General features: G+C 63.1%; 55 protein-coding genes (2 of these 55 running past the window's edge). 40 read left to right on the top strand and 15 right to left on the bottom strand.

Going from position 1 to position 55958, the window contains the following annotated elements; all coding sequences use genetic code 11:
- From bamA to ispD, 15 genes are all read left to right on the top strand, one after another.
- On the top strand, window positions 1-1819 hold the 3' portion of the coding sequence (gene bamA / locus ABOC32_RS26255; RefSeq protein WP_426809424.1) for an outer membrane protein assembly factor BamA. 545 nt of this gene lie to the left of the window's left edge; 1819 of the gene's 2364 nt are visible here — the last part of the coding sequence; its start codon lies off the left edge, out of view; the stop codon is at window positions 1817-1819.
- Window positions 1820-1863: 44 nt separating this feature from the next.
- Complete coding sequence (locus ABOC32_RS26250; RefSeq protein ID WP_012270843.1) at window positions 1864-2367, top strand: OmpH family outer membrane protein; 504 nt, start codon at window positions 1864-1866, stop codon at window positions 2365-2367.
- A gap of 1 nt (window position 2368) precedes the next feature.
- A complete protein-coding gene (lpxD, locus tag ABOC32_RS26245; protein ID WP_426809423.1) occupies window positions 2369-3424 on the top strand; it encodes a UDP-3-O-(3-hydroxymyristoyl)glucosamine N-acyltransferase in 1056 nt (351 codons plus the stop codon).
- 114 nt (window positions 3425-3538) lie between these two features.
- Entirely contained in the window at window positions 3539-3979 is a 441-nt protein-coding gene (gene fabZ / locus ABOC32_RS26240; protein ID WP_008094893.1) for a 3-hydroxyacyl-ACP dehydratase FabZ, read from the top strand.
- Window positions 3976-4752 (top strand): acyl-ACP--UDP-N-acetylglucosamine O-acyltransferase, encoded by a 777-nt coding sequence (gene lpxA, locus ABOC32_RS26235; RefSeq protein WP_086974736.1) that lies wholly within the window; start codon window positions 3976-3978, stop codon window positions 4750-4752. Before fabZ ends, lpxA begins: the two co-directional genes overlap by 4 nt.
- A gap of 1 nt (window position 4753) precedes the next feature.
- Window positions 4754-5881, top strand: a complete 1128-nt coding sequence (gene lpxB, locus ABOC32_RS26230) for a lipid-A-disaccharide synthase (protein ID WP_426809422.1) — start codon at window positions 4754-4756, stop codon at window positions 5879-5881.
- A 1-nt stretch (window position 5882) separates the two neighbouring features.
- Window positions 5883-6506, top strand: a complete 624-nt coding sequence (rnhB, locus tag ABOC32_RS26225; RefSeq protein WP_043196242.1) for a ribonuclease HII — start codon at window positions 5883-5885, stop codon at window positions 6504-6506.
- Between the two features lie 210 nt (window positions 6507-6716).
- Window positions 6717-10241 (top strand): DNA polymerase III subunit alpha, encoded by a 3525-nt coding sequence (gene dnaE / locus ABOC32_RS26220; RefSeq protein ID WP_426809421.1) that lies wholly within the window; start codon window positions 6717-6719, stop codon window positions 10239-10241.
- A gap of 107 nt (window positions 10242-10348) precedes the next feature.
- Complete coding sequence (gene accA, locus ABOC32_RS26215; protein WP_234229706.1) at window positions 10349-11296, top strand: acetyl-CoA carboxylase carboxyl transferase subunit alpha; 948 nt, start codon at window positions 10349-10351, stop codon at window positions 11294-11296.
- Between the two features lie 145 nt (window positions 11297-11441).
- Complete coding sequence (tilS, locus tag ABOC32_RS26210) at window positions 11442-12725, top strand: tRNA lysidine(34) synthetase TilS (RefSeq protein ID WP_426809420.1); 1284 nt, start codon at window positions 11442-11444, stop codon at window positions 12723-12725.
- A gap of 269 nt (window positions 12726-12994) precedes the next feature.
- Window positions 12995-14623, top strand: a complete 1629-nt coding sequence (locus ABOC32_RS26205; RefSeq protein WP_016501153.1) for a CTP synthase — start codon at window positions 12995-12997, stop codon at window positions 14621-14623.
- Window positions 14624-14626: 3 nt separating this feature from the next.
- On the top strand, window positions 14627-15472 hold the full coding sequence (kdsA, locus tag ABOC32_RS26200) for a 3-deoxy-8-phosphooctulonate synthase (RefSeq protein ID WP_086974731.1): 846 nt from the start codon (window positions 14627-14629) through the stop codon (window positions 15470-15472).
- 153 nt (window positions 15473-15625) lie between these two features.
- On the top strand, window positions 15626-16915 hold the full coding sequence (eno, locus tag ABOC32_RS26195; protein ID WP_016501151.1) for a phosphopyruvate hydratase: 1290 nt from the start codon (window positions 15626-15628) through the stop codon (window positions 16913-16915).
- Window positions 16916-17083: 168 nt separating this feature from the next.
- Entirely contained in the window at window positions 17084-17365 is a 282-nt protein-coding gene (gene ftsB, locus ABOC32_RS26190) for a cell division protein FtsB (RefSeq protein WP_004375443.1), read from the top strand.
- Window positions 17362-18069 (top strand): 2-C-methyl-D-erythritol 4-phosphate cytidylyltransferase, encoded by a 708-nt coding sequence (ispD, locus tag ABOC32_RS26185; RefSeq protein ID WP_426809419.1) that lies wholly within the window; start codon window positions 17362-17364, stop codon window positions 18067-18069. The genes ftsB and ispD overlap by 4 nt, the downstream gene beginning before the upstream one ends.
- Before the next feature lie 132 nt (window positions 18070-18201).
- Here the strand turns inward: ispD and ABOC32_RS26180 are convergent, their stop codons facing one another.
- Window positions 18202-19098 carry a LysR substrate-binding domain-containing protein gene (locus ABOC32_RS26180; protein WP_280346021.1) on the bottom strand — a complete coding sequence of 299 codons (897 nt, stop codon included), beginning with the start codon at window positions 19096-19098 and terminating at the stop codon, window positions 18202-18204.
- A gap of 107 nt (window positions 19099-19205) precedes the next feature.
- Here ABOC32_RS26180 and ABOC32_RS26175 point away from each other — a divergent pair, with 107 nt between their 5' ends.
- From ABOC32_RS26175 to rpoS, 8 genes are all read left to right on the top strand, one after another.
- A complete protein-coding gene (locus ABOC32_RS26175; RefSeq protein WP_426809418.1) occupies window positions 19206-20318 on the top strand; it encodes an S-(hydroxymethyl)glutathione dehydrogenase/class III alcohol dehydrogenase in 1113 nt (370 codons plus the stop codon).
- An 8-nt stretch (window positions 20319-20326) separates the two neighbouring features.
- Window positions 20327-21181 (top strand): S-formylglutathione hydrolase, encoded by an 855-nt coding sequence (fghA, locus tag ABOC32_RS26170; RefSeq protein WP_086974728.1) that lies wholly within the window; start codon window positions 20327-20329, stop codon window positions 21179-21181.
- Window positions 21182-21522: 341 nt separating this feature from the next.
- Window positions 21523-21996 carry a 2-C-methyl-D-erythritol 2,4-cyclodiphosphate synthase gene (gene ispF / locus ABOC32_RS26165; protein ID WP_016501146.1) on the top strand — a complete coding sequence of 158 codons (474 nt, stop codon included), beginning with the start codon at window positions 21523-21525 and terminating at the stop codon, window positions 21994-21996.
- A complete protein-coding gene (gene truD / locus ABOC32_RS26160; protein WP_426809417.1) occupies window positions 21993-23051 on the top strand; it encodes a tRNA pseudouridine(13) synthase TruD in 1059 nt (352 codons plus the stop codon). Before ispF ends, truD begins: the two co-directional genes overlap by 4 nt.
- Window positions 23039-23788 carry a 5'/3'-nucleotidase SurE gene (surE, locus tag ABOC32_RS26155; RefSeq protein WP_086974726.1) on the top strand — a complete coding sequence of 250 codons (750 nt, stop codon included), beginning with the start codon at window positions 23039-23041 and terminating at the stop codon, window positions 23786-23788. The genes truD and surE overlap by 13 nt, the downstream gene beginning before the upstream one ends.
- A 35-nt stretch (window positions 23789-23823) precedes the next feature.
- Window positions 23824-24462 (top strand): protein-L-isoaspartate(D-aspartate) O-methyltransferase, encoded by a 639-nt coding sequence (locus ABOC32_RS26150; RefSeq protein WP_015269209.1) that lies wholly within the window; start codon window positions 23824-23826, stop codon window positions 24460-24462.
- Window positions 24463-24701: 239 nt separating this feature from the next.
- Window positions 24702-25559: a peptidoglycan DD-metalloendopeptidase family protein gene (locus ABOC32_RS26145; protein ID WP_086974724.1), complete on the top strand. Its 858-nt coding sequence runs from the start codon at window positions 24702-24704 to the stop codon at window positions 25557-25559.
- A 108-nt stretch (window positions 25560-25667) separates the two neighbouring features.
- Window positions 25668-26675, top strand: coding sequence for an RNA polymerase sigma factor RpoS (rpoS, locus tag ABOC32_RS26140; RefSeq protein WP_009686059.1), 1008 nt, complete (start codon window positions 25668-25670; stop codon window positions 26673-26675).
- A 601-nt stretch (window positions 26676-27276) separates the two neighbouring features.
- Here the strand turns inward: rpoS and fdxA are convergent.
- Both fdxA and mutS read right to left on the bottom strand, forming a co-directional pair.
- Window positions 27277-27600, bottom strand: a complete 324-nt coding sequence (gene fdxA, locus ABOC32_RS26135) for a ferredoxin FdxA (protein WP_012270863.1) — start codon at window positions 27598-27600, stop codon at window positions 27277-27279.
- A gap of 140 nt (window positions 27601-27740) precedes the next feature.
- Entirely contained in the window at window positions 27741-30314 is a 2574-nt protein-coding gene (gene mutS / locus ABOC32_RS26130) for a DNA mismatch repair protein MutS (RefSeq protein WP_426809416.1), read from the bottom strand.
- Between the two features lie 187 nt (window positions 30315-30501).
- Here mutS and ABOC32_RS26125 point away from each other — a divergent pair, with 187 nt between their 5' ends.
- The 4 genes from ABOC32_RS26125 (at window position 30502) to recX (ending at window position 33768) form a co-directional block, all read left to right on the top strand.
- On the top strand, window positions 30502-31569 hold the full coding sequence (locus ABOC32_RS26125; RefSeq protein ID WP_426809415.1) for a hypothetical protein: 1068 nt from the start codon (window positions 30502-30504) through the stop codon (window positions 31567-31569).
- Between the two features lie 54 nt (window positions 31570-31623).
- Window positions 31624-32106, top strand: coding sequence for a CinA family protein (locus tag ABOC32_RS26120; RefSeq protein WP_426809414.1), 483 nt, complete (start codon window positions 31624-31626; stop codon window positions 32104-32106).
- Window positions 32107-32209: 103 nt separating this feature from the next.
- A complete protein-coding gene (gene recA, locus ABOC32_RS26115) occupies window positions 32210-33277 on the top strand; it encodes a recombinase RecA (RefSeq protein WP_016501139.1) in 1068 nt (355 codons plus the stop codon).
- A 20-nt stretch (window positions 33278-33297) separates the two neighbouring features.
- The gene (recX, locus tag ABOC32_RS26110; RefSeq protein WP_426809413.1) at window positions 33298-33768 is read left to right on the top strand and encodes a recombination regulator RecX; all 471 of its coding nucleotides are present in this window, start codon (window positions 33298-33300) and stop codon (window positions 33766-33768) included.
- Window positions 33769-34758: 990 nt separating this feature from the next.
- On the opposite strand, the gene ABOC32_RS26105 is transcribed toward recX, so the two are convergent.
- Window positions 34759-35877: an LOG family protein gene (locus ABOC32_RS26105; protein ID WP_234229695.1), complete on the bottom strand. Its 1119-nt coding sequence runs from the start codon at window positions 35875-35877 to the stop codon at window positions 34759-34761.
- A 160-nt stretch (window positions 35878-36037) separates the two neighbouring features.
- Here ABOC32_RS26105 and ABOC32_RS26100 point away from each other — a divergent pair, with 160 nt between their 5' ends.
- Window positions 36038-36247 carry a hypothetical protein gene (locus ABOC32_RS26100; protein WP_426809412.1) on the top strand — a complete coding sequence of 70 codons (210 nt, stop codon included), beginning with the start codon at window positions 36038-36040 and terminating at the stop codon, window positions 36245-36247.
- Window positions 36248-36262: 15 nt separating this feature from the next.
- On the opposite strand, the gene ABOC32_RS26095 is transcribed toward ABOC32_RS26100, so the two are convergent.
- Entirely contained in the window at window positions 36263-36682 is a 420-nt protein-coding gene (locus ABOC32_RS26095) for a quorum-sensing-regulated virulence factor family protein (protein WP_086974717.1), read from the bottom strand.
- A 218-nt stretch (window positions 36683-36900) separates the two neighbouring features.
- Between ABOC32_RS26095 and ABOC32_RS26090 the strand changes: the two genes are divergently transcribed.
- The 3 genes from ABOC32_RS26090 (at window position 36901) to ABOC32_RS26080 (ending at window position 38880) form a co-directional block, all read left to right on the top strand.
- On the top strand, window positions 36901-37611 hold the full coding sequence (locus ABOC32_RS26090) for a tRNA-uridine aminocarboxypropyltransferase (RefSeq protein WP_426809411.1): 711 nt from the start codon (window positions 36901-36903) through the stop codon (window positions 37609-37611).
- Window positions 37612-37790: 179 nt separating this feature from the next.
- Window positions 37791-38441 carry a response regulator transcription factor ErdR gene (gene erdR, locus ABOC32_RS26085; protein ID WP_003252375.1) on the top strand — a complete coding sequence of 217 codons (651 nt, stop codon included), beginning with the start codon at window positions 37791-37793 and terminating at the stop codon, window positions 38439-38441.
- Window positions 38442-38514: 73 nt separating this feature from the next.
- Window positions 38515-38880, top strand: coding sequence for a diacylglycerol kinase (locus ABOC32_RS26080; protein WP_010952700.1), 366 nt, complete (start codon window positions 38515-38517; stop codon window positions 38878-38880).
- Here the strand turns inward: ABOC32_RS26080 and finR are convergent.
- Window positions 38877-39803, bottom strand: a complete 927-nt coding sequence (gene finR / locus ABOC32_RS26075) for a LysR family transcriptional regulator FinR (RefSeq protein WP_016501131.1) — start codon at window positions 39801-39803, stop codon at window positions 38877-38879. The two genes, ABOC32_RS26080 and finR, sit on opposite strands and share 4 nt — an antisense overlap.
- 118 nt (window positions 39804-39921) lie before the next feature.
- On the opposite strand from finR, the gene fpr reads away from it, so the two are divergent.
- Window positions 39922-40701: a ferredoxin-NADP reductase gene (gene fpr, locus ABOC32_RS26070; protein WP_016501130.1), complete on the top strand. Its 780-nt coding sequence runs from the start codon at window positions 39922-39924 to the stop codon at window positions 40699-40701.
- 186 nt (window positions 40702-40887) lie between these two features.
- Here the strand turns inward: fpr and ABOC32_RS26065 are convergent, their stop codons facing one another.
- Together ABOC32_RS26065 and ABOC32_RS26060 are read right to left on the bottom strand one after the other, a co-directional pair.
- Entirely contained in the window at window positions 40888-41382 is a 495-nt protein-coding gene (locus ABOC32_RS26065) for a SprT family zinc-dependent metalloprotease (RefSeq protein WP_426809410.1), read from the bottom strand.
- A 131-nt stretch (window positions 41383-41513) separates the two neighbouring features.
- A complete protein-coding gene (locus tag ABOC32_RS26060; protein ID WP_016501128.1) occupies window positions 41514-42113 on the bottom strand; it encodes a Yip1 family protein in 600 nt (199 codons plus the stop codon).
- 262 nt (window positions 42114-42375) lie between these two features.
- On the opposite strand from ABOC32_RS26060, the gene ttcA reads away from it, so the two are divergent.
- A complete protein-coding gene (ttcA, locus tag ABOC32_RS26055) occupies window positions 42376-43200 on the top strand; it encodes a tRNA 2-thiocytidine(32) synthetase TtcA (RefSeq protein WP_086974713.1) in 825 nt (274 codons plus the stop codon).
- A 4-nt stretch (window positions 43201-43204) separates the two neighbouring features.
- A complete protein-coding gene (locus ABOC32_RS26050) occupies window positions 43205-43876 on the top strand; it encodes a DNA-3-methyladenine glycosylase I (protein ID WP_426809409.1) in 672 nt (223 codons plus the stop codon).
- Between the two features lie 102 nt (window positions 43877-43978).
- On the opposite strand, the gene ABOC32_RS26045 is transcribed toward ABOC32_RS26050, so the two are convergent.
- The 3 genes from ABOC32_RS26045 to arsC are packed head-to-tail and all read right to left on the bottom strand — an operon-like array spanning window position 43979 to window position 45340.
- Entirely contained in the window at window positions 43979-44392 is a 414-nt protein-coding gene (locus ABOC32_RS26045; RefSeq protein WP_043196193.1) for a DUF2069 domain-containing protein, read from the bottom strand.
- Entirely contained in the window at window positions 44385-44990 is a 606-nt protein-coding gene (wrbA, locus tag ABOC32_RS26040; protein WP_426809408.1) for an NAD(P)H:quinone oxidoreductase, read from the bottom strand. Before wrbA ends, ABOC32_RS26045 begins: the two co-directional genes overlap by 8 nt.
- The gene (arsC, locus tag ABOC32_RS26035) at window positions 44987-45340 is read right to left on the bottom strand and encodes an arsenate reductase (glutaredoxin) (protein ID WP_426809407.1); all 354 of its coding nucleotides are present in this window, start codon (window positions 45338-45340) and stop codon (window positions 44987-44989) included. Before arsC ends, wrbA begins: the two co-directional genes overlap by 4 nt.
- 85 nt (window positions 45341-45425) lie before the next feature.
- Here arsC and ABOC32_RS26030 point away from each other — a divergent pair, with 85 nt between their 5' ends.
- Window positions 45426-45890, top strand: a complete 465-nt coding sequence (locus tag ABOC32_RS26030; protein WP_016501122.1) for a TlpA disulfide reductase family protein — start codon at window positions 45426-45428, stop codon at window positions 45888-45890.
- A 161-nt stretch (window positions 45891-46051) separates the two neighbouring features.
- Here ABOC32_RS26030 and ABOC32_RS26025 read toward each other — a convergent pair whose 3' ends face one another.
- The 4 genes from ABOC32_RS26025 to ABOC32_RS26010 are packed head-to-tail and all read right to left on the bottom strand — an operon-like array spanning window position 46052 to window position 50708.
- Window positions 46052-46456, bottom strand: a complete 405-nt coding sequence (locus tag ABOC32_RS26025; RefSeq protein ID WP_086974708.1) for an META domain-containing protein — start codon at window positions 46454-46456, stop codon at window positions 46052-46054.
- Entirely contained in the window at window positions 46453-46890 is a 438-nt protein-coding gene (locus ABOC32_RS26020; RefSeq protein ID WP_016501120.1) for a hypothetical protein, read from the bottom strand. The genes ABOC32_RS26025 and ABOC32_RS26020 overlap by 4 nt, the downstream gene beginning before the upstream one ends.
- Window positions 46891-46921: 31 nt before the next feature.
- Window positions 46922-47911 (bottom strand): 2-hydroxyacid dehydrogenase, encoded by a 990-nt coding sequence (locus ABOC32_RS26015; RefSeq protein ID WP_426809406.1) that lies wholly within the window; start codon window positions 47909-47911, stop codon window positions 46922-46924.
- Between the two features lie 13 nt (window positions 47912-47924).
- A complete protein-coding gene (locus ABOC32_RS26010) occupies window positions 47925-50708 on the bottom strand; it encodes a response regulator (RefSeq protein WP_426809405.1) in 2784 nt (927 codons plus the stop codon).
- Between the two features lie 193 nt (window positions 50709-50901).
- On the opposite strand from ABOC32_RS26010, the gene ABOC32_RS26005 reads away from it, so the two are divergent.
- The 5 genes from ABOC32_RS26005 to relA all read left to right on the top strand — a co-directional run.
- On the top strand, window positions 50902-51621 hold the full coding sequence (locus ABOC32_RS26005) for a response regulator transcription factor (RefSeq protein ID WP_426809404.1): 720 nt from the start codon (window positions 50902-50904) through the stop codon (window positions 51619-51621).
- 3 nt (window positions 51622-51624) lie between these two features.
- The gene (locus ABOC32_RS26000) at window positions 51625-53016 is read left to right on the top strand and encodes a histidine kinase sensor domain-containing protein (protein WP_426809403.1); all 1392 of its coding nucleotides are present in this window, start codon (window positions 51625-51627) and stop codon (window positions 53014-53016) included.
- A 158-nt stretch (window positions 53017-53174) separates the two neighbouring features.
- The gene (cysM, locus tag ABOC32_RS25995) at window positions 53175-54074 is read left to right on the top strand and encodes a cysteine synthase CysM (protein WP_234229683.1); all 900 of its coding nucleotides are present in this window, start codon (window positions 53175-53177) and stop codon (window positions 54072-54074) included.
- On the top strand, window positions 54075-55433 hold the full coding sequence (gene rlmD, locus ABOC32_RS25990) for a 23S rRNA (uracil(1939)-C(5))-methyltransferase RlmD (RefSeq protein WP_426809402.1): 1359 nt from the start codon (window positions 54075-54077) through the stop codon (window positions 55431-55433). It begins immediately after the preceding gene.
- A gap of 96 nt (window positions 55434-55529) precedes the next feature.
- Window positions 55530-55958 carry the 5' portion of a GTP diphosphokinase gene (relA, locus tag ABOC32_RS25985; protein WP_086974699.1) on the top strand. It continues 1812 nt past the right edge of the window, so 429 of the gene's 2241 nt are visible here — the first part of the coding sequence; it begins with the start codon at window positions 55530-55532; its stop codon lies beyond the right edge, outside the window.

Here is a 55958-nt window from a genome sequence, read left to right as displayed (position 1 = left end):
TGGCAACAACGTGTTCGATGATGACACCCTGGGCCAGCTGTTCGAGCTGAAGACCACCAACTGGCTGTCGTTCTTCAAGAACGACGACAAGTACGCCCGCGAAAAACTGTCCGGTGACCTGGAGCGCCTGCGTTCCTACTACCTGGACCGCGGCTACATCAACATGGACATCGCCTCCACCCAGGTGTCCATCACGCCGGACAAGAAACACGTCTACATCACCGTCAACATCAACGAAGGCGAAAAGTACACCGTTCGCGACGTGAAGCTGTCCGGTGACCTGAAAGTGCCGGAAGACCAGGTCAAGTCGCTGCTGCTGGTGCAGCCGGGCCAGGTGTTCTCGCGCAAGGTGATGACCACCACCTCCGAGCTGATCACCCGTCGTCTGGGCAACGAAGGCTATACCTTCGCCAACGTCAACGGCGTGCCACAGCCAAACGACCAGGACCACACGGTCGACATCATGTTTGTGGTCGACCCGGGCAAGCGTGCCTACGTCAACCGCATCAACTACCGCGGTAACACCAAGACCGAAGACGAAGTGCTGCGTCGCGAAATGCGCCAGATGGAAGGCGGCTGGGCTTCGACCTACCTGATCGACCAGTCCAAGACCCGTCTGGAGCGCCTGGGCTTCTTCAAGGAAGTCAACGTCGAGACCCCGCCGGTGCCAGGCACTGACGACCAGGTCGACGTCAACTACAGCGTCGAAGAGCAAGCTTCCGGCTCGATCACCGCCAGCGTCGGTTTCGCCCAGAGCGCCGGCCTGATCCTCGGTGGTTCGATCAGCCAGAGCAACTTCCTCGGTACTGGTAACAAGGTGTCCGTCGGTCTGACCCGTTCGGAATACCAGACCCGCTACAACTTCGGCTTCGTGGACCCCTACTTCACTGCCGATGGCGTCAGCCTGGGCTACAACGCCTTCTACCGCAGCACCGACTACGACGACCTCGACGTTGACGTGGCCAGCTACGCGGTGGACAGCTTGGGTGCCGGCGTGAGCCTCGGCTACCCGATCAGCGAAACCTCGCGCCTGACCTACGGCCTGAGCGTGCAGCAGGACAAGATCAAGACCGGCAAGTACACCGTTGACGAGATCTTCGATTTCCTTGACCAGGAAGGCGAGAACTTCCTGAACTTCAAGGCCTCGATCGGCTGGTCCGAGTCCACCCTGAACAAAGGCGTGCTGGCCACCCGTGGTCACTCGCAAAGCCTGACCCTGGAATCCACCATTCCGGGCAGCGACCTGTCGTTCTTCAAGCTCGACTACCGTGGCCAGCTGTTCCAGCCGATCAGCAACGACTACACCCTGCGCCTGCACACCGAGCTGGGCTATGGTGATGGTTATGGCAGCACGTCGGGCCTGCCGTTCTACGAGAACTACTTCGCAGGTGGCTTCAACTCTGTCCGTGGCTTCAAGGACAGCAGCCTGGGCCCGCGCAGCACCCCGAGCCGTGGGGCAGACGATCCTAACGGTAAACCGGGTACTATCCGTGACCCAGACCAGGATCCGTTGCCGTTTGGTGGCAACGTGCTGGTTCAAGGTGGCGTCGAATTGCTGTTCCCGCTGCCATTCGTCAAGGACCAGCGCTCGCTGCGCACTTCCGTGTTCTGGGACGTGGGTAACGTGTTCGACACCAATTGCGGCAACAAGCCTGATTGCGAAAAGGTTGGTTTCTCGGGCATGGCCAGTTCGGTCGGCCTGGGTGTGACCTGGATTACCGCACTGGGCCCGTTGAGCTTCAGCTTGGCAATGCCGGTCAAGAAGCCGGACGATGCTGATACCCAGGTGTTCCAATTCTCTCTGGGCCAGACCTTCTAAGGTCGGCCCCTGCTTAATGACAACGGTTTATCCAGGAGTGCATCGTGCGTAAATTGGCTCAACTGGCCGTAGTGGCCGCGGCGCTGGTCGCCACCCCGGCATTCGCCGAAATGAAGGTTGCCGTGCTGAACTATCAGATGGCCCTGCTCGAATCGGATGCCGCCAAGAAGTACGCGGTTGATGCCGAGAAGAAGTTCGGCCCGCAACTGACCAAGCTGAAAAGCCTGGAAAGCAGCGCCAAGGGCATCCAGGACCGCCTGATCAAGGGCGGCGACAAGATGCAGCAGCAGGAGCGTGAGCGCCTGGAGCTCGAGTTCAAGCAAAAGGCCCGTGACTTCCAGTTCCAGTCCAAGGAACTGAACGAAGCCAAAGCCGTTGCTGACCGCGACATGCTCAAGCAACTGAAGCCGAAGCTGGATGGCGCTGTCGAGGAAGTGATCAAGAAGGGCGGTTTCGACCTGGTCCTCGAGCGTGGTGCGGTCATCGATGTCAAACCTCAGTACGACATCACCCGCCAGGTCATCGAGCGCATGAACCAAGCCCGTTGATATGAGTGTGACCATGACGCTAGGCCAGCTGGCCGAGGCCCTCGGTGCCACCCTCAAGGGGCCCGAGGCGTTGCAGATTACCGGGCTGGCCACCTTGCAGGAGGCAGGCCCCGGTCAATTGAGCTTCCTCGCCAACCCGCAGTACCGCAAGTACCTGGATAACTGCCAGGCGGGTGCGGTATTGCTCAAGGCTGCGGATGCCGAAAGCTTCGCTGGCAATGCCCTGATCGTGGCCGACCCGTACCAGGCGTATGCGCGTATTTCCCACCTGTTCGACCCCAAACCCAAGGCTGTGGCGGGAATCCATCCCAGCGCCGTGGTGGCTGAGGACGCGCAGGTGGACGCCAGCGCCAGCATCGGGCCGTTCGCGGTGATCGAAAGCGGTGCGCGCATCGAGGCTGATGTCAGCATCGGCGCGCATTGCTTCATCGGTGCGCGTTGCGTTGTAGGCGAAGGCGGCTGGCTGGCGCCGCGGGTGACGCTGTATCACGACGTCATCATCGGCAAGCGCGTGGTCATCCAGTCGGGTGCCGTGATCGGCGGCGAAGGCTTCGGCTTTGCCAATGAGAAAGGTATCTGGCGCAAGATCGCCCAGATCGGCGGCGTCACCATTGGTGATGACGTGGAAATCGGCGTCAACACTGCCGTCGACCGTGGTGCGCTGTCCGACACGCGGATCGGCAACGGGGTCAAGCTCGACAACCAGATCCAGATCGCCCACAACGTGCAGATCGGTGACCACACGGCCATGGCCGCTTGCGTGGGCATTTCCGGCAGTACGCGCATCGGCAAGCATTGCATGCTGGCTGGCGGCGTGGGCCTGGTTGGGCACATTGATATTTGCGATAACGTATTTATATCCGGAATGACAATGGTAACCCGTTCGATCACCGAACCCGGTTCCTATTCCTCCGGCACTGCCATGCAGCCTTTGGCTGACTGGCGCAAGAGCGCTGCGCGTATCCGCCAGCTGGATGACATGGCCAAGCGTCTGCAGCAGCTGGAAAAACGCGTCGATACCGTGACCTCAGGTGGCCAGCCGACATCAGAAGGCTGATACCATTCCCTGAGCAAGAGTGAACAGTCGCTAGCTGGCTCCTCTTTGGATTGCTAAAGGAGCGTGAGGTCAGCACCTGCGCTCCCTATTCTTATTACAGGCTTCCCCCCCGAAATGATGGACATCAACGAGATTCGCGAATACCTGCCTCACCGTTACCCGTTCCTGCTGGTGGACCGGGTGACGGATCTGGACTTCGAGGCCCAGAGCATTCGTGCCTACAAGAATGTCAGCATCAACGAGCCGTTCTTCAACGGCCATTTCCCGGCGCACCCGATCATGCCGGGCGTTTTGATCATTGAAGCCATGGCCCAGGCGGCCGGCATCCTCGGTTTCAAGATGCTCGATGCCAAGCCCGCTGATGGCACCCTGTACTACTTCGTCGGCTCCGACAAGCTGCGTTTCCGTCAGCCGGTGCTGCCGGGTGACCAGTTGGTGCTGGAAGCCAAGTTCCTCAGCCGCAAGAGCATGATCTGGAAATTCGAATGCCGCGCCCTGGTCGACGGCAAACCGGTTTGCTCGGCACAGATCACATGCGCGGAACGCTCCCTATGAATTCGATTGATCCTCGGGCCATTATCGACCCGTCGGCCAAGCTGGCCGATGGTGTCGAGGTCGGCCCTTGGTCGATCGTTGGCCCCGATGTGGAAATCGGGGAGGGTACCGTTATCGGCCCGCACGTTGTGCTCAAAGGGCCGACCCGCATCGGCAAGCACAACCGTATCTTTCAGTTTTCCTCCATTGGCGAAGATACCCCGGACCTCAAGTACAAGGGTGAACCGACGCGGCTGGTGATCGGCGATCACAACGTGTTCCGCGAAGGGGTGACCATTCACCGCGGCACCGTTCAGGACCGTGCGGAAACCACCGTGGGCGACCACAACCTGATCATGGCCTATGCCCACATCGGCCACGACAGCGTCATCGGCAACCACTGCATCCTGGTCAACAACACGGCCCTGGCCGGCCACGTGCACGTAGGGGACTGGGCGATCCTGTCCGGCTATACCCTGGTGCATCAGTACTGCCATATCGGTGCCCACGCGTTTTCCGGCATGGGCACGGCGATCGGCAAGGACGTCCCGGCCTTCGTCACCGTGTTCGGCAGCCCGGCCGAAGCCCGCAGCATGAACTTCGAGGGCATGCGCCGCCGCGGTTTCAGCGACGAGGTGATCCACGTGCTGCGCCGTTGCTACAAGATTGTCTATCGTCAGGGCCTGACCGTCGAAGACGCGCTCAAGGAGCTGGCCGAAATGGCCGCGAAACACCCTGAGGTCGAACTGTTCCGTCAGTCGATCGAGAATTCCGCCCGCGGCATCACCCGCTGACATGGCCCCGCTTTGCGTAGCCTTGGTCGCAGGTGAGGCCAGCGGCGATATTCTGGGTTCAGGCTTGATGCGTGCCCTCAAGGCACGCCACCCCGGCGTACGTTTCATTGGCGTTGGCGGCCCGTTGATGGAAGCCGAAGGCCTGCAATCGTACTTCCCCATGGAGCGCCTGGCGGTCATGGGCCTGGTCGAAGTGCTGGGGCGCCTGCGCGAACTGCTCAAGCGCCGCAAGCTGCTGATCCAGACCCTGATCGACGAAAAGCCGGATGTCTTCATCGGCATCGACGCCCCCGACTTCACCCTCAACATCGAACTGAAACTGCGCCAGGTCGGGATCAAGACCGTGCACTACGTCAGCCCGTCGGTCTGGGCCTGGCGGCAGAAGCGCGTGCTGAAGATTCGCGAAGGCTGCGACCTGATGCTGACGCTGCTGCCGTTCGAGGCGCGGTTCTACGAAGAGCAGGGCGTGCCTGTGCGCTTTGTCGGTCACCCGCTGGCCGATACCATACCGCTCGAAACCGACCGCCCGGCAGCACGTGCAGCGCTGGGCTTGGGCGAAGGGCCGGTGGTCGCACTGATGCCCGGCAGCCGGGGCGGCGAAGTAGGGCGCCTGGGGGCGCTGTTCCTCGACGCCGCCGAGCGCCTGCAGCAGCAGGTGCCGGGCGTGCGCTTCGTGCTGCCCTGTGCCAACGCCGCGCGGCGTGCCCAGGTCGAACAGATGCTCGAAGGGCGCCAACTGCCGCTGACCCTCCTCGATGGCCAGTCGCACCAGGCCCTGGCGGCCTGTGATGCGGTACTGATCGCCTCGGGCACAGCCACCCTCGAAGCGCTGCTGTACAAGCGGCCAATGGTAGTGGCCTACCGCCTTGCGCCCTTGACCTACTGGATTCTCAAGCGCCTGGTGAAGAGCCCTTACGTGTCCCTGCCAAACCTGCTCGCCCAGCGTGAGCTGGTGCCCGAATTATTGCAGGACGCCGCCACCAGCGAAGCCTTGGCCAACACCCTTGCGCCGCTGGTGCGCGATGGCAGCCAGCAGACCGAACGTTTCGACGAAATTCACCGCACCCTGCGCCGTGACGCCTCCAACCAGGCGGCCGATGCGGTACTGGCCTTGCTCAAGGACCGCTGACATGCAATTTGGACTGGACTTCAACCTGGTCGAGGACCTGGTCGCCGGCGTCGACGAAGTGGGGCGTGGCCCGCTGTGCGGCGCAGTGGTGACCGCGGCGGTGATCCTTGATCCGGCGCGCCCGATCCTCGGCCTGAACGACTCGAAGAAACTCACCGAAGCCAAGCGCGAGGCGTTGTTCGACGAAATCTGTGAAAAAGCCCTGAGCTTCTGCATCGCCCGCGCCGAGGTCGAGGAAATCGACCGCCTGAACATCCTGCAGGCCACGATGCTGGCCATGCAGCGTGCGGTGGAGGGCCTGCACATTACGCCGAAGCTGGCCCTGATCGATGGCAACCGCTGCCCGAAGCTGGCTGTGCCAGCGTCGCCGGTGATCAAAGGCGATAGCCAGGTGCCGGCAATTGCCGCTGCCTCGATCCTGGCCAAGGTAACCCGTGACCGTGAGATGAGCGCGTTCGAGCTGATCTACCCAGGCTACGGTATGGGCGGGCACAAAGGTTACCCGACCCCGGTGCACCTTGAGGCGCTCGCGCGCCTGGGCCCTACGCCCATTCACCGGCGTTCCTTTGCCCCGGTGCGGGCGGCCTGGGAAGCACGCGAAGGCGTCACCGATTCCCTGATCTGACCTGCCAGGGCCCTTCGCTGCCCTTTCGCTCTTGTAGGAGCAGCCTTGTGCTGCGAAAGGGCCCGTCAGGTAAATGCAGTTGCTGCGCCTGTACTGGCCTCTTCGCAGCACAAGGCTGCTCCTACAGGGATGGTGCAAGCAGCCCCAAATCCCATCCCCATTTAAGCTACAATCCCGCCCTTGTCGTTAAGCACTGCTACAGGATCTTCCATGTCGGTTCCCTTCGTTCACCTGCGCGTCCACTCCGAATTCTCGCTGGTCGACGGCCTGGTGCGGATCAAACCGCTGGCCAAGGCGCTGGCGGGGATGAACATGCCGGCGGTGGCGATCACCGACCAGAGCAACATGTGCTCGCTGGTGAAGTTCTACAAGACTGCCATGGGCGCGGGCATCAAGCCGATCTGTGGTGCCGACCTGTGGCTGGCCGGTGCCGACCCGGAAGCCCCGCTGTCGCGCATCTGCTTCCTGGCCATGGACGCCAAGGGCTATCGCAACCTCACCGAGCTGATCTCGCGGGGCTGGACCGATGGCCAGCGCAACGGCCTGGTCATCCTCCAGCGTGAATGGATCGCCCCCGCCAGCGAGGGCCTGATTGCCCTGTCAGCGGGCAAGGAGGGCGATATCGGTATGGCCTTGTTGTCCGGCCGGGACGAAGAAGCCCAGGCCCTGCTGCAGGACTGGATGGCCATGTTCCCCGAGCGCTTCTACGTTGAAGTGCAGCGCACCAACCGCCCCCGTGACGAAGAGTACGTGCATGCTGCGGTAGCGCTGGCCGACAAGCTTGGCGCCCCATTGGTGGCCACCAACGACGTGCGTTTCGTCAAGCAGGCCGACTTTGACGCCCACGAAACCCGCGTATGCATTGGCGAAGGTTGGACGCTTGACGATCCGCGCCGCCCGCGTATCTACAGCGACCAGCAGTACTTGAAGTCGGCCGAGGAAATGGCCGAGCTGTTCAGCGACCTGCCCGATGCCATCGCCAACACCGTGGAAATCGCCAAGCGCTGCAATATCCAGGTGCAGTTGGGCAAGCACTTTTTGCCCGACTTCCCCACGCCCAATGGCATGGGCATCGACGATTACCTGCGGCATGTGTCCCACGAAGGCCTGGAAGAGCGCCTGGCGGTGTTGTGGCCGAAGGACACCACGCCCAATTACGAAGAAAAGCGCCAGGTCTACCTGGACCGTTTGAAGTTCGAGCTGGATATCATCATCCAGATGGGCTTCCCCGGTTACTTCCTGATCGTTATGGACTTCATCAAGTGGGCCAAGAACAACGGCGTGCCGGTCGGGCCGGGCCGTGGTTCGGGTGCTGGCTCGCTGGTCGCCTACGTGTTGAAGATCACCGACCTCGACCCGCTGGCCTACGATTTGCTGTTCGAGCGCTTCCTCAACCCTGAACGTGTTTCCATGCCCGACTTCGACGTCGACTTCTGCATGGACGGCCGTGACCGGGTGATCGACTACGTAGCCGATGCCTACGGGCGCAATGCCGTAAGCCAGATCATCACCTTCGGTACCATGGCCGCCAAGGCGGTGGTGCGAGATGTGGCGCGCGTACAGGGCAAGTCCTATGGCCTGGCCGACCGCCTGTCGAAGATGATCCCGTTCGAAGTGGGCATGACCCTGGAGAAGGCCCACGAGCAGGAAGAGATCCTGCGCGACTTCCTCAAGGGCGACGAAGACGCCCGCGAAATCTGGGACATGGCCTTGAAGCTGGAGGGTGTGACCCGCGGTACCGGCAAGCACGCCGGTGGCGTGGTGATTGCTCCGACCAAGCTCACCGACTTCTCGCCCGTTGCCTGTGACGAAGAAGGCGGTGGTCTGGTAACCCAGTTCGACAAGGATGACGTCGAGGCGGCGGGCCTGGTGAAGTTCGACTTCCTGGGCTTGCGTACCCTCACCATCATCAAGTGGGCGATGGAGATCATCAACCGTGAGCAGGCCAAGAAAAACCTGCCTGATCTCAACATCGACTTCATCCCGCTGGACGACCGCAAGACTTACGAGCTGCTGCAAAAAGCCGAAACAACGGCGGTGTTCCAGCTTGAATCCCGGGGTATGAAGGAGCTGATCAAGAAGCTCAAACCCGACTGCCTCGAAGACCTTATCGCACTGGTGGCGCTGTTCCGCCCCGGGCCGCTTCAATCGGGCATGGTCGATGACTTCATCAACCGCAAGCATGGGCGCGCCGAACTGGCCTATCCGCACCCGGATTACCAGTATGAAGGCCTGCAGCCGGTACTGGCGCCTACCTACGGCATCATCCTGTACCAGGAACAGGTGATGCAGATTGCCCAGGTGATGGCGGGCTACACCCTCGGTGGTGCTGACATGCTGCGCCGGGCAATGGGTAAGAAAAAACCCGAGGAAATGGCCAAGCAGCGCGGCGGCTTCATCGAAGGTTGCGCCAGTAACGGCATCGATGCCGACCTGGCCGGTAACATCTTCGACCTGGTAGAGAAGTTTGCCGGCTACGGCTTCAACAAATCCCACTCCGCCGCCTATGGCCTGGTGTCCTACCAGACGGCCTGGCTGAAAACCCACTTCCCGGCGCCGTTCATGGCCGCGGTGCTGTCGGCGGACATGCACAACACCGACAAGGTGGTGGTGCTGGTCGAGGAGGTGCGCAGCATGAAGCTGCGCCTCGACGCGCCGGATGTGAACTTCTCCGACTTCAAGTTCACCGTCAACAACGATGGCCGTATCGTCTATGGCCTGGGCGCCATCAAAGGTGTCGGCGAAGGCCCGGTGGAAGCGATCGTCGAGGCGCGTGCCCAAGGCGGCCCGTTCAAGGACCTGTTCGACTTCTGCGACCGCATCGACCTCAAGCGGGTCAACAAGCGCACCCTGGATGCGCTGGTGCGCAGTGGTGCACTGGACCGCCTGGGCCCGCACTTCCATGACGAGATCAAGGCCTACCAGGCCAACATCGACATCAACCGTGCAACCTTGCTCTCGGCGCTGGGTGAGGCCATCAAGGCCGCCGAGCAGGCGGCCCACACCGCTGACAGTGGCCATGTCGACCTGTTCGGCAGCATGTTCGACGAGGTGGAAGTCGACGTTTATGCCAACCACCGCAAGGTGCGCGAGCTGACCCTCAAGGAGCGCCTGAAGGGCGAGAAGGACACCCTGGGCCTGTACCTCACGGGCCACCCGATCGATGAGTACGAGACCGAGATCCGCCGCTTCGCCCGCCAGCGCATCATCGACCTCAAGCCGTCGCGTGAAACCCAGACCATCGCCGGCATGATCATTGCCCTGCGGGTAATGAAGAACAAGAAGGGCGACAAGATGGGCTTCGTCACCCTGGATGACCGCTCCGGGCGCATCGAGGCTTCGCTGTTCGCCGATTCCTTCATGGCGGCACAGTCCTTGCTGCAGACCGATGCCATGGTGGTGGTCGAAGGCGAGGTCAGCAATGACGACTTCTCCGGTGGCCTGCGCCTGCGGGTGAAGCAGGTGATGACCATGGAAGACGCGCGTACCAAGCTGGCCGAGAGCCTGCGCCTGAAGGTGGCACACGAGGCGCTCAAGGGCGACCGGCTGAAGTGGCTGGGCGAGCTGATCACCCGCCATCGTGGTGCTTGCCCGATCACCCTGGAATACACCGGCAGCGACGCCAAGGCCATGCTGCAGTTCGGTGAACAGTGGTCGATCGACCCGGCCGATGGGCTGATTCAGGCGCTGCGTGACCAGTTCGGGCGTGAGAACGTCTTCCTGCAATATCGTTGAATCGACAAAAAATTTAATCTCGACCTGAATGCGCCTGATCCCTTAAGGTAGGGCGCCAAACGGATCAACCGGCCGGCCGCCTGGCCGTAGACCCAAGACGGATGACTATGAACCCGAATTTTCTCGATTTCGAACAGCCGATTGCCGACCTGCAAGCCAAGATCGAAGGCCTGCGCCTGGTAGGCAACGACAACTCGCTGAACATCAGCGATGAAATTGCCCGTCTGCAAGACAAGAGCAACACACTGACCGAAAGCATCTTCGGCAACCTGACCAGCTGGCAGATCGCCCGCCTGGCCCGCCACCCGCGTCGTCCTTACACCCTGGACTACCTGGAGCACATCTTCACCGAGTTCGAAGAGCTGCACGGTGACCGCCACTTCTCCGACGATGCTGCCATCGTCGGTGGTACCGCGCGCCTGGATGGCAAGCCGGTCATGGTCATCGGCCACCAGAAGGGCCGTGAAGTGCGCGAGAAGGTACGCCGCAACTTCGGCATGCCGCGCCCGGAAGGCTACCGCAAGGCTTGCCGCCTGATGGAAATGGCCGAGCGCTTCAAGATGCCGATCCTGACCTTCATCGACACCCCGGGTGCCTACCCGGGCATCGATGCCGAAGAGCGCAACCAGAGCGAGGCAATCGCCTGGAACCTGCGCGTGATGGCGCGCCTGAAAACCCCGATCATCGCTACCGTTATCGGTGAGGGTGGTTCTGGCGGTGCACTGGCCATCGGCGTGTGCGACCAGCTGAACATGCTGCAGTACTCCACCTACTCGGTGATCTCGCCGGAAGGCTGCGCGTCGATCCTGTGGAAGACTGCCGACAAGGCGGCCGACGCAGCCGAGGCCATGGGCATCACTGCCGAACGCCTGAAGAGCCTGAACATCGTCGACAAGGTCATCCAGGAGCCGTTGGGCGGCGCCCATCGTGACCCGGTGAAAGTGTCGGAAAGCATCCGTGCCGACCTGATCCAGCAGCTGGACATGCTCGGCAAGTTCGATAACGACGCGCTGCTGGCCCGCCGTTACGAGCGCCTGATGAGCTACGGCCTCTGATGGGAAGCCGGGGCCGCTTTGCGGCCCATCGCCGGCAAGCCAGCTCCCACAATGTCCGCGTTGTCGCTGACCTTTGTGGGAGCCTGGCTTGCCGGCGATAGGGGTGCAAAGCACCCCCGGCGATCTCAAGCCAAGTGAGGAGCTGATGATCAACATCACCCCCTGGCTTAACGCCCCTGCCTGGTACATCGCCTTCTCCGGCGGCCTCGACTCCACCGTCCTCCTGCACCTGCTGGCCACCCACGCCCGCAACCACGCTTCCCCCCCGCTGCGCGCCATCCATGTCCACCACGGCCTGCAAACCGCCGCCGACGCCTGGCCCGCCCATTGCCAAGCCATCTGCGACAACCTTGGCATCGAACTTCAGGTCATCCACGTCCAGGTCACTCCCGGCGCCAGCCTCGAACAGGCCGCCCGCGATGCCCGCTATGCCGCTTTCAAGCAAGCCCTCGCCCCTGGCGACGTCCTGTTCACCGGGCAGCACCGCGACGACCAGGCCGAAACCCTGCTCTTTCGCCTGTTGCGCGGTGCCGGCCTGCGTGGCCTGGCGGCGATGCCGGGGCAGCGGGCGCTAGGGCAGGGCAGCCTGGTCAGGCCGTTGCTGGGTTGTTCACGCCAGCAACTGCAGGACTATGCCCGGGCGAACGGCCTTGCCTGGATTGAGGACCCGTCGAACGCCGACACACAATTTGCCCGCAACTACCTGCGTGGCGAAGTGTTCCCGCACTTGCAACAACGTTGGCCACAGGCCAGCCAGAACCTCGCACGCGCCGCAGAGCACCTGGGTGAAGCCCTGGGCCTGCTGGACGAACTGGCCCAGGGCGACCTGGCGCTTGCGCAGGTGGGGGCGCCCGTCGCCTGGTCGGGCCTGGACTCCGTTGACCTGGGCACACTCATGGCGCTGTCGCCGGCCCGTCAGCGCAATGCCTTGCAATACTGGCTGAGCCGGCGCACCCGTTTGCCCGACACCCGGCATTGGGCGGGCTGGGCAGACCTGCGCGATGCTGCCGCCGATGCCCAGCCGGTCTGGCAGCTTGCCGATGGGCAACTGTTGCGCAGCGATGGCCGCATCTGGTGGCTGAGCGGCGACTGGCTGCAGCAACCTGTCGGCGAAATGGCCTGGCCGAATTCAGCGTTGCCCCTGGTTCTGCCAGGTAACGGCAGGGTGCGTCTTGATGTCGCCGTGCCAATGGCCGGCCTGCGCATTGCCTACCGCCAGGGCGGTGAAATGCTGGAGGTCCCCGGCCGCGGCCGTCGCGACCTCAAACGCTTGCTCAATGAGCAGCGGGTGCCGTATTTCCTGCGTCCGCGCCTGCCGTTGCTGTACCAGGGCGAACAGTTGGTGGCGGTGGCCAACCTGCCCGGGCTGGTGCGGGCGGATTGCCAGCTGCATTGGCAGTTACCGACGAGCGCGCAAGGTTTGAGATGAAGGGTACATTCCGGTAGACTACCCTCCCTTCTTGATACAACTTCTGTGGCTTCCGCGAAAACACAGGGGTTGCCGGTTACCAAGCAGTTTTTTGCTGGGCTGATTCTGAAAATGACGAGCGAGCTCCATGCCGGGGATACCCCTGGTCTGTACAGACGCGACAGTTTTTCGAGATGCACTGTGACTGACGCAGGTGATCGGGGGCTTCGGCCTTCCATCGCTTTCTCCGGCGGCGCTGGCCGCCTTAACGCAGACTTCTAGGGTTTTTCATGACGCGCTACATATTCGTCACGGGCGGTGTTGTTTCTTCATTGGGGAAAGGCATTGCCTCGGCTTCCCTGGCGGCCATCCTGGAAGCGCGGGGCCTGAAGGTCACCATGCTCAAGCTGGATCCGTACATCAACGTCGATCCGGGCACCATGAGCCCGTTCCAGCACGGTGAAGTGTTCGTCACCCACGATGGCGCCGAGACTGACCTCGACCTGGGCCACTACGAGCGGTTCATCCGCACCACCATGACCCAGAACAACAACTTCACCACCGGTCGCATTTACGAGCACGTGCTGCGTAAAGAGCGTCGTGGTGACTACCTGGGCGCGACCATCCAGGTCATCCCGCACATCACCGACGAGATCAAGCGTCGCATCATCAAGGGCGCCGGCGATGCCGACGTGGCCCTGGTGGAAATCGGCGGTACCGTGGGTGACATCGAGTCGCAGCCGTTCCTCGAGGCCATTCGCCAGCTGCGCGTCGAAGTGGGCTCCAAGCGCGCCATGCTCATGCACCTGACCCTGGTCCCGTACATCGCCACCGCTGGCGAAACCAAGACCAAGCCGACCCAGCACTCGGTCAAGGAGCTGCGCTCCATCGGCCTGCAGCCTGACGTGCTGATCTGCCGCTCCGACCACCCGGTCGATGCCTCGTCGCGTCGCAAGATCGCGCTGTTCACCAACGTTGAAGAGCGTGCGGTGATTTCGCTGGAAGACGTCGACACCATCTACAAGATCCCGGGCGTGCTGCACGCACAGGGCCTGGACGACTTCGTCGTCGAGCGTTTCGGCCTGCAGTGCAATGGCGCCGACCTGTCCGAGTGGGACAAGGTGGTCGATGCCAAGCTCAACCCTGAGCACGAAGTGACCATCGCCATGGTCGGCAAGTACATGGAGCTGCTGGATGCGTACAAGTCGCTGATCGAAGCGATGAGCCACGCCGGCATCACCAACCGCACCAAGGTCAACCTGCGCTACATCGACTCGGAAGACATCGAGAACCAGGGCACCAGCCTGCTCGAAGGCGCCGACGCCATTCTGGTGCCGGGCGGTTTCGGCCTGCGTGGCGTGGAAGGCAAGATCACCGCGGTGCAATATGCCCGTGAGAACAAGGTACCGTACCTGGGCATCTGCCTGGGCATGCAGGTGGCCGTGATCGAGTTCGCCCGTAACGTAATGGGCTGGAAAGACGCCAACTCCACCGAGTTCGACCGCAACAGCGGCCACCCGGTAGTCGGCCTGATCACCGAGTGGGCTGATGCCACCGGTGCCGTCGAGACCCGTACCGAGGCTTCCGACCTGGGCGGCACCATGCGTCTGGGCGCACAGGACTGCCAGCTGGCGGCCGGCTCCAAGGTGCACGACTGCTACAACAAGGACGTGATCACCGAGCGTCACCGTCACCGCTACGAAGTGAACAACAACCTGCTGCCGCAACTGGTCGACGCTGGCCTGGTGGTTTCCGGCCGTTCCGAAGACGGCGCGCTGGTGGAAGTGGTCGAGTCCAAGGACCACCCATGGTTCGTCGCCTGCCAGTTCCACCCGGAATTCACCTCCACCCCGCGTGACGGCCACCCGCTGTTCAGTGGTTTCGTCAAGGCAGCCCTGGCTCAGAAGAACAAGGCCTGATCAATGACCCAGAAGATCATTCGCGTCGGTAACATCGAGATCGCCAACGACAAGCCGTTCGTCCTGTTCGGCGGCATGAACGTCCTGGAGTCCCGTGACCTGGCAATGAAGGTCTGCGAAGAGTACGTGCGGGTGACCGAGAAGCTCGGTATCCCGTACGTGTTCAAGGCCAGCTTCGACAAGGCCAACCGTTCGTCGGTGACGTCCTACCGTGGTCCGGGCATGGAAGAAGGGCTGAAGATCTTCGAAGAGATCAAGCGCACCTTCAACGTGCCGGTGATCACCGACGTGCACGAGCCTTACCAGGCCGAGCCTGTCGCCAAGGTGTGCGACATCATCCAGCTGCCGGCCTTCCTGTCGCGGCAGACCGACCTGGTGGTGGCCATGGCCAAGACCGGCGCGGTGATCAACATCAAGAAGGCCCAGTTCCTCGCACCCCAGGAAATGAAACACATCCTGGCCAAGTGCGTAGAGGCCGGTAACGACCAGTTGATCCTCTGTGAGCGTGGTTCGAGCTTCGGCTACAACAACCTTGTAGTGGACATGCTCGGCTTCGGCATCATGAAGCAGTTCGAGTACCCGGTGTTCTTCGACGTGACCCACGCCCTGCAGATGCCGGGTGGTCGCAGCGATTCCGCCGGTGGCCGCCGTGCCCAGGTCACCGACCTGGCCAAGGCCGGCATGAGCCAGGGCCTGGCCGGCCTGTTCCTCGAAGCCCACCCCGACCCGGACAACGCCAAGTGCGATGGCCCATGCGCCCTGCGCCTGGACAAACTGGAGCCATTCCTGGCCCAGCTCAAGCAACTGGACGACCTGGTGAAAAGTTTTCCGACGGTAGAAACCGCGTAAAGCTCATTTCTCGGGTAAAGTACCGCCCGATCCACCCCTGACCAATCGGTCAGGGGCTCCCTTCACCCGGCCTGCCCACTGCAAATCCGCCTGGTGAACGGCAAGAATTTCTTAAGCTAGGTTGTTTTCGTCAATTCTGGAGTGCTTACAACAATGGCAAAAATCGTCGACATCAAAGGTCGTGAAGTTCTCGATTCGCGTGGCAACCCCACCGTGGAAGCCGATGTACTGCTCGACAACGGCATCATCGGCAGCGCTTGCGCGCCGTCCGGTGCTTCCACCGGCTCGCGCGAAGCGCTTGAGCTGCGTGATGGCGACAAGAGCCGTTACCTGGGCAAGGGCGTGCTGAAAGCCGTCGGCAACATCAACGGCCCGATCCGTGAGCTGCTGCTGGGCAAGGATCCTTCCGACCAGAAGGCCCTGGACCGCGCCATGATCGAACTGGACGGTACCGAGAACAAGGCCAAGCTGGGCGCCAACGCCATCCTGGCTGTTTCCCTGGCTGCCGCCAAGGCCGCTGCCCAGGACCAGGACCTGCCGCTGTACGCGCACATCGCCAACCTGAACGGCACCCCGGGCCAGTACTCGATGCCGGTTCCGATGATGAACATCATCAACGGTGGCGAGCACGCCGACAACAACGTCGACATCCAGGAGTTCATGGTTCAGCCGGTTGGCGCCAAGACCTTCTCCGACGGCCTGCGCATGGGTACCGAAATCTTCCACCACCTCAAAGCCGTGCTGAAGGCCCGTGGCCTGAACACCGCCGTGGGTGACGAAGGTGGCTTCGCGCCTAACCTGGCTTCCAACGAAGACGCCCTGGCTGCCATCGCCGAAGCCGTCGAAAAAGCCGGCTACAAGCTGGGCACCGACGTGACCCTGGCCCTGGACTGCGCAGCTTCCGAATTCTACGAAGACGGCAAGTACAACCTGTCCGGCGAAGGCAAGTCGTTCGATGCCGAAGGCTTCGCCGAGTACCTGAAAGGCCTGACCGAGCGCTTCCCGATCATCTCGATCGAAGACGGCCTGGACGAGTCCGACTGGGCTGGCTGGAAAATCCTCACCGACAAGATCGGCGAGAAGGTACAGCTGGTTGGCGACGACCTGTTCGTGACCAACACCAAGATCCTCAAGGAAGGCATCGAGAAGGGCATCGGTAACTCGATCCTGATCAAGTTCAACCAGATCGGCTCGCTGACCGAAACCCTGGAAGCCATCCAGATGGCCAAGGCTGCCGGCTACACCGCGGTGATCTCGCACCGTTCCGGTGAAACCGAAGACTCGACCATTGCCGACCTGGCCGTGGGTACCGCTGCCGGCCAGATCAAGACCGGTTCGCTGTGCCGCTCCGACCGCGTTTCCAAGTACAACCAACTGCTGCGCATCGAAGAGCAACTGGGTGCCAAAGCGGTTTACCGTGGTCGTGCCGAGTTTCGCGGCTAAGCAAGAGATGGTAAAAAGACAGCAGCCGGAGCTGTAGGAACGTTCGTACTGAACTTTACTGCGTTCCAACGGGTTTCTGTCTACGAAGCCTGGCCTCGGCCAGGCTTCGTGCTATTTGAGACCCCGAAATGCATAGTGTGCGGCGGTCTTTTTAACCTGGATACCTAGATGCGCAGTCCTTATTGGTTGTTCCTCGTCCTGCTCCTGCTGCTGGGTGGCCTGCAGTACCGCCTGTGGGTGGGTAATGGCAGCCTGGCGCAAGTGACCGAGCTGAAGCAGCAGATTGCCGAGCAGCATGCCGAGAACGAGCGCCTGCTCGAGCGTAACCGTGTGCTCGATGCCGAAGTGCTGGAGCTGAAAAAAGGCATGGAGACCGTTGAAGAGCGGGCTCGCCACGAATTGGGAATGGTCAAAGAGGGCGAAACCCTCTTCCAGTTGCCACAGAAATGATTGATACCTTGCCGGCCTTCTGGGCCGTGATTCCTGCTGCGGGCGTTGGTGCCCGCATGGCTGCCGACCGCCCCAAGCAATACCTGGAGCTGGCCGGGCAGACCCTTCTCGAGCACAGCCTCGACTGTTTTCTTGGCCACCCGGCGCTCAACGGTGTGGTGGTCAGCATTGCTGAGGACGACCCATACTGGCCCACCCTGCGTTGCGCCAGCGACTCGCGCATCCAGCGCGCAGCGGGCGGGCGCGAGCGCGCTGACTCGGTGCTTAATGCGTTGCTGTTGCTGCATGCCCAGGGCGCCTCGGACAGCGACTGGGTGCTGGTGCACGATGCTGCGCGGCCGAACCTTGCACGCAGCGACCTGGACAAGTTGTTGTCGGAGCTGGCAGACGACCCGGTGGGTGGCCTGCTGGCCGTGCCGGCGCGCGACACCCTCAAGCGTGCCGACAGCAATGGCCGGGTGAGCGCTACCGTGGACCGCAGCACTATCTGGCAGGCTTACACGCCGCAGATGTTCCGCCTTGGGGCGTTGCACCGGGCACTGGCCGAGTGCCTGGTGTCGGACGTGGTGGTGACCGATGAGGCCTCTGCCATCGAATGGTCCGGCCAGGCGCCGCGGCTGGTGGAAGGGCGCAGTGACAACATCAAGGTCACCCGCCCCGAAGATCTGGAATGGTTGCGCCAGCGTTGGGCGGGTAGGCGCTGATCGTCGTTCTCCTGTACCGGCCTCTTCGCGGGTAAACCCGCTCCCACAGGGTCTCCACCGGGTCTGAAATCTGTGAGATACCTGTGGGAGCGGGTTCACCCGCGAAGAGGCCAGTACAAGCAGCACATCCCTTCAGCCGAAACGATATTCCGGCAACCCCGCCAACCCTTCCTTCAGGTAATCCACCAACCGCCGCACCTTCGGCGACAGGTGCCGCTGCTGCGGATACAGCGCCCACACTGCCGTATTCGGCGGCTGGTGCGCTTCCAGCAGTGACACCAGCGCACCACTGTTCAGGTGCTCCAGCACGTAGTAATCCGGCAACTGGCACAGCCCTATCCCTTGCAACGCCGCATCCAGCACGGCCTGGCCACTGTTGCAGCGCCAGTTGCCCTGTATCCGCTGGCTGATCTCGCGGCCGTCCTGTTGCAGTGCCCACAAGTCCGAACTGCCCACCAGGCAATTGTGCCGCGCCAGTTCCGACAGGCTGTGCGGCCGGCCATAACGTTCCAGGTAGGCCGGCGACGCGCACAGGTACATGCGTCGCGGCGCCAGGCGCGTGGCCACCAGCCGGGAGTCGGCCAGGCGGCCCAGGCGGATGGCCAGGTCCATGCCCTCATGCAGCAGGTCGAGGGTGTGGTTGCTCAGTTCCACATCCACCCGCAACTGCGGGTAGAGCGCCATGAACCGTGTCACCAGCGGCACAATGAAGCGCTCGCCGTAGGCGACCGCGCAGGTCATGCGCAGCAAGCCCTTGGGTTCGCTGGCCAGGTCGCCCATGGCGCGTAGGGCTTCCTCGCGGCCATCCTGCAGGCGTTGGCAATGCTGCAGAAAGGTCTGCCCGGCCTCGCTCAGGGTCACCCGGCGGGTGCTGCGGTACAGCAGGCGTGTCTGCAGGCGCTCCTCCAGCCGGGCGATCTGGCGGCTGATGTGCGACGACGAAACGCCCAGGCGTTCGGCTGCTGCCGTGAACTGGCCCGATTCGGCCACGGCGACGAATTCGTCGATGCCTTCCCAGCGGCTGCTCATTGATTATCCCTGTGTGGCAATAATGTTTTGTCTTTGGCCGGATTATTCATCAAAAGGCGGTGAATTACACTGTGAGCCTGAATCGACCCTCTGTCTGGAGACCTTTGATGATCAAGTCCCGTGCTGCCGTAGCCTTCGAAGCCAAGAAACCCCTGGAAATCGTCGAAGTCGACGTGGCCATGCCCAAGGCCGGTGAAGTGCTGCTGCGTGTGGTCGCCAGTGGTGTCTGCCACACTGATGCCTACACCCTTTCCGGTGCCGACCCGGAAGGCATCTTCCCGTCGATCCTCGGCCATGAAGGCGGTGCGATCGTCGAAGCAGTAGGCGAGGGCGTGACCTCGGTGGTCGTCGGCGACCACGTGATCCCGCTGTACACCCCGGAATGCGGCAAGTGCAAGTTCTGTCTCTCGGGCAAGACCAACCTGTGCCAGGCCATCCGTGCTACCCAGGGCAAGGGCCTGATGCCGGACGGCACCACGCGTTTCTCGTACAAGGGCCAGCAGCTGTTCCACTACATGGGCACCTCGACCTTCTCCGAGTACACCGTGCTGCCGGAAATCTCCGTGGCCAAGATCCAGAAAGAAGCCCCCCTGGAAAAGGTCTGCCTGCTGGGCTGTGGCGTCACCACCGGTATCGGCGCGGTGCTCAACACTGCCAAGGTCAAACCGGGTGACACCGTGGCCATCTTCGGCCTGGGCGGCATCGGCCTGTCGGCAGTGATCGGTGCGGTCAAGGCCAAGGCCTCGCGCATCATCGCCGTCGACATCAACCCGGCCAAGTTCGAGATCGCCCGCCAACTGGGTGCCACCGACTGCATCAACCCGAAAGAATACGACCGCCCGATCCAGGAAGTGATCGTCGACCTCACCGACGGTGGCGTGGACTTCTCCTTCGAGTGCATCGGCAATGTGCAACTGATGCGCGCTGCCCTGGAATGCTGCCACAAGGGCTGGGGCGAGTCGGTCATTATCGGCGTAGCCGCTGCCGGCCAGGAAATCGCCACCCGTCCGTTCCAGCTGGTCACCGGCCGCGTCTGGCGTGGCTCGGCGTTCGGCGGCGTGCGTGGCCGCAGCGAGCTGCCTAGCTACGTGGAAATGGCCGAGAAGGGCGAGATCCCGCTGGATACCTTCATCACCCACACCATGGGCCTGGAAGACATCAACAAAGCCTTCGACCTGATGCATGAAGGCAAGAGCATCCGCAGCGTGATCCACTTCTGAGGTACGCCATGAGCCTGGATAACATCTCCTGCCAGAAGAGCTTCGGCGGCTGGCACAAGCGTTACCGGCATCACTCCAAGGTGCTGGGCTGCGACATGGTGTTTGCCGTGTACCTGCCACCGCAGGCCGAGCAGGGCGAGAAGCTGCCGGTGCTGTACTGGCTGAGCGGCCTCACCTGCACCGACGAGAACTTCATGCAGAAGGCCGGCGCCCAGCGCATGGCCGCGGAGCTTGGGCTGATCATCGTGGCCCCCGACACCAGCCCGCGTGGCGAACAGGTGCCGGGCGACCCGGACGGCGCCTGGGACTTCGGCCTGGGGGCCGGCTTCTACCTCAACGCCACCCAGCAACCCTGGGCCCAGCACTACCGCATGCACGATTATGTGGTGGAGGAGTTGCCGGCGCTGATCGAGGCGCACTTCCCGGCGTCGGGCGAGCGCAGCATCAGCGGCCACTCCATGGGGGGGCATGGCGCACTGGTGTGCGCCTTGCGCAACCCGGGGCGCTACCGCTCGGTGTCGGCGTTCTCGCCGATCAGCAACCCGATGGATTGCCCGTGGGGCGAGAAAGCCTTCAGCCGCTACCTGGGTGAAGACCGCGCGCGCTGGCGCGAGTGGGATGCCAGCGTGCTGCTGGCCGAAACCCCTGCTGGCGAGTGCCCGCCGTTGCTGGTTGACCAGGGTGACCGTGACGACTTCCTCGAAAAGCAGCTCAAGCCTGAAGCGCTGGAGCAGGCGGCACGCAAAGGGGGCCATGAAATGACCCTGCGCCTGCAGCCGGGCTATGACCATAGCTACTACTTCATTGCCAGCTTCATCGAGGAGCACCTGCGCCATCATGCGGTGGCACTGGGGCGGGTTTAAGGCATAGCATTTTGGGTGCCTGGGAGATCGAGCGCCGCCCGCGCGGCGCATCGCGAGCTGCGCTCGCTCCTACGTTTGTTTCGGGCCAGTAACGCCTGTGACGGGCGCGCGCGACCGCCTTGTTCGCACGACGCGATATCGCGCCATGTGCCAAAGCGTTCGCGCGCAAACTTCACAGGAATAATTGGCCCGAAACAAACGTAGGAGCGAGCGCAGCTCGCGATGCGCCGCGCGGGCGGCGCTCGATCTTGCAGGCGCTGAAAATCCCAAGGCGATCACCTCCAGCCCAATGCCTCAAAAGCAGGTAGAATCACGCCCTGACTCATTCAGGGCGTTTTTCTATGCGTATTGGCCATGGCTACGATGTGCACCGTTTCTGCGACGGTGATTTCATTACCCTGGGCGGGGTGCGTATCCCCCACAAATACGGCCTGCTGGCCCACTCCGACGGCGACGTGCTGCTGCACGCCCTGAGCGATGCCTTGCTGGGCGCTGCGGCGCTGGGCGATATCGGCAAGCACTTCCCCGACACCGACCCACAGTTCAAGGGTGCCGACAGCCGCGTGCTGCTGCGCCATGTAGTCGGCATCGTCAAGGCCAAGGGCTGGAAGGTCGGCAATGTCGACGCCACCATCGTCGCCCAGGCGCCGAAGATGGCCCCGCACATCGAGACCATGCGCCAGCTGATCGCCGAAGACCTGCAGGTCGAACTCGACCAGGTCAACGTCAAGGCCACCACCACTGAAAAGCTGGGCTTCACCGGCCGTGAGGAGGGGATTGCCGTGCATTCGGTCGCCCTGCTGCTGCCAGCATGACCGAACTGGAACTGCTGGGCCCGTGCGCATCGGGCGAACCCTTGGGCACCGCCGTCCTCAAGGCGGTGGCTGAAGACTTCCAGGTCGACGAAGTGCTGGACATTCCGCTGTCCGGCCAGGGCGAGCACCTGTGGCTGTGGGTCGAAAAGCGTGACCTGAACACCGAAGAGGCCGCCCGCCGCCTGGCGCGCGCCGCAGGCGTGCCGGTGCGTTCGATCAGCTACGCCGGGCTCAAGGACCGTCAGGCCCTGACCCGTCAGTGGTTCAGCCTGCACCTGCCGGGCAAGGCCGACCCGGACCTGTCGCGCGCTGAAGACGCCAGCCTGCGCGTGCTCAAGCAGGTGCGCCACCAGCGCAAGCTGCAGCGTGGCGCGCATTCGGCCAACGGCTTCACCCTGCGCCTGACGGCCCTGGCTGCCGACCACCAGGCTGTGGATGCACGCCTGGCACAGCTCAAGCAGCACGGTGTGCCCAACTATTTCGGCACCCAGCGCTTCGGTCACGGCGGGGGCAACGTCCATGACGCCCTCGACTGGGCCGCGCGCAAAGCCTTACCCGAGCAGCGCAACGTGCGTTCGCGGCTGCTTTCGGCCGGGCGCAGCTACCTGTTCAACCAGGTGCTGGCGGCACGTGTCGCTGAAGGTAGCTGGGCGCAGGCCCAGGTCGGCGACCTGCTGGCGTTCACCGACAGCCGTAGCTTCTTCCCGGCCGGCGAGGCGGAATGCGCCGACCCACGCCTGGCGATTCTCGACCTGCACCCGACCGGCCCGATGTGGGGCGAGGGCGGTTCGCCTGCAGGCGGCGCCACTGCGCAGCTGGAAAATGCCGTCGGCGCACGGCAGTCGGCACTTTGCCAGTGGTTGGCCCAGGCGGGCATGGATCACGAACGGCGTATTTTGCGGCTCCCTATTGGCGGCCTGACATGGCATTATCCCGAGCCTGATATCCTGCAACTGGAATTCGTCCTGCCGGCCGGATGCTTCGCCACCATAGTGGTGCGCGAAATTGTGGATCTGGTGTCGGCAGGGCAGACGGACAGCCCATGCGTATTCTGATTTCGAACGACGACGGTGTTACCGCACCCGGCATCGCCGCGCTGCACGCTGCGCTGGCGGATTACGCCGAGTGCGCGGTGATCGCCCCGGATCAAGACAAGAGCGGCGCCAGCAGTTCGCTGACGCTGGACCGGCCACTGCACCCGCAGACCCTGGCCAACGGCTTCATCAGCCTCAACGGCACACCGACCGACTGTGTGCACCTGGGGCTCAATGGGCTGTTGCCGCAGGTGCCGGACATGGTCGTGTCGGGGATCAACCTCGGTGCCAACCTGGGTGATGACGTGTTGTACTCCGGTACGGTCGCCGCTGCGTTGGAAGGCCGTTTCCTGGGCACCACATCGCTGGCGTTTTCGCTGTTGTCGCGTCAGCCGGACAACCTGCCGACGGCGGCCTACATCGCCCGTCGCCTGGTCGAGGCGCAGTCGCGCCTGGTGCTGCCGCCACGCACCGTGCTCAACGTCAATATCCCCAACCTGCCGCTGGAGCACATCCGTGGCATCCAGCTCACCCGCCTCGGTCACCGGGCAAGGGCGGCGGCACCGACCAAGGTGGTCAATCCGCGCGGCAAGGAAGGCTACTGGATCGCCGTGGCCGGTGATGCCGAAGATGGCGGCCCTGGCACCGACTTCCATGCGGTGATGCAAGGCTTCGTCTCGATCACGCCGCTGCAGCTCGACCGCACCTTCAATGATGCCTTCGAGCAGCTCGACGGTTGGCTGGAGGGCGTGCTCTGATGCGCGAGGACGATATGCTGCGGCGTGGCATCGGCATGACCTCCCAGCGTACCCGGGAGCGGCTGATCCAGCGCCTGTGCGAAGAGGGTGTGTCGAACACCAAGGTGCTCGACGTGATCCGTCGTACTCCGCGTCACCTGTTCGTCGACGAAGCACTGGCGCATCGTGCCTACGAAGACACCGCGTTGCCGATCGGCCACAACCAGACCATCTCCCAGCCCTTCATGGTTGCCCACATGAGCGAGCTGCTGCTCGAAGCCGGGCCACTGGACAAGGTGCTGGAGATCGGCACCGGCTCGGGTTATCAGACGGCGATCCTGGCCCAACTGGTGGAGCGGGTATTCTCGGTGGAGCGTATCAAGGTGCTGCAGGACCGGGCCAAAGAGCGCCTGGTGGAGCTGAACCTGCGCAACGTGGTATTCCGCTGGGGCGATGGTTGCGAAGGCTGGCCGGCGCTGGCGCCGTACAACGGCATCATCGTCACGGCAGTGGCGCCGGAAGTGCCCCAGGCACTGCTTGACCAGCTGGCCCCTGGTGGCCGCATGGTGATCCCGGTGGGGCCGGCCGGCGAAACCCAGCAACTGATGCTGATCGTGCGCGAGGAGCATGGGTTCTCCCGCCGTGTGCTGGGGGCAGTGCGCTTCGTACCGCTGCTCAATGGCCCGCTGGCCTGAGCGCTGCCTCGGGCTGGTCACTGCCGATATGAGCCGTGCGGTATTTTTGCGCCGGCGGCGAATTCTTACAGCTTCGCCCTGTCTATCTGGCGGAGCGAGGCGCTAGCACGCAGCGCCCACCGTGGCTTTGCAACAGCCTTTTGCATCAGCCTGCCATTACCGGCCGGCTTGGTTATAATTGCAACAATATTGCATTTCTTGTCTTCATATCGTATTTCGGCACCATGAGGGGAGCGCGGGTGGGTCACACAGTCATTCGGCAGCGCAAGGACGGGTCGGGTTTCAAGCTTCTGGTGATTGCACTGGCCATGGGCACGCTTCTGGTGGGTTGCTCGAGCACCAGTAACACCAGCGCGCGGGTGGTCGACCGCAACAACACCGTGCCCAAGCGCCCGACGGTGACGTCCGGGCAGTACGTCGTCAAGCCGGGTGACACGCTGTTCTCCATCGCCTTCCGCTATGGCTGGGACTACAAGGAACTGGCCGCACGCAACGGCATCCCGGCGCCTTATACCATCCGCCCGGGCCAGGCGATTCGTTTCAGCAGCGGTTCAAGCAGCAGTACCACGGTGGTGTCCAACCCGTCCTCGTCGAGCCGCACCACGGTCACGCGGCGGCCTGTGGGGAGCACGCCCACGTCGCCTGCCAGCACCAGCAAACCGGCCACGACGGCCCCTTCCACCAGCGCGCCGGTGGTTGCCACCGTGCCCGCTGCGGAGCGCGCGGTAGGCGGCTGGACCTGGCCTGCCAACGGCGTGCTGATTGGAAAATTTGCTTCAAACGGTAGTTTGAATAAAGGCATTGATATCGCCGGTGATTTGGGACAGCCTGTTTTTGCTGCGTCTGATGGTGCGGTGGTTTACGCCGGGAGTGGTTTGAGGGGCTACGGCGAGCTGATCATCATCAAACACAGCGATACCTACGTCAGTGCCTACGGTCATAACCGCAGGCTGTTGGTTCGGGAGGGGCAGCAGGTCAAGGCAGGGCAGTCGATTGCTGAAATGGGGTCCACGGGCACAGATCGGGTGAAGCTGCATTTTGAGATTCGCCGCCAGGGCAAACCCGTCGATCCACTCCAGTTCCTGCCACGCCGTTGATCGTTGTACCCGGCCTGTTCCTGTGATGTAGAGGGGACAGGCTCCAGCGCTGCCAGGGATAAAGGTGCCGCTCGAGTCTGAGTTCGAACTCAGCAAAGGACTATAACAATGGCTCTCAGTAAAGAAGTGCCGGAGTTTGACATCGACGATGACGTCCTCCTGATGGAGACGGGCATCGTTTTGGAAACGGATGTGGTGTCAGACGAACCTGCTGTATCTTCGGTTCGGACGAGGGCCAAGTCGGGCTCTTCGCTCAAGCAACACAAGTACATCGATTACACCCGGGCGCTCGATGCCACCCAGTTGTATCTCAACGAGATCGGCTTCTCGCCGCTGCTTTCGCCAGAAGAGGAAGTGCACTTCGCGCGCCTGTCGCAGAAAGGCGACCCCGCTGGCCGCAAGCGCATGATCGAAAGCAACCTGCGCCTGGTTGTAAAAATTGCCCGTCGTTACGTGAACCGGGGCCTGTCGCTGCTCGACCTGATCGAGGAGGGCAACCTGGGGCTGATCCGTGCGGTCGAGAAGTTCGACCCGGAGCGTGGTTTCCGTTTTTCGACCTATGCGACCTGGTGGATTCGCCAGACCATCGAACGGGCGATCATGAACCAGACCCGCACCATTCGCCTGCCGATCCACGTGGTCAAGGAACTGAACGTGTACCTGCGCGCCGCCCGCGAGCTGACCCAGAAACTCGACCACGAACCCTCACCGGAAGAAATTGCCACGCTGCTGGAGAAGCCGGTCGCCGAGGTCAAGCGCATGCTGGGCCTGAACGAGCGGGTGTCTTCGGTGGATGTGTCGCTTGGCCCGGACTCGGACAAGACCCTGCTCGACACCCTGACCGACGACCGCCCGACCGACCCATGCGAACTGCTGCAGGATGACGACCTGTCGCAGAGCATCGACCAGTGGCTGGGCGAATTGACTGACAAGCAGCGTGAGGTGGTGGTGCGTCGCTTTGGCCTGCGTGGGCATGAGAGCAGCACCCTGGAAGATGTTGGCCTGGAGATCGGCCTGACCCGGGAGCGGGTACGGCAGATCCAGGTAGAGGGGCTCAAGCGCCTACGCGAGATCCTTGAGAAGAACGGCCTGTCCAGCGAGTCTTTGTTCCAGTAGCGAACGCCTGTCACACAAAACGCCCCGATGACCTCGGGGCGTTTTTGTGTGTGTTATTTGAAAATGATGGGGGGCGCTGCGCGCCCCATTCGCAGCACAAGGCTGCTCCTACAGGGATACGCGATCATGCAGGCAATCACGGTCTTTTGTAGGAGCAGCCTTGTGCTGCGAATGGGCTGCAAAGCAGCCCCACATGTATGGCGCCACCTCAGTAACATTGCGTGTAAGCCTTTTCTTACTTGTTTTGTAAGCTATCTATGCATGTCGCAGTAAATCATTGTCGTTTTCAGTCTTTGTATTTTTACAACCCATTGAAAAACATGATTTATTCGGCTGTGAGGAAATGTGTCCCCTGCAATACCTTGTGAGGTATCGCGCTTGCCCGCCCGGCTCAACCCGCTAGTATTCGAACTGTGCACAGGGACATGCACAGGCTTTCAGGACGAAGGCCAGGGACGTCGCAAGAAGCGATTTCATCAGGATGATGTCAGGGACAAGCAGGGACTACGGAAAAAAATGTGGGCGGGTCAAACCGCCCCTTTTTTTTGCCCGTAGAAAAACAAAAAAGGCCCCGAGGGGCCTTTTTCGTGTCCGGGCGCTATCAGCGCTCCAGGTCTGCAATCTTGCCAGTCTTGCCGTCCCACTCTTCAGCGTCAGGCAGGGCATCCTTACGCTCGGTGATGTTTGGCCAGACTTCCGCCAGTTCGGCGTTCAGCTCGATGAAGTTCTCCATCCCGGCAGGGATTTCGTCTTCCGAGAAGATGGCTTGCGCCGGGCATTCCGGTTCGCACAGGGCGCAGTCGATGCACTCGTCCGGGTGGATGACCAGGAAGTTCGGGCCTTCGTAGAAGCAGTCCACCGGACAGACTTCCACGCAGTCGGTGTATTTGCATTTGATGCAGTTGTCGGTGACGACGAAGGTCATTTCTAATTCTCTCCTCAGGCGACGGCGGCGGCCCTTCCTCTCAGGGCCGCGCGGTTTACAGGTATGTGGCTGCAGGCCAGGCTAATAACCTGCAGCACCAGCAAACCGCGGCGGATTCTACCAGCTTGTAGTGGGCGCCGTTATAACAGGTTCTTTAGTTGATATAGCATTTCGATAGCTTGGCGCGGGGTCATGTCGTCCAGTTGCAGCTTGCCCAGCTTCTCGATGGCCGGGTGTGGCAGGCTGGCGAACAGATCGCTCTGGTGCGGCACCTGTGGCACATCCCTGGCCTTTTCGGCCGGGGTTTGTTCATGCGGCAGGCTGGTGGTTTCCAGGCGCGCCAGGTGTTCGCGAGCACGCTGGATCACCACCCCCGGCACACCGGCCAGTTGCGCCACGGCCAGCCCGTAGCTCTGGCTGGCAGGGCCAGGCAGCACATGGTGCAGGAACACGATACGCTCGTTGTGCTCGGTGGCATTCAGGTGCACGTTGGCCACCAGCGGCTCACTTTCGGGCAGCACGGTGAGCTCGAAGTAGTGGGTGGCGAACAGGGTATAGGCGCGCAACTGGGCCAGGCGCTCGGCGGCAGCCCACGCCAGCGACAGGCCGTCGAAGGTACTGGTGCCGCGGCCCACTTCGTCCATCAGCACCAGGCTGCGGTCGGTCGCGTTGTGCAGGATGTTGGCGGTTTCGCTCATCTCGACCATGAAGGTCGAGCGCCCGCCGGCCAGGTCGTCGCTGGAGCCGATGCGGGTGAAGATGCGGTCGACCAGCGACAGTTCGCAGCTGGCTGCCGGCACGAAGCTGCCGATGTGCGCCAGCAGCACGATCAGGGCGGTCTGGCGCATGTAGGTGGATTTACCGCCCATGTTCGGGCCGGTGATGATCAGCATGCGGGTGCTGTTGTCCAGGCCCAGGTCGTTGGCCACGAACGGCGTGGTCAGTACCTGCTCCACGACCGGGTGGCGGCCTTGCTCGATGCGCAGGCACGGCTCGTCGACGAAGCGCGGGCAGTTCAGGTCGAGGTTCAGCGCACGTTCGGCCAGGTTGCTGAGCACATCCAGTTCGGCCAGGGCGGCGGCGCTGTCCTGCAGCGGCGCCAGGTGGCTGATCAGGGTTTCCAGCAAGGCGTCGTAGAGCATCTTCTCGCGGGCCAGGGCGCGGCTCTTGGCCGACAGCGCCTTGTCCTCGAACACTTTCAGCTCGGGGGTGATGAAGCGCTCGGCGCCCTTGAGGGTCTGACGGCGGATGTAGTCGCCCGGCGCCTGCTCGGCCTGCTTGGTCGGCAGCTCGATGAAGTAGCCGTGCACCCGGTTGTAGCCGACCTTGAGGTTGGCAAGGCCGGTGCGGGCCTTTTCCCGGGCTTCCAGGTCGATCAGGAACTGGCCGGCGTTCTCGCTGATCGCCAGCAGCTCGTCCAGCTCGTTGTCATAGCCGGTCTTGAGCACGCCGCCGTCGCGGATCACCGCTGGTGGGTTGTCGATGATCGCCCGCTCCAGCAGGCTGGCCAGCTCCGGATAGGTGCCGGTAATGGCCGCCAGGCGCGCAAGGTGCGGCGCCTCCAGTTCGGTCATGGCGTTCTGCAGTTCGGGCAAGGCACCCAATGCATCGCGCAGGCGCGCCAGGTCGCGTGGGCGGGCATTGCGCAGGCCGATTCGGGCGAGGATCCGCTCGATGTCGCCAATTTCTTTCAGCTGCGGCTGCAGCTTCTCGAAGCTGTAGCTGTCGAGCAGGCAGCGGATCGAATCCTGGCGTGCCTGCAGCACCTTGAGGTCGCGCAACGGTCGGTTCAGCCACCGGCTCAGCAAGCGGCTGGCCATGGCAGTCTGGCAGCGGTCGACCACCGATTGCAGGGTGTTGTCACGCCCACCCGCCAGGTTGACGTCCAGCTCCAGGTTGCGACGGCTGGCGCCATCGAGGATGACCGTGTCGTCCAGGCGCTCGTGGCGCAGGCTGCGCAGGTGCGGCAGGGCGGTGCGCTGGGTTTCCTTGGCGTAGGTCAGCAGGCAGCCGGCGGCGCCGATGGCCAGGGTCAGCTTGTCGCAGCCAAAGCCCTTGAGGTCCTTGGTCGCGAACTGCTGGCACAGGGCCTTGCGTGCCGAATCGCGGTCGAAGTCCCACGGCGCCCGGCGGCGGGCGCCCGGGCGTTTTTCGGCGGGCAGGTCGCGTGGCCAGTCGTCAGGGATCAGCAGCTCGACCGGGTTTAGGCGCTCAAGCTCGGCCAGCAGGTTCTCCCAGCCTTTGATTTCCTGCACGCTGAAGTTGCCGCTGGTGATGTCCAGCACGGCCAGGCCGAACAGGCGTTCGTCACCCAGCAGCGCGGCAATCAGGTTGTCGCGACGCTCGTCGAGCAGCGCCTCGTCGCTGACCGTGCCAGGGGTGATGATACGCACCACCTGGCGCTCCACCGGGCCCTTGCTGGTGGCCGGGTCGCCAATCTGTTCGCAGATCACCACCGATTCGCCCAGCTTGACCAGCTTGGCCAGGTAGCCTTCCAGCGAATGGAACGGAATCCCGCACATGGGGATGGACTGGCCGGCCGACTGGCCGCGCGCGGTCAGGGTGATGTCCAGCAGTTTCGCGGCCTTCTTCGCATCTTCGTAGAAGATTTCGTAGAAGTCGCCCATGCGGTAGAACATCAGCTGGTCCGGGTGCTGGTTCTTCAGCTTCCAGTACTGCTGCATCATCGGTGTGTGTGCGGAAAGATCTGACATTCAGGGCCTTACAGCGGGTGATCTGGTTGGCGATGGTAAACCCGCAATGGTACAGGCTTTTTTGTTGCGATGCAGGCGCAGGCTTCGGGGTATGTGCGCGCAGCCTGGCGGGCAATGGTGGAGCTGCGCCGCGTTACCCTCTAGAATGCGCGGCCCTCGACGAACGCTTCTAGCCGTGACCTGCACGATGAATGTGTCCAGCCCTGTCCCTCATGTCAAACAACAGCTGATCTACCTCCTGTACGGCGAGCGCCGGATCTATCAGCTGGAGGCCAAGCTCAGCATCCTCACCGCCGTGGCGCGCTGCAAACCGGCAGAGCTGCCGGTGATCCGCATACTCACCGACCAGCCGCAGGCCTTTGTCGGATGGCCGGTGGAAGTGATCACCCTGGACGAGCAGACCCTGCAGGCGTGGACCGGTGACGGCGGCTACACCCACCGGCGCAAGGCCTGCGCCATTGCCCTGGCAGGGCAGTGGGCGGACAAGACCGTGTTCATCGATACCGATACGGTGTTCCTGCAATCGCCGCTGAAGCTGTTCAGCCAGGTCGATACCGGGCAGTTCCTGGTCGACGAAGTGGAAACGAGCTGGGCCGAGGCTTCGCGCAGCAGCGACTACCTTCGCTTCAGTGCGGGGCTCGCCGAGGCTGGACATGCGCCGACCGACGATTTGCGCCTGTGCAACAGCGGTGTCATGGGCTTCACCCGCTGCAATGTCGGCATTGCCGAGCGCGCCATTCCGCGCATCGATGCCTGGACCCCCTATAGCGATGACCTGCACACCATCGAACAGATCGCCTTTTCCTTTGAGCTGCACGGCGCGCAAGTCAATGAGGCGCGCGGCGTGATCAGCCATTACTTCGCGATGAAGCAGTACGTGCATGCCATCCTGGAAATCTTCTTCGCCAGGCACGGCGAAGGCTTCCATCCACAGATGCCGAGCCTGGCCCTCAAGGTGCCGGCACATCGCCCTGTACCTTCGTGGCTGGCGCGGCTTTCGGTGAAGTGGAGCCTCAAGCGTGTGCCGCGGGAGCTGCGCGGCATCGGCCGCAAGCTGCTGTATGGCAGTGTGATGAGCGGCGACGACTACCAGCGTGCCTGCAAGGTGATCTGGTGGCGCTCGGCGATTGAAGACATGCGCAAGCAAGGTGATTTCGACTGGAGCCAGGAATGGCCGGCAGGGCTGCCGCGCCTGGGGCGGCGTGACGAGCGTGCGTTCAGCGAAATTGCCCGGGACAGCCTGAAGGTTTCCTGAGCCAGCGGCCGCGACAGGGTGATAGGGTAGAGGGCAGCCTTCCAGGAGCCCGACATGGACCCGATTACCACGCTTGCCACCCGTCTGGGTGAACACCTGCGCCGTTTCAATGCACAGGTGACCACCGCCGAATCCTGCACCGGCGGTGGCATTGCCGAAGCCATCACCCGCATACCTGGCAGCTCGGCCTGGTTCGAGGTTGGCTATGTGACCTATTCCAACGCCCAGAAAAACCGCCTGCTGGGTGTGCCCGAGGCCTTGTTCGGCGAAGTGGGCGCGGTCAGCCAGGAAGTGGTCGAAGCCATGGTCCGCGGGGCCCAGGCCGCCAGCGGCGCGCGCTTTGCCGTGGCGGTAAGCGGTGTGGCCGGGCCGGACGGCGGTTCGCCAGCCAAACCGGTCGGTACCGTGTGGCTGGCCTGGGGTGACGGCAACCGGGTGTTCAGCGAGCGCCGCCAGTTCGACGGTGACCGCGAAGCGGTGCGCCGACAAACGGTGAGCGCCGCGTTAGACGGCTTGTTACAGCTTGGTGCCGAGTAAATCGACGACAGGGGTTTGCGCGGGCGCCTGCCTGTGGAATAATACTGGCTACTTATACAGGTATTCCGGCCATCAGGGCCAAGTCGAACACGTGAGGATTTCAATGGACGACAACAAGAAGCGCGCCTTGGCTGCGGCCCTGGGTCAGATCGAACGCCAATTCGGCAAAGGCGCGGTCATGCGCATGGGTGACCAGGAGCGTCAAGGTATTCCGGCCATCTCCACCGGCTCCCTGGGCCTGGATATTGCCCTCGGCATCGGCGGCCTGCCAAAAGGCCGTATCGTCGAGATCTATGGCCCGGAATCGTCGGGTAAGACCACGCTGACCCTATCGGTCATCGCCGAAGCCCAGAAAAGCGGTGCCACCTGCGCCTTCGTCGACGCCGAACACGCCCTCGACCCTGAGTACGCCGGCAAGCTGGGCGTCAACGTCGACGACCTGCTGGTCTCGCAGCCGGACACCGGCGAACAGGCCCTGGAAATCACCGACATGCTGGTGCGCTCCAACGCCGTTGACGTGATCATCGTCGACTCCGTGGCCGCGCTGGTACCCAAGGCCGAGATCGAAGGCGAAATGGGTGACATGCACGTGGGCCTGCAGGCTCGCCTGATGTCCCAGGCGCTGCGCAAGATCACCGGTAACATCAAGAACGCCAACTGCCTGGTCATCTTCATCAACCAGATCCGTATGAAGATCGGCGTGATGTTCGGCAGCCCGGAAACCACCACCGGTGGTAACGCCCTGAAGTTCTACGCCTCGGTGCGTCTGGACATCCGCCGTACCGGTGCGGTCAAGGAAGGCGACGAGGTGGTCGGTAGCGAAACCCGCGTCAAGATCGTCAAGAACAAGGTGTCGCCGCCGTTCCGTCAGGCCGAGTTCCAGATTCTGTACGGCAAAGGTATTTACCGTAACGGCGAGATCATTGACCTGGGTGTGTCCCAAGGCCTGATCGAGAAGTCGGGTGCCTGGTACGCTTACCAGGGCAACAAGATCGGTCAGGGCAAAGCCAACGCTGCCAAATACCTGGCCGAGAACCCGGCTATTGGTACCGAGATCGAGAAGCAGATCCGTGAAAAGCTGCTGAAAGCTGGTGCTGCCGCTGAAGCCAACAAGGCTGCCGCCGTTGATGCCAGCGCCGACGATGTGGCTGACGCCGAAGCCGGTTATTGATTGAGCGGTAGATAGCCAACATGTCCGCCGTACTCGACACCCCCGTCGCCATTCGGCGGACAGCCATGGACCTGCTCGCGCGACGTGAGCACGGTCGCGTCGAGCTGACGCGCAAATTGCGTCAGCGCGGCGCTTCGGATGAGCTGATCGAGCCTGAACTCGACCGGCTCGCCGAAGAAGGGCTGCTTTGCGAAGCCCGCTACCTCGAAAGCTTCATCAGGTACCGTTCCAGCGCTGGCTATGGCCCTTCGCGTATTCGCGAAGAGCTGGGCCAGCGTGGTCTGGCGCGTGCTGATATCGAGCAGGCATTGCGCGAGAGCGAGGTGGATTGGCGCGAGCGCATGCGTGACGTGTGGCAGCGCAAGTTTGCCGGGCAGTGCCCGCAGGATCCGCGCAGCCGTGCCCAGCAAACCCGGTTTCTGGCTTACCGGGGCTTCCCCATGGACATGATCGGCCGCCTGCTCAGTGGGCGTGATCTCGACGATTACTGACCACCAGATCTGCAGTGCTACGCGACCGCCTATGGTCAAACGCCGACCTGAAATCTAAAAGCTGACGCAATCCTTGTGGGAGCGGGCGAGCCCGCGAAAAATCCTGCGCGTTGGATGGCACCGGCTTCGCCGGTGTTCGCGGCTAAAGCCGCTCCCACAGGTACTGCATAAGCCTGAAGCCTGCGCGGTCCTGTGGGAGCGGGTTCACCCGCGAAGAACCCAGCGCGGTTGATGGCATCGGCTTCGTCGGTGTTCGCGGGCGAGCACGCTCCCACAGTGATCGCGCAAACGCTTGGATTTTGATCAAGGCAGTTGTTCCCACAGGTGCTGCATAAGCCTGAAGCCCGTGCGGTGCCTGTGGGAGCGGGCATGCCCGCGAAGAACCCAGCGCGTTGGATGGCACCGGCTTCGCCGGTGTTCGCGGGCGAGCACGCTCCCACAGTGATCGCGCAAACGCTTGGATTTTGATCAAGGCAGTTGTTCCCACAGGTGCTGCATAAGCCTGAAGCCCGTGCGGTGCCTGTGGGAGCGGGCATGCCCGCGAAGAACCCAGCGCGGTTGATGGCACCGGCTTCGCCGGTGTTCGCGGGCGAGCACGCTCCCACAGTGATCGCGCAAACGCTTGGATTTTGATCAAGGCAGTTGTTCCCACAGGTACTGCATAAGCCTGAAGCCCGCGCGGTGCCAGTGGGAGCGGGTTCACCCGCGAAGAACCCAGCGCGGTGGATGGCACCGGCTTCGCCGGTGTTCGCGGGCGAGCCCGCTCCCACAGTGATCGCGCAAACGCTTGGATTTTGATCAAGGCAGTTGTTCCCACAGGTGCTGCATAAGCCTGAAGCCCGCGCGGTGCCAGTGGGAGCGGGTTCACCCGCGAAGAACCCAGCGCGGTGGATGGCACCGGCTTCGCCGGTGTTCGCGGGCGAGCACGCTCCCACAGTGATCGCGCAAACGCTTGGATTTTGATTAAGACAGTTGCTCCTAAAAATGGCGTCAACTGACCTTCAACGCCTCCCTGGCTCGCTGCGTGGTATGCATGGGTTGCGGTTTCGCCCAGTTCTCCGACAGGTTGATGAAGTCCACCAGTTCACGCAGCCGGCCCTGGTCGCGGCCATTGAAGGCAAATGACAGCCGGGTCAGGTGGTTGAAGTTGCCCACTTCATGTTCGGCACTGCTATCCGCTTGCTGGTGATACTTGCCACTCAGGCGCAAGTCGGCAAAGCCTTCCTGAATATCAAACAGCGCTGCTTCGCTGAGCGGGTGGTGCATGCGGATCACGAACTGGTTCTTCAGCCAGCGGCTGGAGTGGTAGTTGCTGTAGAACTGGTTGATTTCCTCCACCGCCTCATCGGCACTGTGCACCAGGCGCACCAGCTTCAGGTCGCTGGGCAGGATGTAGCGGTTTTCTTCCAACTGGCGGCTGATGAAGTCCAGGCAGTCGCGCCAGAAGCTGCCGCCGGGCGAGTCCAGCAGCACCACCGGCACCAAGGGGCTCTTGCCGGTCTGGATCAGCGTCAGCACTTCGAGCGCTTCATCCAGGGTGCCGAAGCCGCCCGGGCACAGCACCAGGCCATCAGCTTCCTTGACGAAGAACAGCTTGCGGATAAAGAAGAAATGGAAGGGCAGCAGCTTGTCGGTGCCGCCCACGGTGGGGTTGGCATGTTGCTCGAAGGGCAGGGTGATGTTGAAACCCAGGCTGTGGTCGCTGCCAGCGCCTTCGTGGGCGGCGGCCATGATGCCGCCGCCGGCGCCGGTGATGACCATCAGGTCGGAGCGGGCCAGGGTAGCGCCCAGCTCGCGGGCCAGGGCGTACATCGGGTGCTCCAGCGGGGTGCGTGCCGAGCCGAACACGGTCACTTTGCGCCGGCCCTTGTAGCGCTGCAGGGTGCGGAACGATTGGTCCAGTTCGCGCAGCGCCTGCAGGGTGATCTTGGCGCTCCAGCGGTCGCTGTCGTCATGGGCCATGCGCAGGATGGTCAGCATCATGTCGCGGTACAGCGGCAAGTTGGGGCTGTCGGGGGCTACCAGTTGAAGTTGTGCGTCGATGTTGCTCAGGTCGATATTGTTGTCACGGAAGTGGCTGAACAGCAGTTCATTCGCTTGGTAAGGCATGCAACGTCTCCTTCTGCACCAATACCTCTGACCTCAATCTAGACCCTCGCGCGTGATCGTGCCGGGCTGTTTGGCGCAGCCGCCCGTCGGTATGTGGCCACCGCCAGCAGGGGTTTGGTTAACTGGTAAAGCGAAACGTATCGATGCAGGAGGTGGCGGTATGCATCGCTTGATCATCGAGGTGGACCGGCAGCTTTACCAGCAGCTGGAGAGTGCGGCTCAGGTGCATCACGTGAGCCTTGAGGACGAGTGCTGTCGCAGGTTGGCGGGGCTGGAGTGCCAGTCGCGTTACTTGCAGGCGTTATTGGCCGAGATGCGCGCCGATGCGGCCGAAGGGCGCTGGCGCGCCCGCGAGGACGTGAAGGTGTAGCTTGAACAGCTGCTGTTACTTCTTCTTGTTGCCGGCCACGCAGCTGGCACTGTCGAAGGCCTGGTCCATGATCGGCTGGTTGGTCTTGTACACCGTGAAACGGTAGACCATGACCGCGCCCTTGGACATCAGGTTGCGAAAGCCGCTGTTGCGGCACACGCTGTCGCCCAGCTGGCTGCGGACCTGCGCAGGATTGGCCTGCATGCGCTCGGCGTGGCTCTGGCGTACGCTGAGGTGGTTGACCAGCGCCTTGCCTTCCACGGTGTAGCCTTGGTCGAGGATGTCCTCGTTGATGGCGCGTGGGGTGCCGACGCTGCTTTCTTTGGCGACCTTCTGCAATGTCGTGTTCAGGTCGTATTCCTGCTTGGAGGCTGCCTGGGCTGCCAGGGGCAGAGCGAGTAGCAGGCTCAGGGCGGGGACGATAAGGCGCAGCATGAATCTCTCCTGGTTCGATGACTGGCGCTTTGACATGCGCCGGTCGACGGCGTTCCGTGAAAGTCGCGCGAGCGCGAGGTTCGGGCACGGTAAGCGTCGATTATAAGGGGCACCTTGCCAGCTGCACAGTAAATGGCCCCTGTTCTGGTAAACTGGGCGCCTTGTTTTTTCCGAGTCATCCTTGTGTTCATTTCCTACCTGTCCAGAGGCCTGCCGGCATGAGCCACGCGGTAGCGCGGCTGCGCGCCGAACGCCTGGCCCGCAGCAACAAGCCTTTCATCGCCCGTGGCTCGCGTGCCGAGCGTTGCGCGGATTGCCGGGTCATCGCCACCCATTGCCTGTGTGCCTGGAAGCCTCGGGTGCAGGCCGAGTCTGGCGTGTGCCTGCTGATGCATGACACCGAGCCGTTGAAGCCCACCAACACCGGCTGGCTGATTGCCGACCTGATCGAAGACACCTCGGCCTTCGGCTGGCTGCGCACCTCGGTCGACGAACGCTTGCTGGCCTTGCTCGACGACCCTTGCTGGCAGCCCTACATCGTCTTCCCCGGTGAATTCGTGGCCGAGCAGCGGGTGGTCAGCGAGGTGGTGCGCGAGCCGGGCAAGCGCCCGCTGTTCATCCTGCTGGATGCCACCTGGACCGAAGCCCGCAAGATGTTCCGCAAAAGCCCGTACCTGGACCGCTTCCCGGTGCTGAGCCTGCAGGCCGAGCAGATGTCGCGCTACCGCCTGCGGCGGTCCAAGCGCGACGATCACTTCTGCACGGCAGAAGTCGCAGCCATGTGCCTGGACCTGGCCGGCGACAGCCAGGCCTCGCAGGCACTGGATGCCTACCTGGATGTGTTCAGCCTGCATTATCTGAGCGGCAAGCGGCGCCTGCCGCTGGACGATCAGGACGACACCCACCAGCGTTTGCATACCTTCCTATAGTCCAAGGGGCATAACCCCTGCTTTGGTTCATAATGACGGGGCTGGCAGCCAGGGTGGGCGAGGCGGCAGGGCGAATGGCTTGACCACCCTTGACCGTGCTCGGCATCCTTGGCGCCGATTCCCCGCCGGGCGCTTCTCCTACCCCCGAGCGCCTGGCATAGAACAGGATCCTTAGATCGATGGCCACTTACGAAATCCTGATTGCCGATGACCACCCGTTGTTTCGTGGCGCCCTGCGCCAGGCCGTTACCCTCGGCCTGGGTCCGGATGTGCGCCTGGTCGAAGTCGCGAGCATTGCCGAACTGGAAACCCGCCTGAGCGAAAAAGCCGACTGGGACCTGGTGCTGCTGGACTTGAACATGCCGGGTGCTTATGGTTTTTCCGGGCTGGTACTGCTGCGCGGGCAATACCCGCAGATCCCCGTGGTGATGGTGTCGGCGCAGGAAGAGGCCGCGGTGGTGGTCAAATCCCGCGAATTTGGCGCCAGTGGCTTCATTCCCAAGTCCAGCACCCTGGAAGTGATCCAGGATGCCGTGCGCAAGGTGCTCGATGGCGAGGTCTGGTGGCCGCCGCAGGCGTTCGAAAAGGTTGATGTCTCGGCCGAGGCCAAGGCCGCCAGTGAAGGCCTTGCAAGCCTGACGCCGCAGCAGTTTCGGGTACTGACCATGGTCTGCGAAGGCCTGCTGAACAAGCAGATTGCGTATGAGCTGAGTGTCTCCGAGGCCACCATCAAGGCCCACGTGACGGCGATCTTCCGCAAGCTGGGCGTGCGTACCCGCACCCAGGCCGCGCTGCTGCTGCAACAACTTGAATCGGTTGCCAGCAACTGACTGCGCGTGGCTTCACGCTTTTTTGACCCGTGCCGGTCTAGTCTGCTGGCCTTTCAGTTGTGAAGTGACTCACATGACATCGCCATTCAAGGGCCAGACCGGCCTGAAACGCATCTTCAACGCCGCCGGCTATTCGCTGGACGGCCTGCGCGCCGCCTTCAAGGGTGAGGCCGCATTCCGCCAGCTGGTGCTGCTCAACGTGCTGCTGATCCCGATCGCTTTCTGGCTGCCGGTCAGCCGTGCTGAGCGGGCGATCATGATCGCGGTGTGCCTGTTGGGGCTGATCGTCGAGCTGTTCAACTCGGCAGTGGAGGCGGCCATCGACCGCATCTCGCTGGAGCGCCACCCGCTGTCGAAAAACGCCAAGGACATGGGCAGCGCCGCGCAACTGGTGGCACTGACCATGGTGGCGCTGGTGTGGGGCGTGATCCTGCTTTAAGCGATCGGCGGCAGTACGATTTCATCACTGCGGGTATAGCCCGCAGTGAAGTTGCGGCACAGTTCGAGAAACTCGCGCATGGCCGAGGTCTGGTATTTCTGTTTGTGCCAGATGAAATAGAACTGGCGCATCAGGTCCAGTTCCGGCGTTTCTACCGGTACCAGGCTGCCCCGGCGGAAGGCATCACGCAGGGCCAGGCGTGAAATGCAGCCAATCCCCAGGCCCGACTCAACCGCGCGTTTGATCGCTTCGGTGTGTTCCAGCTCCAGGCGGATGTTGAGGTTGGCGCGATGATGGCGCATGGCCTGGTCGAAGGTCAGGCGCGTGCCCGAGCCTTGCTCGCGTAATATCCACGCCTCTTGCGACAGGCTTTCGATATCGGCCCGGCCCGGTTTGGCCAGTGGATGCTGCGGCGCGCAGAACACCACCAGTTCGTCTTCGACCCACGGCTGCACTTCAAGGTCGGGGTGGTTGCAATCACCTTCGATTAGACCCAGATCAATTTCGTAGTGCGCGACCTGTTGCACGATATGCACTGTGTTCTGTACATGCAGCTTGACCTGGCTTTCCGGGTGGGTCTGCATGAAGCTGCCAATCAGCAGGGTGGCCAGGTAGTTGCCAATGGTCAGTGTGGCGCCGACCGCCAGCGAACCGAAACCGGACTTGCCGTTGAGCAGGTCTTCGATTTCCTTGGCCTGGTCGAGCAGGGCCACCGCCTGTGGCAACAGTTGATGGCCCAGGGCGTTGAGCGCCAGGCGCTTACCGGCACGGTCGAACAGCTGGCAGCTCGATTGCCGCTCCAGTTCGGTGATGGAAGTACTGGCGGCCGACTGCGACAACGCCAGCAGGCTAGCGGCCCGAGAGACGCTTTGGTGCTGTGCGACGGCGACGAAGACTTGCAGTTGACGGAGTGTGAATCGCATATCGATATAACCGATAACACATATCTTGATAATCCAGTTAACAGATATTGTCGCTGCCCCTAAACTATCGCGCAACTGCGCGTTTTGCGCGCCGCGTTTTTCTTCAGGAGCCCCATCGATGAGCAACATGAACCACGAACGTGTCCTCAGTGTGCACCACTGGAACGACACCCTGTTCAGCTTCAAGTGCACCCGCGACCCGGGGCTGCGCTTCGAGAACGGTCAGTTCGTGATGATCGGCCTGCAGCAGGAAAGCGGCCGTCCGCTCATGCGTGCCTATTCCATCGCCTCGCCGAACTGGGAAGAGCACCTGGAGTTCTTCAGCATCAAGGTGCCGGACGGCCCGCTGACCTCGCAGCTGCAGCACCTGAAGGAAGGCGATGAGATCATCATCAGCAAGAAGCCTACCGGTACCCTGGTACTCGACGACCTGAACCCGGGCAAGCACCTGTACCTGCTGAGCACCGGCACTGGCCTGGCGCCGTTCATGAGCGTCATCCAGGACCCGGAAACCTACGAGCGCTTCGAAAAAGTGATCCTGGTGCACGGCGTGCGTTACGTGAACGAAGTGGCCTACCGCGAGTTCATCACCGAGCACCTGCCGCAGAACGAGTTCTTCGGTGAGTCGGTCCGCGACAAGCTGATCTACTACCCGACCGTGACCCGCGAGCCGTTCGAGAACCAGGGCCGCCTGACCGACCTGATGCGCAGCGGCAAGCTGTTCAGCGACATCGGCCTGCCACCGATCAACCCGCAGGACGACCGTGCGATGATCTGCGGCAGCCCGAGCATGCTCGACGAGACCAGCGAAGTGCTGGACAGCTTCGGCCTGAAAGTCTCCGCCCGCATGCGCGAGCCGGGTGACTACCTGATCGAGCGTGCCTTCGTCGAGAAGTAAGGCGCAGGCTGCTACAAGAAGGCGACCCTCGGGTCGCCTTTTTTATACCTGTGAGCTTTGAATTGTCTGTACTGGCCTCTTCGCGGGTAAACCCGCTCCCACAGGTACTGCACAGTACTTGAGCCTTGTGCGGTACCTGTGGGAGCTGGCTTGCCGGCGATGAGGCCAGTGAAGGCTGAACACAATCTATTCGACGCGCGTCTCGCCGCTGTACACCAGAATCTCCCGGCAGCGTTTGCACAGGTACCGCCGCCCCTGGCGCACCAGCTTGTGCCGCTGTGCAGTAAACGGGAAGTCCCCCTGCGGGCACGGGCAGCGGTAGATGTAGCGGGTCACCACGCGCCGTTGCACTTCGTAGTTGTGGCAACGGTTGGGGGGCAGCTCATACACCCCGCGCATGATCAATTGCCACTCTTCGCCATGGGCCTGGATGCGGTCGCCAAACAACTGGTGGGCCACCAGGTGCGCCACTTCGTGGGCAACGGTCTGGCGCAGGAAGTCTTCCTGGTTTTCCCGGTAAAGCTGCAGGTTGAAGCGCAGCAGGTTCTCGTGCAGGTGGGCGACGCCGGCTTTTTGCCCGCGCAGCTTGAAGCTGACTTCCGGGCGCGAGAAGGGGCGTTTGAAAAAGGTTTCGGCTTGCTGGTAACAGGTTTCGACGCGTTCTTTGAGCAGCTCGGGCATGGTGGGGCGGTTCTCCTGACCGGGCATTATGCCGCAAGCATCGGCGGCCTGCCGAGCCACCGGTCTGCGCACAGCCAGAGGCCGCCTTGCGGCGGCCCCTGGTTGATGCCCCAGTGTTGGTTGAGTCTGTCCTAGTTGGTGTAGACGGGCCCCACGCCCAGTCCCCAGATAATTACCGTGGCAGCCATGATCGCCACCAGTACCACAAGGCCCACCGCCAGCACCGAGCTGGAGAACAGGAAGCCTTCGTCGGACGGTATGTTCATGAACGTCGGCAAGCCGACATATAGCAGGTACACCGTGTAGCAGATGGCGGCAGTGCCGATCAGCATGCCCAGCCACAGGTGCGGGTACAGCGCCGCCAGCCCGCCGATGAACAACGGTGTGGCGGTGTAGGTGGCAAAGGCGATGCACTGCGCCATGGACGGGTTGGCATCGTAGGTGCGGGCCATCCAGTGGATGAACGCGCCCATTACCGCCACCCCGCCGAGCATGGCCAGGTACGACATGATGCTCATCCAGATGGCGCTTTCCATGGTCAGCATCACGGCTGGCCGGTCACCGATTACCCAGCCCACCTGGGTAGTGCCGATGAATGCGGAAACGGCAGGGATCGCCGCCAGGATCAAGGTGTGCGTCAGGTACATGTGGCTGATGGTTTCTTCTTCGCCACGAATTTCCCGCCATTCCTGATCGGGATGGGTAAACAGCCCCACAACGTGATGAATCATGCCGATCACTCCTCTCAATGTTGCAAAACGCCCCCCAGATGGAGCGCAAGCGGCCCGAGGCCCGAACACCGATGCAAGCGGTAATGTGGCCTTATGTCGCAGTATAGGAAGCGGTTACCGGCACGAACCGTGCTTTTTAGAGCAAATTGCGCTGTCGCGAGCGCTGTTGATTACATCGAAGTCTTTATCGGAATGCCTACAGCGATGCTGCGTTTGTGCGTAAAATAGCCGGCTTTTGTCACACCTCGCGGATCCAAGCGCTATGGGCACCCTCTCGGTCAACCAGAACAAACTGCAAAAACGCCTGCGTCGTCTCGCCGGCGAAGCCATCACCGACTTCAACATGATCGAGGATGGCGACAAGGTCATGGTCTGCCTGTCTGGCGGCAAGGACAGCTACACCATGCTCGACGTTCTGTTGCACCTGCAGAAGGTGGCACCGATCAAGTTCGAGATCGTCGCGGTGAACATGGACCAGAAGCAGCCGGGCTTCCCTGAGCACGTGCTGCCGGCCTACCTCAAAGCGCTGGGCGTCGAGTACCACATCGTCGAGAAAGACACCTATTCGGTGGTCAAGGAGCTGGTACCCGAGGGCAAGACCACATGCTCGCTGTGCTCGCGCCTGCGCCGTGGCACCCTGTACACCTTCGCCGACGAAATCGGCGCAACCAAGATGGCACTGGGGCACCACCGCGACGACATCGTCGAAACCTTCTTCCTCAACATGTTCTTCAACGGCGCGCTCAAGGGCATGCCGCCGAAGCTGCGCGCCGACGATGGCCGCAACGTGGTGATCCGCCCGCTGGCCTACTGCAGCGAGAAGGACATCCAGGCCTACTCGGACATGAAGGAATTCCCGATCATCCCGTGCAACCTGTGCGGCTCGCAGGAAAACCTGCAGCGCCAGGTGGTCAAGGACATGCTGGTGGAATGGGAGCGCAAGCACCCGGGCCGTACCGAGAGCATCTTCCGTGCCCTGCAGAACGTGGCGCCGTCACAACTGGCCGACCGCAACCTGTTCGACTTCACTAGCCTGAAAATCGACGAAAACGCCACGCCGCGTTTCCTCGACGTGCTGAACATCTGAGCCCATGCGCGATTACCAGTGGCTGCATGAGTACTGCCTGAACCGCTTCGGCTCGGCCCAGGCGCTGGAGGCCTTCCTGCCGCAGCCGCGCACACCGGCGCAACTGCGCGGCATCAGTGACGACCGCTACCTGTCGACCCTGGCCCTGCGCGTGTTCCGCGCCGGGCTCAAGCACAGCCTGGTGGATGCCAAGTGGCCCGCGTTCGAGCAGGTGTTCTTCGGCTTCGACCCGGAGAAGGTCGTGCTGATGGGCGCCGAGCACCTGGAGCGGCTGATGCATGACGAGCGCATCATCCGCCACTTGGGCAAGCTCAAGAGCGTGCCGCGCAATGCGCAGATGATCCTCGACGTGACGAAGGAGAAGGGCAGCTTTGGCGCCTTCATCGCCGACTGGCCGGTGACCGACATTGTCGGCTTGTGGAAGTACCTGGCCAAGCACGGTAACCAGCTGGGCGGGCTGTCGGCGCCGCGCTTTTTGCGCATGGTCGGCAAGGACACCTTCATTCCTACCGATGACATGGCGGCGGCGTTGATTGCTCAGAAGGTGATCGACAAGCAACCGACCAGCCAGCGCGACCTGGCGCTGGTGCAGCAGGCGTTCAACCAGTGGCATGAAGAGAGCGGGCGGCCGCTGTGCCAGTTGTCGGTGATGCTGGCGCATACCGTCAACCATTGAGATTTGCGTTGGCCTTTTCGCGGGCATGCCCGCTCCCACAGGTACAGCGCAGGCCTCAAGTGCGGCGCGATCCCTGTGGGAGCGGGCGAGCCCGCGAAAAATTCAGCTGCCTTCGCCCGCCAGGCGGCGCTCATGCTGGAACTTCCAGCGCACATACAGCAGCCCGGCAATGAACAAGCCCAGGCTCACCAGCACTTCAACCCAGCCAAACACCGCCCGTGCCGGGTCGAACGCCGCCAGCACGCCCTTGATGAAATAGATATTCACCACGAAACAGGTCCAGGCATGCGCCCGGGCACTGCCCATCAGCATGCCAGGCAGCAACAGCAGCAACGGCACCAGCTCGATTGCCAGGATCACCCCGACGCGCGCCCCATGCAGGTTGGCGAACCACAGGTTGTTCACCAGCAGCAGGGCGATCAGGCCAAAGAAAAACGCCAGGCTCAACGCCCGCGTCAGGCGCAGGCGCGGTGCCAGCCATTCCAGCGGCGGCAATACCTTGGGCTTTTTAGCCACGCGCGGCCTCCAGGGCCTTGGCCGTGGTCGCCAGGCGTTGGCCCAGGGCGCGGCACAGGGCGATCTCATGCTGATCGAGCTCTCGCTTGCCATCGGCCCCCGCATGATGGCTGGCGCCGTAAGGGGTGCCGCCGCCGCGGGTTTCCAGCAAGGCCGACTCGCTGTACGGCAAACCGATCACCAGCATGCCGTGGTGCATCAACGGCAGCATCATCGACAGCAGGGTGGTTTCCTGGCCGCCGTGCAGGCTGGCGGTAGAGGTGAACACGCCTGCCGGCTTGCCGACCAGTTCACCACCCAGCCACAGGCTGCTGGTGCCATCCAGGAAGTACTTCAGCGGCGCTGCCATGTTGCCGAAGCGGGTCGGGCTGCCCAGTACCAGGCCGGCGCAGTGGCGCAGGTCGTCCAGGGTGGCGTACAGCGCACCACTGGGCGGGATGTCCGGGGCCACCGCTTCACATTCGGTAGAGATAGCAGGCACCGTGCGCAGGCGCGCCTCCATGCCGGCCAGTTCGATGCCGCGGGCGATGTGCCGGGCCATTTCGCTGGTCGAGCCATGGCGGCTGTAATACAGCACCAGGATGTAGGGCGCGCTCACGGCAGGATCTCCAGCACTTTCTCGGGTGGGCGGCCTACCACAGCCTTGTCACCAGCGACCAGAATCGGCCGTTCGATCAGTTTGGGGTGCCGGGCCATGGCCTCGATCAGTTGCGCGTCGGTCAGTGCCGGGTCGGCGAGGTTCAGCGTTTTGTATTCGTCTTCGCCGGTACGCAGCAACGCACGGGGGGCAATGCCCAGCTTGTCGAGCAGGGCCTTGAGGGTGGCGGCGTCGGGTGGGGTTTCCAGATAGCGCACGATGGTTGGCGCCAGGCCACGGGCTTCGAGCAGTTCCAGCGCGCCGCGGGATTTCGAGCAGCGCGGGTTATGATAGAGCGTCAGGTCAGTCATGTCGGGTCGCATCCAGCTGGTTGTGGCGGCTATTCTAACCGTAGTGACTGACCCATTTGCTTTAAAACTCGAGAAGGATTGACCCATGGCAAGGCGTCTGGCAGCAGTACTGGCCATCACCGCGAGCCTGTTGCTCGGTGGTTGCGGTGCCGATTATGGCGTGGACCAACACGGTAATACGGTTAAGGCCGAACAGATCGAAGGGCACTGGCTGGTGCTCAACTATTGGGCCGAATGGTGCGGGCCGTGCCGTACCGAAATCCCGGAACTGAACACGGCGGCCAAGCAGTGGGCGGCCGATGGCATCAAGGTGGTGGGGGTGAACTTCGATGGCTTGCAGGGGCAGGACCTGAAACAGGCCTCCGAAACCCTGGGCATCGGTTTTACCGTGCTGGCCCAGGACCCGGCCGAGCGCTATGACCTGCCGCGCAGCGAGGCGCTGCCGGTGACCTACATCATCGATGACAAGGGCAAGGTGCGCGAACAACTGCTGGGTGAGCAGACCCTGGAAGGGTTGCAGGCCAAGATCAAGGCCCTGAAAGGCGCCTGATGCACCTGTGGCTGCCACATCACCCTGTAGGAGCAGCCTTGTGCTGCGAAGAGGCCGGTAAGGCTAAAGATCATCTTCGGCTGCAATGGCCTCTTCGCAGCACAAGGCTGCTCCTACAGGGCTTGTGTTTGCCTGGCAGTCAACACAGGCCGTGGGGGACTTCAGCCTTCCTCAGGCCAGAAGCGCAGTGGCTTGCCTTCGGCCGGCCAGAAGCGCATCTGCTCCACCGGTGACACGTCCCAGCGTTGAACTGTTTCCAGCGCCTGCAAAAAGCGCTTTTCCTGCTCCATCAACGCCGGCGCACACAGCTTGCGGGTCTTGCCGACCTTGCCGAAGCTCAGGTGCTCGCCCTCCAGCGTATACGGCGCAAACCAGTGGTTGCAGCCGCCATTGCCATAGGCGCGGCCGTCGCTGGCCAGGGTCAGGGTCAGGTGGCTGTAGTCGATCAGCGGGCGTTCGCCAATCCACTCCAGCACGTAGCTGCGCTCCTGCTGCAGCTTTGAAGGTTGTGCGGCGCAGCCGAGCAGGCCGGTGGCAATCAGCACGCCGGTCAGCAGATTCTTCACTCGGCGCTCTCCTGGCAACGCGGGCACAGGTGTTTTTCGCCACGGCTGGCCCAGCCCAGTTCGGCAATGCGTGCGCTGGCGGCGGGCTGACGGGCTTTCTTGCCCAGCTTGGCGTCCACGGCAAACTCAAAATCCAGCACGGCGTCGCAGCTGTCGCACTCGACCTGCCAGGTGAGGATTTCCAGTTCGTTGAACACCGGCCCGCTGGCTACGGCGACCCACTGGCCGCGCGGGTTGATCAGGTGGCGCACGCTGTCCACGGTCAGTCGCATGGACAAATCCTTGCTGCCCTTGAGGGTCACCAGCAGGGTGTCGCCTTTATGCATCGAGCCGCCGTTGCCGGTGACCTGATAGCGGCCCGGCACCAGTGCACGGCACTCGATCAGGGTGTGTTGCGGGTTGAAAAGGGTGTAGCGGAAATCGTGCTCGACCATGGGTCCTCCAGAAATGCCGCGTATCCTAGCACTAACCCATTACCAGATTCTGCGGATTGCCTGCCGCCCAGCGGTTGATGTTGTCCAGCGTGGTCGCGGCAATGGCGTCCAGTGCCTCGCGGGTGAGGAAGGCCTGGTGGGCAGTGATGATCACGTTGGGGAACGTCAGCAGGCGGGCCAGTACATCGTCCTGCAGCGGCAGGTCGGAACGGTCCTCGAAGAACAGCTGGGCTTCTTCTTCGTAGACGTCCAGGCCCAGGTAGCCCAGCTGGCCACTTTTCAGCGCGTCGATCAGTGCCGGGGTGTCGACCAGTGCGCCACGGCCGGTGTTGATCAGCATGGCGCCGGGCTGTAGCTGGGCCAGGCTTTGTGCATTGATCAGGTGCCGGGTGTGCTCGGTCAGCGGGCAGTGCAGGCTGATGATACGGGCTTCGCGCAGCAGCTCGGGCAAGGTCAGGTAGCGCGCGCCGAGGACCAGCAGCTCCGGGTTGGGGTAGGGGTCGTAGGCCAGCAGCTGGCAGCCGAAGCCGGCCATGATGCGGGCGAAGGCGGCGCCGATCTGGCCGGTGCCGACCACGCCGACGGTTTTGCCGTGCAGGTCGAAACCGGTCAGCCCGTGCAGGGTGAAGTCGCCTTCGCGGGTGCGGTTGTAGGCCCGGTGCAGGCGCCGGTTGAGGGCCAAGATCAGGGCCACGGCGTGTTCGGCCACGGCGTGTGGCGAGTAGGCCGGCACGCGCACCACGGCAAGGCCCAGGCGCTTGGCAGCGGCCAGGTCGACGTGGTTGTAGCCGGCCGAACGCAGGGCGATCAGCCGCGTGCCGCCTTCGGCCAGGCGCTGGAGCACTGGGGCGTCGAGTTCGTCATTGATGAAGGCGCAAACAACTTCATGGCCACTGGCCAGAGCAGCGGTGTCGAGGGTCAGGCGGGCGGGCTGGAAATGCAGCGCCAGCGCGCTGTCGCTGGCGGCCCGGGTGAAGCTTTCCTGGTCGTAATGCTGGCTGCTGAACAACAGGGCGCGCATGGTGAGGCTCCTTCTACAAGTGCTGCGTAGGCCACAGCAACGGCCATGCACTCAACCTGGCCTGCGCCGCCAGCCGGCTGATGGCGCCGTCCAGCTCATCCAGCGCTTGCTGTGCCTGTGGGTGATCCTGCTTGAGCAAGGTTTCGCTGCGCTGGCAGGCGGCGCGCAGCTGTGGCACGCCACAATAGCGCGAGGCACCGTTCAGGCGGTGTACCTGTTCTATCAGGCGGTCGCGGTCGCCCGCCTCGCGAGCAGCGCGTATGGCGTCGCGGTCAGCGTCCAGCGACGACAGCAGCATGCTCAGCATGTCGGCCGCCAGGTCCGCCTTGCCCGCCGCCAGGCGCAGGCCTTCTTCGGGGTCGAGCACCTTCAGGTCGTCACTGCTGGTCGCTTGCTCGGCCTGCGCCTGTTGCGGCATGCCCAGGCTCAGGCCGGTCCACTTCATCACCACCTGGGCCAGTTGCCGCTCGCTGATCGGCTTGGTCAGGTAGTCGTCCATGCCGGCGTGCAGCAAGGCGCGTTTTTCGTTGGCCATGGCGTGGGCGGTGAGGGCGACGATGGGCAACGGGTTGCCACTTTGGGTGTTTTCCCAGAGGCGGATCTGCTCGGTACAGGCGCGGCCATCCATGCCGGGCATCTGCACGTCCATCAGCACCAGATCGAACGGTTCGTCCTGCACGGCCTGTACCGCGGCGTAGCCGTTGTCGACGGCCAGCACCTCGGCGCCCAGGTCTTCGAGCAGGGTCTGCACCAGCAGCAGGTTGGCGGCATTGTCATCGACGCAGAGGACCTTCGGCTGGCGCTGGCCGTTGAGGCTATGCGCCTCGCTCTGCGGGCGGCGCGGTTGCACCAGCTCCATCAGCAGCCGGCGCAGTTTGCGCGTGCAGGTCGGCTTGGACAGCAACTGGCCATGGCCGTTGGGCAGGTACGGGTGGTACAGCGCCTGCTCGGTGGTCGGGCACAGCACCACGCACTGGCAGTGGTAACGTTCGAGTTGCTGGTGGTAGTGGCCCAGTTGCTCGGGCGACAGATTACCCAGGTTGGCCCCGAGCACGGCGAACTCGAACGGCAGGCCGGCCTGGCTGGCCGCTTGCACCGCCTGCAGCAACTGGTCGTAGGACGCAAACAGGCTGACGCTGAGGCCGCAGTCTTCCAACTGGTGCTCCAGCGCCTGGCGCGCCAGCTCGTGGCCATCGACGATGGCTGCGCGGCGACCCAGCAGCGGCTGCATCGGCTGCTCCTCGAGGTCGTCGTGGGCTTTGGGCAGGTTGAGGCTGATCCAGAACTGCGAGCCTTCGCCCGGGGTGCTGTCGACACCGATTTCGCCACCCATCTGTTCGATCAGGCGCTTGGAAATCACCAGCCCCAGCCCGGTGCCGCCGGGTTGGCGAGCCAGCGAGTTGTCGGCCTGGCTGAAGGCCTGGAACAGCGTGCGCACCTCTTGCGGCGACAGGCCGATACCGGTGTCCTGCACGCTGATGCGCAGCTGCGCGCTGTCTTCGTGCTCGTCTTCGAGCATGGCGCGCACGACGATGGTGCCTTCGCGGGTGAACTTGATGGCGTTGCTGACCAGGTTGGTGAGGATCTGCTTGAGCCGCAGCGGGTCGCCGACCAGCGAAGCCGGGGTGTCGCGGTAGATCAGGCTGAGCAATTCCAGCTGCTTGGCGTGGGCGGCCGGGGCGAGGATGGTCAGGGTGTCCTGGATCAGGTCGCGCAGGTTGAACGGAATGCTGTCGAGCACCAGCTTGCCGGCCTCGATCTTGGAGAAGTCGAGGATCTCGTTGATGATCCCCAGCAGGTTGTCGGCGGACTTCTCGATGGTGTTCAGATAGTCCAGCTGGCGTGGCGTCAGCTCGCTTTTCTGCAGCAGATGGGTAAAGCCGAGGATGCCGTTGAGCGGGGTGCGGATCTCGTGGCTCATGTTGGCCAGGAACTCCGACTTGATGCGGCTGGCTTCAAGGGCCTCCTTGCGCGCCATGTCCAGCTCGATGTTCTGGATTTCGATGGTTTCCAGGTTCTGGCGCACGTCTTCGGTGGCCTGGTCGATGCTGTGCTGCAGTTCTTCGTGGGCGTTCTGCAGGGTTTCGGCCATGCGGTTGATGCCGCGGGCGAGCTCGTCCAGCTCGTGGCTGCCCATGGTTGGCAGGCGTTCTTCAAGGTGGCCATCCTTGAGCTGGTTGACCGCGTGCTTGATGCGCTCGATCGGGTCGTTGATGGTGCGGCTCATGCGCAGCGCCAACAGGCCGCTGAGCACCAGACAGGCGAGGATCAGCAACAGGCTGGTGAACAGGTTGCGGTAGCCGCGCAGCAGGGTGCCGTCATGCGACAGCTCGATCTCGACCCAGCCCAGCAGGCGTTCCGCTTCGGTCGGCACGGCATCGGTGGCGAGGTCGCGGTGGTGGCCGAACACGGGCATCAGATAGCGGGTGGCGTCATTGCCGCTGCGTTGCAGCAATTGCGTGCCGGTACCGCCGCTGGGCGGCTGGTTGAGCATGCTCGGGCCGGCGTGTGCCAGGCGCGTGCGGTCCGGGGCCAGGAAGGCAACAGCGCGTACGTCGGCCTGCTCCAGGGTTTGCGCGGCAATGCGCTCCAGCTGTGCGGGCGCAAGCCGGGCCATGGCGGGCGCAGCCAATGGCGCCAGTTGCTCGGCGATCATCTTGCCGCGTTGCAGCAACTGGGTGCGCAGGTCGTTCTGTTGCAGCCAGGTGAAGTAACTGCCCAGCATCAGGGCCATCAGGCCGGCAGGCAGCAGGGCCAGTAGCAGAACCCGGCTGCGGATTCCCAAGCGATCGAGCACACTCGCCTCCTGTGATGTGCCTGGAAGCCGCCAAGCGATGACGGCCAAGCCGGGAAGTTACTCCGCCTGCAGCGCTATTGCACCTCTTTAGTCGTTGTTTTGCGCCGTTGCCGAGGCATTGGTCGCAGGGCGGTTGCCTGGCAGGCAGCGGATGCTCAATAATTGCGCAATTGAGAATGCATGGCAGTTGCCAATGAATCCTGTAGCTATTTACAACTCCAATATCCTCGCCATCGAGGACGACCCGGTGCTGGGTGCCTACCTGCACGAAGAGCTGCAACGTGGCGGCTTCCAGGTCACCTGGTGCCGTAATGGTCTGGAGGGCCTGGAAACGGCGGGCCGCGAGGTTTTCGACGTGGTGCTCATGGATATCCTGCTGCCCGGGTTGAACGGCCTGGACGCCCTGGCGCAGTTGCGCAAGCGCAGCGCCACGCCGGTAATCCTGATGTCGGCGCTGGGGGCCGAGGCCGACCGCATCAGTGGCTTCCAGCGCGGGGCCGACGATTACCTGCCCAAGCCCTTCAGCATGGCCGAGCTGCAGGTGCGCATCGAGGCAATCCTGCGCCGGGTGGCACTCGAACGCCGTCATCAAGCCCCGCAGGAGCATGCCGGCTGCGGCGAGCTGCAGTTCGACGAGGGGCTGTGCGACGTGCGCCTGAATGGCCGCCTGGCCGGCCTTACCCCCAGCGAATACCGGCTGTTCGACATCCTCAACCGCAACTTCGACGATGTCCTGAGCAAGCCGTTTCTTTACCAGCAGGTGTTGCAGCGCGGCTATTCGCGGCATGACCGCAGCCTGGACATGCACGTCAGCCAGATCCGCCGCAAGCTCAAGGGCATCGACTATCACGAACGCCAGATCCGTACCGTGTGGGGCAAGGGTTACGTGCTCAGCGCCAGCGAGGCAGAGTGAGCCATGCTTGACCGCCATTCGCTGTTCTGGAAGCTGGCCATCCTGCTGGTGGGTTTCTGCCTGCTGATGATCGGCCTCAGTTACACCTGGGGCCGGCACATGGAAATCCAGAACGCCTTCCTCTCGGAACCGGCGCGGCAGACGTTGCGAGGCTACGCCGACGAGGCTGAGCAGGCCTGGCGCAACGGCGGGCGGGCAGGGCTGGACCAGTGGGTGACGGCGATGCACCAGCGCGAACGGGGCTGGGTTGGCGTGCTCGATATCAACCTGCGACCGCTCGACAGCGCCACCCTCGACCCGCAGATCATGCAGCGGCTGACGCGCCTGCGCGGTGTCGACTGGCCGATGAGCCGGCGCAGCGTCGACCAGCCGTGGGTACGCATACCGTTCCCGGGGGCGCCGGAGCAGGGCATGCTGGTGATCGAACTGCCGCAGCGGTTCAACCCGGACCAGTACCGGTTGCTGTGGCGAATCGTCACCAACGGCATCATCCCTGGCCTGTTCACCTTGCTGTTGTGCGTGGGCCTGTACCGCATGTTGATCGTGCCGCTGAACCAGCTGCGTGAGCAGGCCAATGCCTGGCGCGCCGATCAGCTGTCGGCGCGCCTCGACTCGCGCACCATCGCCCGGCATGACGAGCTGGGCGAACTGGCCCGCGCCTTCGACCAGATGGCCGAGCGGCTGCAGGGCACGGTGGCCATGCAGCAGCAGTTGTTGCGCGACCTGTCTCACGAAATGCGCACGCCGCTGAGCCGGTTACGGGTGGCCTGCGACGGCGAGACCGACCTGCAGCGCCTGCGCGAACGCCTGACCCGTGAAGTGGACTGCATGCAGCAGTTGGTGGAAGACACCCTGCAGCTGGCCTGGCAGGACGCCGAGCGTGCGCCGATGAACCTGGAACCCATCGAAGTCCACGCGCTGTGGGAACTGCTGGCCGAGAATGCCAGCTACGAAAGCGGCTGGTCGCCCGCGCGCCTGCGCTGCGAAGTGCCGGCCGACTGCTGGGTGCAGGGCAACCTCAACCACCTGGCCCAGGCGCTGGAAAACATCTTGCGCAATGCCATTCGTCACTCGCCGGCCGAGGGTGTGGTGCGGCTGGGCGGGCAGCGCGAAGGCAGTTACTGGTGGTTGTGGCTGGAGGATGAAGGCGGCGGCGTGGCTGAAGAGGACCTGGAACGGATCTTCGCGCCGTTCTCGCGGCTGGACGGTTCTCGGCCGGGGGATGGCGGTTTTGGCCTGGGCTTGAGCATCGCCCGCAGTGCCATCCAGCGCCAGGGCGGGACCTTGTGGGCGCAGAATGGCAAGCATGGGCTGCGGCTGTGGATGAGGTTGCCGTTACATGTGCCGGCCCCTTCGCGGGCACGCCCGCTCCCACAGATACAGCAATTATCTTGAGTGCAGTGCGATCCCTGTGGGAGCGGGCGTGCCCGCGAATAGGTCCGCACAGGCTTGGTTATAGCTTGTAGCTATATGCACCACAGATTGCGTGATATGGCCGCGAGGGGTTTGCCGGTATGATAGGCGCCCCTGCCGTCCGGATTGTGAAAGACACCATGACCTTGCAGTACCCAACCATCGCCGATTGCGTCGGCAATACGCCCCTGGTTCGCCTGCAGCGCCTTGCTGGTGAAACCAGCAACACCCTCCTGCTCAAGCTCGAAGGTAACAATCCTGCCGGCTCGGTGAAGGACCGCCCGGCGCTGTCGATGATCACCCGCGCCGAACTGCGTGGCCAGATCAAGCCCGGCGACACCCTGATCGAAGCCACGTCCGGCAACACCGGTATCGCCCTGGCAATGGCGGCGGCGATCAAGGGCTACAAGATGATCCTGATCATGCCCGACAACTCCACCGCCGAGCGCAAGGCCGCCATGACTGCCTATGGTGCCGAGCTGATCCTGGTGACCAAGGAGGAGGGCATGGAAGGCGCTCGTGACCTGGCCGAGAAGCTGCAGGCCGAAGGCCGCGGCCTGGTGCTCGACCAGTTCGCCAACGGCGACAACCCGATTGCCCACTACAACAGCACCGGCCCTGAGATCTGGCAGCAGACCCAGGGCAACATTACCCATTTCGTCAGCTCCATGGGTACCACTGGCACCATCATGGGCTGCTCGCAGTACCTCAAGGAGCAGAACCCGGCGGTACAGATCATCGGCCTGCAACCGATGGAAGGCTCGGCCATTCCGGGCATTCGCCGCTGGCCCGAGGAATACCTGCCGAAAATCTTCGACGCCACCCGCGTCGACCGTGTGGTCGACATGTCGCAGCAGGAAGCCGAAGACACCACCCGCCGCCTTGCCCGTGAAGAGGGCATTTTCTGCGGCGTGTCTTCCGGTGGTGCGGTTGCAGCCATGCTGCGCCTCTCCCGCGAGGTGGAAAATGCCGTGATGGTCGCGATCATCTGCGACCGCGGCGACCGTTACCTCTCCACCGGCCTGTTTGATCCGAGCTAAATGTCCAAGAAAAAAAGCAACAGCGGCCTGCGCTTCCAGCCGGCCGGCGGCAACCGCACTCCCCAGGTCCCCGTGGGCAAGAAGCAGCGCCTGGAAATCGAGCGCCTGGCCGGTGACGGCCGTGGCATCGCCTTCCTTGAAGGGCGCACCTGGTTCGTCAGTGGCGCCCTGGCCGGTGAGGCCGTGGAGGCGCGGGTACTCAACGCCCGTGGCAAAGTGGTCGAGGCCCGCCTGGAGCGGGTGCTGCAGGCCAGTCCCGAGCGCCGTGAGGCACCGTGCCGCCACTACGCACGCTGCGGTGGCTGCAACTTGCAGCACCTGCCGCACGACGCGCAGCTGGCGCTCAAGCAGCGCACCCTGGCCGAGCAGCTGCAGCGGGTGGCCGGCGTGCAACCCGAGGAATGGGCCGCACCCCTGAGCGGGCCAGAATTCGGCTACCGGCGCCGGGCCCGTGTGGCCGTACGCTGGGACGTCAAGGCGCGTCAGCTGGAAGTGGGCTTCCGTGCCGAAGCCAGCCAGGACATCATCGCCATCGACGACTGCGCGGTGCTGGTACAGCCCTTGCAGTCGATTCTGCGCCACTTGCCGACGGTGCTGCGTTCTTTGAGCAAACCGCAGGCGCTGGGCCACGTGGAACTGTTCAGTGGCACCGCCGAGGCGGTGTTGGTGCGCCACGTCGCGCCGCTGCCGGCAGAAGACCTGGCAAAACTGCAGGCGTTCTGCGAGCAGGCCAATGCCCAGCTGTGGCTGCAGGGTGAAGGCGAGCCGGCGCCGGTGGACCCGGCCGTGCAACTGGGCTTTGCCCTGGCGCCGTGGCAGCTGGAACTGGCCTGGCGCCCAGGTGACTTCGTGCAGGTGAATGCCCAGGTCAACACGGCGATGATCGAGCAGGCCCTGGCCTGGCTCGCACCGCAGGCCGACGAGCGGGTGCTGGACCTGTTCTGCGGCCTGGGCAACTTTGCCCTGCCGCTGGCCCGCAAGGCCCGTGAGGTGGTGGCAGTGGAAGGTGTACAGGCCATGGTCGATCGGGCCGCGGCCAATGCCCGGAACAACAATGTGCATAACGCACGGTTTTTTCAGGCCGATTTATCGCAGCCTTTGGCAGGCGCCGGATGGGCCGCCGAGGGCTTTTCTGCGGTACTCTTGGATCCACCGCGCGACGGTGCTTTCGAGGTGGTGCAAGGCATCGCACGCCTCCAGGCCAAACGGCTGGTTTACGTATCGTGCAACCCGGCCACGCTGGCGCGAGACGCGCAGGTGCTGGTCGGCCAGGGGTACCGGTTAAAAAGGGCCGGGATTCTCGACATGTTTCCTCAAACGGCGCATGTCGAGGCCATGGCGTTATTCGAAGTGGGCTAGCAGACTGGCCCCTTGGTGTGGCTTCCATGGAATGGCAGCCTCACGGTGATCGCCAGCGCACCCGCGTGGTGCGCTGTATGGAAAGGTAAAACAAAGATGGTACAGGTGAGAGTGCACCAGCCGGTCAACACCGACGGCAGTATCAATCTCGATGGATGGTTGGACCATGTGGTAAGCGTCGACTCGGCACTGGATCGCGCAGCGCTCAAAGAAGCCTGCGAGTTTGCCCATGAGATCGAGAAGAAGGGCAACCCGGCCAAGCATTCCTGGGCGGACGGTACGTCCAGCTTCCAGGCGGGCCTGGAAATTGCCGAAATACTCGCAGACCTCAAGCTGGACCAGGATTCTCTGGTTGCCGCGGTCATCTACCGTTCGGTACGCGAGGGCAAGGTGACCCTGGCCGAGGTCAGCCAGCGGTTCGGCCCGGTGGTGTCCAAGCTGATCGACGGCGTGTTGCGCATGGCCGCCATCAGCGCCAGCCTCAGCCCGCGGCAGTCGCTGGTGCTGGGCTCGCAGGCGCAGGTC

It is taken from the genome of Pseudomonas sp. WOUb67, assembly GCF_050058005.1.
GTDB classification, from domain to species: Bacteria; Pseudomonadota; Gammaproteobacteria; order Pseudomonadales; family Pseudomonadaceae; genus Aquipseudomonas; species Aquipseudomonas putida_R.
This window is presented reverse-complemented; position numbering and strand designations above follow the sequence as displayed.

What these genes read in the sequence shown, in the direction of transcription:
- rlmD (WP_426809402.1), top strand. Translation starts at nt 54,075, where the DNA reads ATGTCCAAGAAAAAAAGCAACAGCGGCCTGCGCTTCCAGCCGGCCGGC.
- ABOC32_RS26030 (WP_016501122.1), top strand. Translation starts at nt 45,426, where the DNA reads ATGGCAAGGCGTCTGGCAGCAGTACTGGCCATCACCGCGAGCCTGTTG.
- ispD (WP_426809419.1), top strand. Translation starts at nt 17,362, where the DNA reads ATGATTGATACCTTGCCGGCCTTCTGGGCCGTGATTCCTGCTGCGGGC.
- fghA (WP_086974728.1), top strand. Translation starts at nt 20,327, where the DNA reads ATGAGCCTGGATAACATCTCCTGCCAGAAGAGCTTCGGCGGCTGGCAC.
- lpxB (WP_426809422.1), top strand. Translation starts at nt 4,754, where the DNA reads ATGGCCCCGCTTTGCGTAGCCTTGGTCGCAGGTGAGGCCAGCGGCGAT.
- rnhB (WP_043196242.1), top strand. Translation starts at nt 5,883, where the DNA reads ATGCAATTTGGACTGGACTTCAACCTGGTCGAGGACCTGGTCGCCGGC.
- ABOC32_RS26050 (WP_426809409.1), top strand. Translation starts at nt 43,205, where the DNA reads ATGCGCGATTACCAGTGGCTGCATGAGTACTGCCTGAACCGCTTCGGC.
- kdsA (WP_086974731.1), top strand. Translation starts at nt 14,627, where the DNA reads ATGACCCAGAAGATCATTCGCGTCGGTAACATCGAGATCGCCAACGAC.
- cysM (WP_234229683.1), top strand. Translation starts at nt 53,175, where the DNA reads ATGACCTTGCAGTACCCAACCATCGCCGATTGCGTCGGCAATACGCCC.
- fpr (WP_016501130.1), top strand. Translation starts at nt 39,922, where the DNA reads ATGAGCAACATGAACCACGAACGTGTCCTCAGTGTGCACCACTGGAAC.
- ABOC32_RS26095 (WP_086974717.1), bottom strand. Translation starts at nt 36,682, where the DNA reads ATGCTGCGCCTTATCGTCCCCGCCCTGAGCCTGCTACTCGCTCTGCCC.
- ABOC32_RS26080 (WP_010952700.1), top strand. Translation starts at nt 38,515, where the DNA reads ATGACATCGCCATTCAAGGGCCAGACCGGCCTGAAACGCATCTTCAAC.
- dnaE (WP_426809421.1), top strand. Translation starts at nt 6,717, where the DNA reads ATGTCGGTTCCCTTCGTTCACCTGCGCGTCCACTCCGAATTCTCGCTG.
- ABOC32_RS26020 (WP_016501120.1), bottom strand. Translation starts at nt 46,890, where the DNA reads ATGGTCGAGCACGATTTCCGCTACACCCTTTTCAACCCGCAACACACC.
- surE (WP_086974726.1), top strand. Translation starts at nt 23,039, where the DNA reads ATGCGTATTCTGATTTCGAACGACGACGGTGTTACCGCACCCGGCATC.
- ABOC32_RS26150 (WP_015269209.1), top strand. Translation starts at nt 23,824, where the DNA reads ATGACCTCCCAGCGTACCCGGGAGCGGCTGATCCAGCGCCTGTGCGAA.
- truD (WP_426809417.1), top strand. Translation starts at nt 21,993, where the DNA reads ATGACCGAACTGGAACTGCTGGGCCCGTGCGCATCGGGCGAACCCTTG.
- ttcA (WP_086974713.1), top strand. Translation starts at nt 42,376, where the DNA reads ATGGGCACCCTCTCGGTCAACCAGAACAAACTGCAAAAACGCCTGCGT.
- ABOC32_RS26100 (WP_426809412.1), top strand. Translation starts at nt 36,038, where the DNA reads ATGCATCGCTTGATCATCGAGGTGGACCGGCAGCTTTACCAGCAGCTG.
- ABOC32_RS26175 (WP_426809418.1), top strand. Translation starts at nt 19,206, where the DNA reads ATGATCAAGTCCCGTGCTGCCGTAGCCTTCGAAGCCAAGAAACCCCTG.
- ABOC32_RS26180 (WP_280346021.1), bottom strand. Translation starts at nt 19,098, where the DNA reads ATGAGCAGCCGCTGGGAAGGCATCGACGAATTCGTCGCCGTGGCCGAA.
- tilS (WP_426809420.1), top strand. Translation starts at nt 11,442, where the DNA reads ATGATCAACATCACCCCCTGGCTTAACGCCCCTGCCTGGTACATCGCC.
- ABOC32_RS26000 (WP_426809403.1), top strand. Translation starts at nt 51,625, where the DNA reads ATGCTTGACCGCCATTCGCTGTTCTGGAAGCTGGCCATCCTGCTGGTG.
- recX (WP_426809413.1), top strand. Translation starts at nt 33,298, where the DNA reads ATGTCCGCCGTACTCGACACCCCCGTCGCCATTCGGCGGACAGCCATG.
- ABOC32_RS26105 (WP_234229695.1), bottom strand. Translation starts at nt 35,877, where the DNA reads ATGCCTTACCAAGCGAATGAACTGCTGTTCAGCCACTTCCGTGACAAC.
- lpxD (WP_426809423.1), top strand. Translation starts at nt 2,369, where the DNA reads ATGAGTGTGACCATGACGCTAGGCCAGCTGGCCGAGGCCCTCGGTGCC.
- erdR (WP_003252375.1), top strand. Translation starts at nt 37,791, where the DNA reads ATGGCCACTTACGAAATCCTGATTGCCGATGACCACCCGTTGTTTCGT.
- accA (WP_234229706.1), top strand. Translation starts at nt 10,349, where the DNA reads ATGAACCCGAATTTTCTCGATTTCGAACAGCCGATTGCCGACCTGCAA.
- ABOC32_RS26015 (WP_426809406.1), bottom strand. Translation starts at nt 47,911, where the DNA reads ATGCGCGCCCTGTTGTTCAGCAGCCAGCATTACGACCAGGAAAGCTTC.
- ABOC32_RS26060 (WP_016501128.1), bottom strand. Translation starts at nt 42,113, where the DNA reads ATGATTCATCACGTTGTGGGGCTGTTTACCCATCCCGATCAGGAATGG.
- arsC (WP_426809407.1), bottom strand. Translation starts at nt 45,340, where the DNA reads ATGACTGACCTGACGCTCTATCATAACCCGCGCTGCTCGAAATCCCGC.
- ABOC32_RS26090 (WP_426809411.1), top strand. Translation starts at nt 36,901, where the DNA reads ATGAGCCACGCGGTAGCGCGGCTGCGCGCCGAACGCCTGGCCCGCAGC.
- recA (WP_016501139.1), top strand. Translation starts at nt 32,210, where the DNA reads ATGGACGACAACAAGAAGCGCGCCTTGGCTGCGGCCCTGGGTCAGATC.
- fdxA (WP_012270863.1), bottom strand. Translation starts at nt 27,600, where the DNA reads ATGACCTTCGTCGTCACCGACAACTGCATCAAATGCAAATACACCGAC.
- ispF (WP_016501146.1), top strand. Translation starts at nt 21,523, where the DNA reads ATGCGTATTGGCCATGGCTACGATGTGCACCGTTTCTGCGACGGTGAT.
- mutS (WP_426809416.1), bottom strand. Translation starts at nt 30,314, where the DNA reads ATGTCAGATCTTTCCGCACACACACCGATGATGCAGCAGTACTGGAAG.
- lpxA (WP_086974736.1), top strand. Translation starts at nt 3,976, where the DNA reads ATGAATTCGATTGATCCTCGGGCCATTATCGACCCGTCGGCCAAGCTG.
- fabZ (WP_008094893.1), top strand. Translation starts at nt 3,539, where the DNA reads ATGATGGACATCAACGAGATTCGCGAATACCTGCCTCACCGTTACCCG.
- ABOC32_RS26005 (WP_426809404.1), top strand. Translation starts at nt 50,902, where the DNA reads ATGAATCCTGTAGCTATTTACAACTCCAATATCCTCGCCATCGAGGAC.
- rpoS (WP_009686059.1), top strand. Translation starts at nt 25,668, where the DNA reads ATGGCTCTCAGTAAAGAAGTGCCGGAGTTTGACATCGACGATGACGTC.
- finR (WP_016501131.1), bottom strand. Translation starts at nt 39,803, where the DNA reads ATGCGATTCACACTCCGTCAACTGCAAGTCTTCGTCGCCGTCGCACAG.
- eno (WP_016501151.1), top strand. Translation starts at nt 15,626, where the DNA reads ATGGCAAAAATCGTCGACATCAAAGGTCGTGAAGTTCTCGATTCGCGT.
- ABOC32_RS26205 (WP_016501153.1), top strand. Translation starts at nt 12,995, where the DNA reads ATGACGCGCTACATATTCGTCACGGGCGGTGTTGTTTCTTCATTGGGG.
- ftsB (WP_004375443.1), top strand. Translation starts at nt 17,084, where the DNA reads ATGCGCAGTCCTTATTGGTTGTTCCTCGTCCTGCTCCTGCTGCTGGGT.
- ABOC32_RS26125 (WP_426809415.1), top strand. Translation starts at nt 30,502, where the DNA reads ATGAATGTGTCCAGCCCTGTCCCTCATGTCAAACAACAGCTGATCTAC.
- ABOC32_RS26120 (WP_426809414.1), top strand. Translation starts at nt 31,624, where the DNA reads ATGGACCCGATTACCACGCTTGCCACCCGTCTGGGTGAACACCTGCGC.
- ABOC32_RS26065 (WP_426809410.1), bottom strand. Translation starts at nt 41,382, where the DNA reads ATGCCCGAGCTGCTCAAAGAACGCGTCGAAACCTGTTACCAGCAAGCC.